Origin of the sequence: Shewanella fidelis ATCC BAA-318 (genome assembly GCF_000518605.1) — a bacterium.
Classification (GTDB): domain Bacteria; phylum Pseudomonadota; class Gammaproteobacteria; order Enterobacterales; family Shewanellaceae; genus Shewanella; species Shewanella fidelis.
In genome coordinates this window covers 115344-173014 of record NZ_JADX01000005.1, presented here as the reverse complement: position 1 = coordinate 173014, position 57671 = coordinate 115344, and the positions used below count along the sequence as shown (strand labels likewise).

Genomic DNA, 57671 nt, shown 5'->3' with positions numbered 1-57671 from the left:
AGCACTACTGCTAACGCTTATCGGTGCACTACTCATTTACAGCACCAGTAAACATCAACGGCTGTTTAGACGACCTCAGCCTAAGGTATTAGCTTGGCTCGGAAGCTGTTTGTGGTTATTTGCATTTTTCAGCTGGTATCAATTACTCACGCCTACAGCAGCTGTATTCACTTGGTTATTTACCGCCATGACGCTATTAATTTGTGTGCCGCTATCAACACTGTTTCAAGATCGAGAAGAAGGTTAATGGTTAGGTTACTTCAGCAAGACAAGATCCAGCCTCATTGGTGGCGTAAAAGCATCATAGCCCTATTGCTTGGATTAACATTTTCGTATGGTGTGGTCGCCACTTTTGCTTGGTTTGGTCCAGGCGGCATCGATGCCCCAGTGAAAGTACAATTTAATATGTGGCTCATTAGCTTTATCTGGCTTCCCATTTTGGCCTTTAGCTTTCTATTTCGCACGGCTAAAACTGCATTGATTTGTATGCTCGGTGCTAACAGCGTTATCTATCTATTATTTTTTGTTTTTTGGTGGTTTAAATGAAAATTCGCCCAGATGTATTGCGAACCTATCAATCAATTCACACATGGACAGGGATCACCACAGGGCTTCTATTGTTTATTGCCTTTTTTGCCGGTGCTCTCACCATGTTTAAACCCCAAATAGAGCAATGGGCAACACCGCCTCAACAGCATTTAAGCCCAATTGACCACACAGACCTTGATCAATTGATCCAAACTTCTTTCAAACAGTTCGATAAGGCCACTGAGGGTTTTACGATTCATTTCGATCATAAATCTTCACCCATGACTTGGTATGAAAAAGGCGGCGGTAGAGGATTTAGACTAGACGACAGTTTACGTCATGCCACACTAAATGATGATGGTAGCCTTACAACACAACTGAGTGGTAGTAACGAGCTTGGAGAGCTAATTGACCACCTGCACCGTACAGCAGGGATCCCTGGCACTGTTGGCCATGAAGATCTTGGGGTGCTTATTTTAGGTTTAGCTGCGCTACTTTATTTTATCGCGTTGATCTCTGGGGTCATTATCTTGTTGCCAACATTAGTCAAAAGTTTATTCGCCCTCAGACAACACAAAGGCGCTAACCGCTTTTGGCTTGACAGCCACAATCTGGTTGGTGTCATCAGCCTACCATTTCATATCATTATTGCTTGGACAGTGGTGGTTTTTGCTTTCCACGATCCGTTTTACGGTGGCCTACGACTTGTATACGGTGAGCAAACCATGTTTGAGCCGATGCCAAAGTCTGAAACCGCTTATTCAATTGAGCAGTTACCCTCGATAAATACCCATATCGAACGAGTTAATCAGCTAGCGAGTGATTATCAGATCAAAACTATGGAGTACGCCAAACTCAACAGCGTTTCTCCATCTCTTGCCGCCGAAGTGGTGGCGAATGACAGAGTGATGCGTGGCGGTTATAGCGACTTTGTGTTTATTAACCCTTATACGCTCGACGTATTGTTTACCACTGTTAATCAAGCTGAAAACGGCATTTACGGTGAAATCGTCAATAGCTTCTTTGGCCTACACTTCGGCAACTATGGTGGCGGGCTTACTCGCTGGGTTTACTTTAGCTTAGGCTTGCTTGGTGCATTCCTGTTTTATAGCGGTAACCTGCTTTGGTTAGAGAAACGCCGCCAAAAACAGCAACAGCAAAGTCGTAGCGTCGGCGTTATGTCATCGTTAACAATAGGAGTGTGCTTAGGCTCATTACTCGGCGTGAGTTGTGCAATGTTAGCAACTAAATGGTTATATTTACTCACAGAGCAAATTAACCACTCATATTTGGTCTGTTACTACGTCGCCTTCTTCGCAGCCATCGTCTATAGCTTTGCAAGGGGGGCTGCAATTGCCGCAATCCACTTGTTACAGCTGCTGGCTTTAAGCTGTTTACTGATCCCGTTGAGCTCTTTAATCGCCATACTGGCCCCAAGCTTAAATACATGGACACCTGCTGACTTTAATAGCGGCTTAATCGAGTTTATGGCGTTAGTTTTTGCAGTGGCCTTTTACTCTGCCGCCCGCAAAGCAAAGCGCAGAGCCTATCAAGGAGAGCCAAATAGTATTTGGTTTATCGCCCCTAAAACTACCGCAAAGCTGGTAGCGAATGAGGCTTGATTAACCTTAAGTCTAGCCGCTTTATTTAAGCGGCTAGAGGCTTATGTCGTATCAGCCTCACCAAAAAGTGATGCACTAGCCAAATCATCAAAGAGGTAACAATAACTGCCACCACAATAGAACTGAAGCGATAACAGATAGAAAAGAAGGCATCTTGTTGCTCAGGTACAAAACTACTGGTTAACGGTACCGTAAGCGCCGACATTGCAGAAAAGCCAATTCCAGCTTTCACCCCGCCAATCGCCAACCAGCGACAAAATACTGCTGCCGCAATGGCATAGCCCAACAAAAACAAAATCATATTGTTCGCTAGGCTATATAGCGTCAGCTGTAACATCATTCCCGCTAAACAGCCTAAAAACGTGCCTAAGATCCGAATTTTTGCCACCGCCATTGAACCAATAAATGTCATCGGCGCGAGTACAATAAAGATCGAGGACTGTGCCGATAATGAATCATTAAGGTCGGCCACTTGAAACAAAATAAATGCCGCCATAGCGATTATCCAACCAAGCGCAGCCTGACGCATCATGCCGATATCATCTTTACGTTGATTATCAATCTGGGTTTTCACTTCACGAGGCGGAGCTAGGCTAGCACTAGGCGGTTTGTCGCAGGGCGCAGGAAACAGATAAAACGCCAGCGCAACTATCGGCCCGGTAACCAATGCCGAGGCAATTAGTCCCATCACAAAGTCTTCTAAATCAAAGGCTGAGAAACTAGCAAAATTGAGTAAGATAGAGCCCATTAACAATCCAATATAGCCAAACAGATAACTGGATTTATGTGTCATAGCAATACACTTAAGCAGCAAAAAAATAGCGACAACTAAGGTCATCAGCAGCGGATAGGGCTGAAAAAAGCCCACGATAAAGCTAACCTGCAAGCAAACCCAAGTCACAGCCACGATTAATTGCACTATGATGCCGCTGTTCCAGCGTTCAAGCTGAGTTAGCACAAACATCGGCAGTAATGCGGCGAACATGCCATTTGACCAACCAAACACTAAGGTGACAGCTAATCCCAGCACCGCACCAAACCAGATCCTTTGGGTTTTCTTTAATGTCGCAATTTGCACGGCTAGACTCCCACTAGTAAATATAATGCAGCAAACCTACAATCTTAATCTGGCATTTAGCCAACCAAGCCCAAAAGCTATCAGCGCTTGAGTAAATCACCACTGTCGCGCGAGAACCAATAAATAACGGCTGCGGCAATGGGGACTGGCTAGCTAAGTTGATCCTTACCCGCTGCGCATCACGCACCCAACGATTACTGACTTCAACATGAGTTAACTGTCCATTCGGGCTCTGCTGAGCCGCAGCTACACCAAAGTCGCGGCTTTGCACATCTAAGGGGAATACCTTGCCAGGAAACGCATCGAATGCGACTAATGCCTTTGAGTGTTTATCGATCCTCGCGACCGCTTTTTCACGAAAATCTGCCGCCACCCAAAGAGAGTTGATAGGAATAAAAGTCAGTAATGGCTGATTAGCGTTAGCACTACTGCCGACTTCTAACTGTAAGTTAGTGACCACGCCGTCACTAGGCGCGACAACTTGTGTATGAGACAAATCAAGCTCTGCTTGTTGTAAATTATTCTGCGCTGTAAGTACCGCACTGCTCTGTCCCGGTGTATTACCTAACTGCACTTTTAGCGCTCGCAGCTCTTGCTGAGCAGCGCGTAAATTAGCACTGGCCGCACTATTACTTGCTAGCGCATTATCCAACATAGACAGTGAAACTAACTTCTGTTTTGCCAGCTTACTCACACGCCTGTATTCGCTATGAGCATTATCAAAAGCGGCTTGATTGGTCGCTACTTTAGCCTCAGCTGCGGCAACCTTGGCATACATTGCATCTTCTTGCTCGTGCGCTTGTTCCAATGCCAATTGTGCTTTTTCTACCGCTAAAACATATTTACGTTTATCTATGCTGAATAGCTTATCGCCCTTTTTTAGACTTTGGTTATTACTCACCTGAACAGCTGTGACGTTGCCACTCACTTCAGGGGCAATTTGAATCACATAGCCCTGCACTCGACTTTCTGTGGTCAACGGGGCATAACGATCGGCCACCACGATATAGCCAACTAAAATAACAAATAAAATAATGAGGCTTTGCATCCAACGACGAAAAGCATGTTCAGCGGTTTGCATCAATTAATCCAAGGTCAATCTGAGGGGCGACTATTATAGATATTGCTAATTAGATTAAATAGAATGACAAATAGCACACTTACGACCTATTGGTAGGACAATGAAGCTAAACTTAGATGATCTACACCTATTTGTATTAACGGTTCAGCATGGCGGGATCAGCGCAGCGGCAAAGCAACATTCACTGCAGCGCTCTAAGGTGAGTCGGCGCTTACAAGAGTTAGAAAAGGCCCTTGGTTGTCAGCTACTTATTAGAACGACTCGTCAAATTGAGTTAACCGAAAACGGCCGACTGTTGTATCAGCAAGTCAATCAACAACTAACTGAGGTCGTCCAAGCAGCTAAGCTCCTAAGCAATCAGCAAAAATCATTACAGGGTGTATTAAGAGTCGCGGTGCCAGCAGCATTGATCACTTCCAATATGTTTGCTCAATTATTAGAAAGCTATTTGGAGCAATTTCCAGATGTTTTACTCGAAGTGCTCCACTGCCAAGAAAGCATCGATCTCAAAAGAGAAAATGTTGATATACAGATTTTGCCTAATGGAGTAGAAGTGCAAAATGAAGACTACGTGCAGCAAACACTGTTACGCTTTCCTAGTTCTCTAGTTGCCTCGGACGAGTATCTGCAAAGTCATCCGCATATAAATCAACTCAGTGACTTGGCAAAGCATACGCTGATGGTAAGTCGTTATAACCAAGCCTCTCTGCCAGACAATTTAACCTTAAGACTGTGCTCCGATGATCTGCGTTTAATTCAACATATGGCTACTACAGCAAAAGGGGTAGCGTTACTGCCTGCTATCTTAGTTAAAGATGCACTAAAGTCTGGCGAGTTAAGCCAAGTCTTGGTCAATGAGCCATTACCTGAAATTAAACTGACACTGATCTACCCTTCTAAGCAGTTTTTACCAGAGAAAACTCGCGCGTTAATAACCTTGCTTAGAGACTCTTTTAGTGAGAGCAAAATAAACTAAAAGGGCTGCACTTTCGTGCAGCCCTTTTCATTAAACTTGACTAACTGACTGGTGGTTTACGCTAAGATCAAGAACCCAACAAAGGTTATTGCCGCTGCAATCAGTGCATACGGTAACTGAGTCACCGCATGGCTAACCAGGTTACACCCTGAGCCTTGGGCTGCTAATACCGTAGAGTCGGAGTAGAAACACGCTTGGCTACCAAATGAAGATGCCGATAACAACGCACCAATCACTAATGGAATATTAGCATCTACCGCTTGTGCTAATGGCATCACAATTGGAATTGAAACCGCAAAAATCCCCCAGCTCGAACCTGTTGCAAATGCCAAAATAGACATGCTTAAGAATACAACCGCTGGTAACAACTGTGGGGTCATAAACGGGCTTAAACTATCAATCACATATTGTGGCAAGCCTAATTTGTCACACACATCTTTAAAGATAAATGCTGCGATAACAGTGCCAATAGCCGGTAGCATACTCTTAAAGCCATCGATCATCTGATCCATCATTTCTGATAGCGGCATTAACTTTTGCACGCCATAGTAAGGCAGAGTGATCGCCAAAGTCGCTAACAAACCTTTTAGTACATCAATATCAAAGTACACGGTAAAGCCGACCAATAATAAAATTGGTACGAAAAAGTTATGTAACTTGCCGCCGTTATCAGCTTGCTTAAACTCATCTTCAATCGCTTTCAGTGCATACTCATCTGAAGTTTGAACTTCATCTAGGTCCACTTGCTTAATAGCAGGCTTACCTTCAGCAGCAGCAATTTGCGCTTTTTTCATTGGCCCAAATGCCGGGACAATACCAAAAATAACCAACAGCACCATAGCAACCGCTAACCAAGCGTATAGCATATAAGGGATAGCTTGCATGTAAACAGCGATACCTTGGCCTTGACCTGCAATGCCGTTATCCACTAACAGACCGCCGAAAAATACTGCCCAAGTTGATAATGGAACTAAAACGCACACAGGGGCTGCAGTTGAATCAACCACATAAGCAAGCATCTCACGCGACACTTTAAACTTATCTGTAACGCGTTTCATGGTTGAGCCAACCGTTAACGCGTTTAAGTAGTCATCAATAAAAATGATGGCGCCCAAAATAAAAGTCATAAATAGCGATGACTTTTGACCATTAGCAAACTTTAGCGCATAACGACCAAAAGCCATTGAGCCGCCAGTACGAACTAGCAACGCAATTAAGGCACCAAAGCCACCACAAACTAAAATTAACCAACCAATAGTTTCATCGGTCATTACAGATAGAGAGGTATCAGCAAAATTAGTCAGTAAATTTTCTGGCTCATACATAGCCAAACCAACTAATGCACCGATAACTAAAGAGAGAATTGGGCGGCGTAGCACAATTGCTAACACCAAAACCACCACTGGTGGAATAAGACTTAATGCTGTCGGTTCAGACATGCGTTAACGTCCTTATAAATAAAGTGCCAAAATGGCAATTAATCACCAAACTCACGCAATCATTTGCGAAGTTTAATTGCTGCTCTACTGTTGAGATACCTGCCGATACCTTGAATTTTACGGGCGAATTTTAGTGCCCTAGTAAAAACATCGCGCAGAAAATAATCCCCATTTGCCCCTGAGTCAATAATAAATATCCCTCAGGGTTGAATTATTATAAAACTTATCCTGATAACACTTAAAAGCCGATGATTATCATCAACTAAAAATGACCTAACTCAAACATCATTTCTAAAAGTTTTTGAGAAAAAATCATTAAAAAATCGGCAAACAGTATAGTTAACAAGCTACAGGCAAACTTATTTATTCATCCTCATCCACTTTAGAAATAAACATACGTTTTAGGTCTTTATTCCATAACTGAATAATTTTGCGGTTTTTTGCTTTATTCCAAAAACACTTTCCGAGCAAAATAATGCCTGCTCCTTCAAAGTCTCTTCTATCTGATAAACCGAAACGCTGTTTTAGCTCTGCAGCAATACCATCTATCGGAATGCCGACATCTTTACTGTCAGCAGGGTTAAGCCAGAGTCCCTCTTTATCTGTATGTGAAATGGTACCCCAATACATACGTGGTGCACCTTTTTCGGTTGGCTCTGCATCAGCAAAATTGACGAATAGATTTTTGGCTCGCCAGCGATATTTACTGTCGGTGTAAACCCAAAGATCTGAGGTTGCAAGCTCGCTTCCACGCAACAAGCTATGCAAAATTTTTTCCAGACCAGTATTGGCGATGCGCTTATCAGGCATCTGCTTATCGTTTTGCACTTCTGGTGCTTTACTATTTTGTGCCGATAAATCACCAATACTCTCCTTTGCAGGATTATCCAACTCTCGCTGTTCTAGCTGATCAACTGCAGTTGTTGATGGCTTAGTTTTAGCACAACGCTCAGTTGTTGCAGCTCTAGGCTTAAGCCTTGGTTGGCGATTAAAATCAATCACCATAGAATCACTATCAACAATGAGCTGATTCACTTCTATTGCATGCGCCTCTTCCCGCTCTTTGGCTGCAGAAGGTCTAAATTCAGCACAGTCAGCTTTATGATAGCGAGAGCCAAAACAGGCAGCTTTTCCATCTTTAGAGGCTTTCCGGTAATAAGCCTTTCCCCCACAGGCAGGGCAGACTAATGCTTGACGAAAGCGTTCGATATCAATTTCACTCAGTTTTTGGAACCTAAATACCGAATAGGTAATAGGAGCTGCTTCATCAATTAAACATATTGCGTCTAGCATGGTAACCACCTAAATTTAATTACATTTTCATCATAGTGAATATCCTGAAGCACAACAAGCATGCCATGAATGAAAGCGAGTCTAGATAGGCTTTAGCCAAATATTTCGACTTTTATCGAAATTATTTGTTGACTATTTTTTTGATAGGTCTATTATTTGCCCAACTTCGTTATTTCGACAATTCCAGAAATAACAAACAAAAGTATTGAGGTAAAGATTATGAGCCCTGAAATAATGGCAATGGCCAAAGACACTGCCGGCATGTTTTTATTCTTAGCAGCTGAGCTAACCCTACTATTCATTGCGATTAGTTATATTGTTGGCTTACTACAGGAGTACATTCCGCCAGAAAAGATCCAATCAATTTTGAGTTCTAAAAAAGGCAAAGGCTACGTCATAGCTGCGCTACTAGGCTCTATTACGCCTTTTTGCTCATGTTCAACAATTCCTTTCTTAAAAGGCTTGTTACGTGCAAAAGCGGGTTTTGGTCCTATGATGGTGTTCTTGTTCTCAAGCCCATTGCTAAATCCAATTATTATCGGTCTGTTTATTGTGACCTTTGGCTTTAAAGTTGCTTTGTTCTATTTCTTAGTTGCCATGGTGGTATCGGTTACCGCGGGATATGTATTAGAGAAACTTGGTTTTGAACGCTATGTAAAACCTGAAGCTTATGAAGCTGCAGAAAGTTCAAGTTGTGGCACTAGCTGTGGCGATACACCAAAGGCTGAAGCAAAACCAGCCAGCAGTTGCTGTACGCCAAAGCAAGAGGCTGCACCTGTAGCTAGCACAAGTTGCTGCACACCAAAGCAAGAGCCGGCGCCTGTGACAAACACAAACTGCTGTACAGCTGCAGTTGAGACAGTTAACAGCTGTGGTACTGCTAGCGCTTGCGGCACAACCACTACAGTAAAACAAGATAACCGTTGGATGCGTGTATGGCGTTCAACTTGGAAGGACTTTAAACAAGTTCTGCCTTACTTAATGATTGGTATTTTGCTTGGATCGTTTATCTATGGCTTTATTCCGACTGATTTGATCGCCAAGTATGCAGGTGAAGGCACTTGGTATGCGATTCCGATTGCAGCTGTCATTGGTATCCCGCTTTACATTCGCGCAGAAGCGGTGATCCCACTAAGCTCAGCCCTAGTCGCAAAAGGCATGGCATTGGGCTCAGTAATGGCGCTAATTATTGGTAGTGCAGGCGCTAGTTTAACCGAAGTGATTTTGCTTAAATCTATCTTTAAGAATCAGATGATTGCTGCATTCTTAGCGGTGATTTTAGGCATGGCAATCGCAGCTGGTTACTTGTATACGCTCATCTTCTAATCGCGTTTTGTTGAAAAAAAACACATAAAACGATCGCAGTAGATAGCAACTCACGTATAATCGCCCCGTTTGATTTAGTCACCACTAAATTGAATGGGGCTTTTATTTATCCCCAAACCAACTTAGATAATACTTAAATCCATTTGGAGAGACATGATGGCAAAACAGCATCAATCATCCACAATCGAGCATGAAGCTGGGCGTGGAACAATTAAAGATAACGCCTTAAAGGCAATCGTCACCAGTCCACTATTTCGAAGCCGAACAGAAAGGCCGAAGAAGGGTAAAGGGTCATATAACCGCAAACAACAAAAGGGGCAAGGGCTTAAGGGCATTGCCCCTTTTGACTATTTCAGTGACAGTCTCTTCAATGACCATCTCGAACTTATCGCTCAACCTCATTAGCTTGCTCTACAACCTAAAAATCTCCTCCCTGCTTTCAGCATTACTCACTATCCAAATTTGGCTAAAGGTTTAATTGAATAAATCTCACCATTAGCCGGTAATTATTTAGCAGCAACTTATTGACTATATTGCGCAACAATTAGACTATTGAGGCTTCGATTACTGACGTTTAAGCACCCATGACAACTTTACTTAACTCAAATTCGTTAACACATTGCCAAACACTGCGATTAAATCGCTGTGTTACTTGGCTATGTTTATTAGCGGAGAGGTAAGAGTCATCTAGTCAGTGCTCGATTCCATACCGCAAAGTAAACAGTGCGGTATGCCTCTCCATCCGCCTTGCTACTTTTCGGTGTAACTGCAACAGCCTGTCACAATCACAGTGAATGAGCATATACATAGCTGCTGTTTATGAAAGCAAATAGCAAGGAGGTTAAGATGTTTACAGCCGCGTTACCTAAATTAGTCCCCATCGCATTTATCGCTGTGGTGATCATATGGTCTACAACACCTTTAGGGATAGTGTGGAGCAGCGAAACTGTGCCCCCCACTCTGGCTGTATTATTACGTATGCTGATTGCACTGGTATTAGGCATTGCTATTTTATTATGCGCTCGCATTAGACTCCCCTTCACTGCTGTTGCCCTAAGGCTCTACGCTTTCTCGGCAATTGGCATTGTCGGTGGCATGTCACTTGGCTATTTCGCGGCGCAATATATCGCTTCAGGTATCATGTCGCTGATCTTTGGTTTATCACCACTTATATCAGGGCTCATTGCCCAACGCCTACTCAATGAAGCTAAATTCACAATGATGCGAATATTGGCATTTGTTTTGGCATTTATTGGTCTTGGAGTTGTATGTTCAGCAAAATTATCAATAGGCGATGACGGCTGGAAAGGCTTAGTGCTGGTGTTTATTGCCATGGTACTTTTTAGTCTCAGTGGCGTATTAATAAAAACAGTAAAAATCAATATTCACCCCTTAGCCAGCACCGTGGGGGCGCTGCTCATTTCAACTCCTCTATTTGCATTGTTATGGTTAATCTTTGACGGCAACCTGAATATTGAAAGCTGGCAATTACGCTCTATCGCCGCCATCGTATACTTAGGCGTGTTTGGCTCGCTAATTGGCTTTATTGCTTACTTTTATATTTTGCAGCATCTCAATGCCAGCACAGTTGCCCTCGTTACCTTAATCACGCCAGTATTTGCGCTCATATTAGGTGCGGTGCTGAATCAGGAGGTTGTCGGTCTATCGTTAATCGTTGGGGCGAGCTTTGTTGTAGGCGGGCTTAGCTTGTATCAATTTGGTGATGCTCTCTTACAACGCTTTAGCTCAGGGCAAAAATCCGCCCTTAATTAAATCGCAATATTGACTAGCCTAACTTCAAAGCAGATGGCGAGCATGTCACTCGCCGTCAACTTTGAAGCTTAGCTAAAGCTTACTGATAAGTTTTGCCGTTATGTTTTAGCCAGCCACCAATATGTCGACCAGCCGGATCATGGTGCGTCCAATGTACAACACCACCACGATGATTCCACTCGTATTCGCCAAAGAATGTCACAGTATCGCCAACCTTCAATTCAGGGAGTCTAGGCGCTAAATCGATATTGTGCGCCACCAGAATGGTTTGCCCATGGGGTAATTGCAAAATAAACTTCTGATGCCGACTACCTTTATTATCGTCGGGTAAAATACGGCTAACGACTCCCGTACCTTGAACCTGTTGATCACTTCGTTGCTGCTCATAAGCTTGTTGTAGCGTTAAGTTAGCTGCGAGTACGCTATTAGAAGCAAAGCTGGCAATAGCGAGCGCCACTAACATCAGCATTATGCGAATAAGCACACCTCTTACCGTCTTATTATGCTCACTATCAGCAGCTTTACCTTGAACATTGCTTGCTCCATCAGCAGTTAGTGTTGTTTGCGCTGCTAGCGGCTCAATCTCGGCACTTTCGGCTCTCAGCCTGCCACGGCTATCTTCACTAAGCTCAAAGGTTACAGTATCGCCGATAAGCGGCCTACGCTGCTTATTTTGCAGTGCAGATATATGGATAAACACCTCGGTGTTAGCCTCAGATCCTAGCTGAATAAATCCAAACCCTTTAGCATCGTTCCATCGAACTAATTGGCCTTTATCGCGCATTGATTGACTCCTTTATCGGGCTCTTGGTATTGATAGGTAAATGATTTAAGCAAAAGTCACTGTCAACTTTAACAATCTAACTCAGTTAACCTTTGGATTAACGATTTAGGCCATAAGTTTTTATAAGGCGTTATTTGCTCAATAAGCCCATGTAAAATATCTAGCGCCACTAAAGCATCTGCCGCGGCATATTGCACTTGTAACTCTGTTAATGGCTCAGATATTGGTCTTGACCAATCAGATAAGGTTACTTTTTTACTCTTAGGCAACTTTAAGCCAAGTACTGTAGCTGTCATTTGCTGGGTACCGAGTTGTTTTGGTGCACCAAGTTGATTAAGCAACCAGTTAAGATCCAGTATATGGCTAATACTAATATTAAAATCACGCTTCATTGCATTGATATCACTGCGCAAGCCAATCCCCACCTTCAACTGTTTGTCATCATTTAAAACAGAATTAAGCGCCGCAATAAAAGGCTGTTTATTTTCGGCCTGCATCCTAAACAGATAACAGTGAGTTGCCGTAGCAATTTGGATCAAAGAGATAGGGTTAGTATTACGCTTACCTTTTTCAAAGGTTGGCGCCGTTTCAGTATCAAAACCCAACCAGCGCTGCTCACTAATATCTTCGATCGCAGCCGCTAATGAAGTTAATGTCACTACCTCAACTTGGCGTAACAGGCCATTTTGCAAAGGCGAAACATTCTGAATTTGCATAATATTGAAATCATCAAGACCCGCTAACTCATGGTTATCTATTCGCGTAATCAACTGACTTCGCATTTGCAACCAAGCCAGAGACTCTTGATTGTGATCATTAGTAATTTCGGTAAAAAAAGCCTTTTCAGCAGCCTGCATTGCAGCAAAATAGGCGGCTGCATTATTGCCTAACTCGCGTCTAATGGTCGCGGATTTATCCGCGCTGAGAGCAAACTTAAATAGACTCATGACATAACCTTATTTTTAATTGACTCACTGTGTCACCCACATCAAGCCTAAGCCTCGCTCAACTGCTTGGGTAATATTGGTTTTAAATCGCTGATAACCTAGCCACAGCTGTTGGTACTCGGTTTCTTGCACTTGGTAATCTGGGTTATGGATAAATAACCAAGCATCAAACCTCTGCCGTAGCGTTTGCTCATTTAAATCTGCCAGCAGTCGTTGTAACGCTGGTAATGACTGGGCTTCAAAAGCGAATGACTCATTGTTAGCATCCATTTTGATTGCGTCGTGATCGTTAATATCGAGCCAAGTTTGAAACACACTACCCGCCCCTTTAACCCGCGCCTCTGTATTATTGAGAATATAATGATGCTGCTCGACATTACGGTGGTCTACCTCAGGGCCAATCATAACGATACTTGCTGACGGCCAGTCTTTAGGGATAGCTTGCTCAATACCGCCCTTTAATATTGCTATAACTTTGGCCAATAATGTTTGATTTATATGAGCGAGTTCGGGGGCTTTCCCCTGCAGATAGGCATCCACTGCATATGGATTAGCTTTTAAAAATCGAATGTGTTCATTCGGCAACAAAAACATATTAAAGCGCAGTGCCATTGATTTCCCCAGTAGTGTAATTCGTAATCTAAGTAACAGTTGAATTTTATACCTTGTATCAATTGGATAGTATGATTAAAAAAATGCGAGCATACTCGCTCGCATTTATGCACTACCGCTTGCGATTATCAATCGCTAATTTGGCCAAAACGTCCCATTTGATAATCTTCTACAGCTTGGCGGATCTCCGCTTGGGTATTCATCACAAATGGTCCCATATGTACCACAGATTCATTAATTGCTTGACCAGATAACAGGAGTAAACCAGCACCTTGTTCCTCAGCATCCAACTGTAACAGTGCCTGACTATCTAACACCAATAGTTGCCCTGCTTGGTAGCTTTCATATTGGCTGTCAAAGCCAAGGTATTGTTTTAAGCTACCGCTATAAATATAGACACCCACAAACTGACGTTCATCGCTACTCTCGCCAAGATTAAGTGTTAACTTGGCATTTTCCAACAATGTCACATCGGCAATTCTGGCACGGCCAGCAAGCTGCGCTAAAGGTGATACTAAGTCCTGATTAGCAAACTGCCAACGACCAGCTAACGCTTTAAAGTAAACACCTGAGTCAACCGCCTCTGGCAAAACAAGCTCACCTGAATCTTGGTATCGCGCTGGGCGCATTTTGTCTTTTGCAGGCATATTCAACCAGATTTGAAAACCATGTAGGCCTGCATCTGTATCGGCCAAAGGCATCTCTGAATGAACCACCCCGCTACCGGTACTCATCCACTGTACATCACCGGCACGAATTGCCTTCACATTGCCTAACTGATCTCTATGTTCAAAACCACCTTTTAAAATATAGGTGAAAGTCTCAATCCCACGATGGGGATGCGGTGGAAAGCCACCGATAAAGTCAGACTTATCATCTGATTTGATCTCGTCAATCATTAAGAAAGGGTCAAAACCCAGTTTATTGAAATCGGCGACTCGGCGAATATTTACCCCATCACCGTCCATTGTTTTGTGGGCTTGATGTTGGCTAAGAAGTTTCATGATTTAAGCCTTATTGATTACCATACCCCAAGCCTAACAATGAACAATTAGAATAAATAACGCAAAATTGTACAAATTACATTCTAAAAAGTAGAACTATTGAGGGTAGATAAAGTCATTCGCTTATCAATAATGAGCTCTGAAACTAGAGGTAACTTGAAACACTCCATAATAACGCCTTGCTAAACAGCAGCGATCCTCTAAAAACTTGATTAATCGACCAATAAAAGATCAAGATGCGTCTTATTTTAAATGACTGTTGCACATTGGTATGGCCTGAGCGTCGCGCCAATAATTTTAAGTGCTAGAACTATGCCTGTAACGATCATTCAGTTTTTCCCAAGTACTTGACGAAAGTCGAAGTTGCTTAAACATCACCACAACAAATTAATTAACAAAATCGCAGCATCTGATATATTAAAATCTATAAGCCACGCAGGTAAAACTGCTGAATCATGTATGCCTAACATTTTGTATAAATATAGATTTGTTTATATGTTGGAGGTTAATTTTGACAATATCCTTTTCACCCACTCTCGACTGGGATGCACTGAAAAATCAGTATAAAAAAGATAACAGAATAAAAATACAAAACGTTTGGCTTCCAGAAGATGCCGATAAGATAAATCATTGCTTAACGCATAAAACGCAATTTTCTCATGCTTATACCCAAAATGGTCAGCCATTAGTATCTACAGATGATGAACTCAGAGCAATGACGAGCAGCGCCCAACGAGCTTTATTTAAAAATCTTTATCAAGATGCATCAAAAGGAATAGGGTTTTGGTATGGTCGTCACATGGTTAGCCCTTCAAGTCCTGCATTATTAAATAGTATAAAAAATTACCTAAACTCAGATACTCTACTTGATAATATTCGCTACATTTCAGATAGAAAGGACATAAAATTAGCTAGTGCACAAGGGACACGGTATACCTCTGGCAGTTTCCTGACTAGACATAGAGATGTCGTTGAAAAAGAAGGTAGAATTTTAGCTTTTGTCTTAGGCTTTACGCCTAAATGGCATCCTGACTGGGGTGGGCTACTGCAGTTTTACCAAGACGATGGTACGCCAAGGGATGCATGGACGCCAGAGTTTAACACTATGACATTATTTGACGTCAAACATGTTCATTCGGTTACCCATGTACCTCCCTTTTGCCCCTCGCAGCGTTTATCTATAACAGGTTGGTTTCGTTCACGTTAATTAAAAAAGCAAAGCGTACTTATAATAAGTGCGCTTTTGCAAAACGCTATAAACCTTTTTTGAACTGCGGGTCGTCTAATACCAAAACGTTAGATTCAAAAGGGGGATATCACAATAGTTTGAACATTTCGATCCACATAGCTTTTTGTATGCGCACGATTAAAATCATAAAATTACTGCATATATAAGTATTTGCTTCGCTCAATTATAGATTTTATCTATAAGCTGCCAACTTCACACCTTTTAGTAACAAGGCTAGCACTATAGGCTTGAATGATTAATATTTAGCGTCCCACCAGCTACATCAATGAGTGATTTGACACCATGACGGATACCGCTTTTGCCCGCGTAAAACACGCCTTTATTAATGCTATCTGGGCTACGCTTGCCAGTGTTTCACTTGGGCTAGCATTCAAAATATGGCTGGCGCAATGGGTCGCTAAAAGCGATTTGGCGCTATACCATACAGTGGTAGATATCATTTCAATGTCACTTATCTTGTTAAGTGGTTTTCGCGCCTCTATGGTGGTCAGCTTTTCACAAACCAAGAATGATGCTGATATTACCAACATTTTCCGCTATTCACTGATCACTATGGTGTTATTTACTTGGGGGTTAGTGCTGCCTTATATCAAGCACCAACTCAATATTGATGTCGAGTACATTCAGTTAGTCGGCGTGATTTTGGGAATGGGCTTTAAAGTTTATTTTACCAATCAGATCGGCATGTACCGTCTTTATGACATCGCCAATAAAACCACTTGGCTTGAACCTTTAGTGCAAGTGTTGCTGTTTTTAACTTGCTATTACGCCTTTGAACAAACACCTCTTGCATCGCTGTTTTACAGTTTAATCTTATCTAACTTTAGCGTTGCCGCCTTTATGTTTATTCAACGCAGAAAACAGATCGCTACAACTCCGTTAGCCCCAGTGCAACTTGATACTGATATGCGTAATTTTGTTAAAAAAAGCGTAATGTCATCTTTGGAAGTTGGCGCAAGCATTTTAATGGTCTACATCACGGTATTACTTACTATTGGCTATTTTACTATCGATGAATTGGGCGACTTTCAGGTGGTTGTGCGCCCGATGTTGGCATACTTTACTATGTTGTTTGTGTTTCCGGTTTACCGCTATATTTTGCCTGAATTGGCGCAATGTATTCGTGGGGAACAGCATCAACAAGTAGTATTAATTCGCCGCTGGTTTATAAAACTCAGTTTAGCAATAAGTATAAGCCTGCTCATTATATTGCTACTTTTTAGCAAAAATATCGTCAGTTTTGTTTTTCCTGAAGCTTACGCTCAAGCAGCACCAATTTTGATGCACTTCGCGCTATTTTTTATTTTTATGATGCTCAATGCATTCCAAGTGGCGTATATCAAAGCCCATGGTTTATTTATGCAAAGCCTATTGATCCGTATTCTTGGCGTCGTCACCCTAGTGCTCATGTTTTACATTTTACGGCTACATACAGACAATGTCGTTGCAGTGATCCTTGCACTTGGGTTTGGTTATGTCAGCATGTTTATCGCCTCTAGTATTTTGGAGCGAAAACTAATCAAACAGCACAGGGCAGAACCGAGCTAAGTATTAAGATTACAAGCTTTTTTGATTCTATAGTGTAAGCCTGCCAACAAACCTCCTCTCTTTAGCAGTTCAACGCCCACTCTTTGTGGGCGTTGAACATTTCCATTTTAGCCAAGATATCTAGCTAAATTATAAAATGTAAAAAATATGTTTATTTTTTGATCTGAAAAAATTTTGGCTGCGTAGTGTTTGTCGAAATCAAACATCAAGGAATAATCCACATGACTTTTACAACCCCATTAACTCGATACTTTACTGTTGCGGCCATATCAGTGCTGGGTCTAACCGCGTGTAGTGATGATGACGACAATAACCAAACCAGCGTCCCACCTGTTGAGGTCGCCGAAGCAGAAATACGAGTGATTCATGCTGGTAGTGACGCTCCATTAGTCAATGTATTGGCCAATGGCGGCAGCTTTGTCGATGATGTTGACTATGCCATGTCTAGCGGCTTAGCGACTGTAACCGCCGGTAGCTACGCAGTTGCTGTTGACGCTCAACTTGCAGATGGCACCACAACCACAGTACTTAGCACTGACTTAAATGCTGCAGAAGACATGGAGTATACAGCTGTAGCGCTTGGTAGTGTCGCTGATAACACCCTAATGTTGAAGCTGATTGAAAACCCAGAGCAAGATATTGCCGATAATTATGCCCGTGTTCAGGTATTACACGCCTCACCCGCCGTCGGCTTGGTTGATGTGTATGTCACAGAGCCTGGTGCAGATATTAGTATGATGGAACCAACATTGTCAGCCAACTACATGGATGCGAGCCCGCAGCTCGAAGTTCCGGCTGCTGATTATCAGATCCGCATCGCAGCTGCAGGAAGCAAAACGGTAGTATTTGACTCTGGTACTGTGCCTCTGGCTGATGAGGGTGATTATTTTATATCTGCCATTCCGAATACTTGGACAGGCAGTTCACCTGTCGCGCTATTAGTTGCACTTCCTGAGGGACAGTTACTGCTAAATGATATCAACAGCGGCAGTGATATTCGTGTCGTCCATGCAGTAGCAGACGCGCCAGTTGTGGACGTGTTCTTAGATGCTAGCAGCACAGCCGCAATCAGCGACTTAATGTTTAAAGGTATCGCGGGTTACGTCAACATCGCCGAGGGTGAACACACTGCAACTGTCGCAGCCAGTGCGGACAATAGCGTTGTCGTCATCGACAAAGCGCCGTTTGAATTAGATCTTGGCGCAAGTTACTCAATATTTGCTACCGGCTCGCTGACTGACAACATGATTGAACCTTGGGTTATTATGGAACAACCTCGCAGCGTGGCTACCGAAGCCAAACTCACAGTTTCTCATACCGCTTACTCAGCACCTGAAGTTGATGTGTATTTAACTGCCACAAGTGATATATCAGACGCCACACCAGTGCTTACTGACGTTCCGTTTAGGGCGAGCTCAGGCAGTTTAAGTGTACCTGCTGGAGACTATGTGGTGAGTGTAACGGTTGCTGACACAAAAACCGTGGCCATTGGTCCATTACCCATCTCTCTTAAAAATGGTGGTGTTTATGGCGTTGCAGCGGTAGATAGTACAACCAGTGGCGCATTCGACGTCATTCTTTTAGATGATTTCGTCATGGCGAAATAATCAATCCAAATACTAGGCCTTCCCAGCAAGTATTGCGACCGTTGTGGCTAGCGGTCGCATTTTTATATGTTGGCAAAAGTTGCAATGCTTAATACCCTGAACGTTAAAAAGTTCCCGGTTGCGGTATTTTTAAAGTCAGATTGTGAAGCTTGGCAAAATTTAAAATGAAAACTGCTGTTTCCGCTTAAAATCACGTGATAGGTCACACTCTAGCGCATGTATTAACGACCGAATTCAGTCATAATTAAGCAATTGGTTTTATTCTTAACAACAATGTAATTTGCTGTAACGGATGAATAATATTTGTATTATTCGTTATCGCTTGACTACTTATTAGACGTCACTTAGAGGACAAAAGTTTGATTAAACATATTGCTTTAGCGTTAACACTAGCCGTTGCTCCATTGAGCAGCTTTGCCGCACAATTTGTTGAAGGTAAGCACTTCACAGTTGTGTCAAATAAAGCACCAAGCACTGAGCCTAAGCTAACTGAATTTTATTCTTTCTATTGTGGCAACTGCTTCAATATGGAAAAAATGTACATGGCTGACATCAAAGCTAACTTAAACAAAAAGATTGCCTTTGACACCAAGCACGTAGATTTTGCTAACACTGAAATCAATACTGAAGTCATGCGCTCGCTTGCAGTTATTCAAACAATGGAAAACAAAAAGCCGATTACTGACGCTATGTTTAAAGTGATCCAAGGTGAAAATGGCGAGAAGCATGACCATAGTGCACCAGGCCACAAACATGAAGAGCCAATCAAAAGCCGTGATGACATCAAAGCCGTATTCGCTAAGTTTGGCGTAGATTCAGCACAATATGACAAGATTGCAGACAGCAAAGAGACTGATGCTAAGTTAGCACTATGGCGCTCTCAGCAACGTGAATTTAGAGTACAAAGCGTACCTTCATTCATCGTGAATGATAAATACCAAATCAACATGGGTGCTATCCGTACTTTAGGTGAGCTAATTGACCTAATGAACTACCTAGCATTAGAGCATAAGTAAACTAACATTTTCATTTGCTAGCAAACCACAAGTTACCAAGTGGTTTATCCCGAAAAAGGCGCTATTAGCGCCTTTTTTGTTGTCACAATCACTCAAACTAGCTAGGTGTAACTACACTCTTGAGTAGCTTCTGCCAATGGTTTAAAACAGCATGCCACACTTGTAAGCAACCATGACGTTGCTCAGCTGTAACCTGCAATGATTCACCATTAATCACTTGCTTAATTGCTGTTTCAATTCCAGTAACCGATAGTTCTTCCAGCAAAATGTATGCGCTAGCTTGAGTATGAAGAGTTTCAGTTTTTTGCTCTGTAGGCGCTTGCGACGCAGGCGATGATGCTAAAGCTGATAACTGATCTGCTAAACCATCAACATTGGCTGCAATAACCGCTTTACCAGCAGCAATAGCCTCAATGCAAGTTAAGCCAAATGGCTCCCATCGTGACGGGATGATCACCAGATCTCCACTGGCTAAAAACTGCGGGACATCTTGCACTTCACCAACAAATTCAACATGACTCAGCCCCTTTGCCAGCATTGCCAGTTCAGCTCGAGCTTCGCCTTCACCGGCAATAGATAGCTTAACCTGTTCTGGCGGCAATTTAGCCATAGCCTTTACTAAGAGATCAAATCCCTTTTGCTGGCTTAGGCGGCCATAGGCCAATAGTTTTAACGGCTTAGTTATGGGCTTATGGGGCAACAATGCAAAAGCCCCCAATTCCTTCCCTTGTCCAACTAATGCCAATTTGTTTTTTGCGACAATATTTAGCTCAAGCAACCAGTCTCGTTGAGATTGAGACACCAACAGCACCTTATTCATTAAGGCATAAGTGAGTTTTAGCATCAGCGCAAAACGGCTAGGAACCTGCACACAATGACACACAAACTCGCGGCTATAATGATGCTCTTGATAAAGAATAGGTGTGCCAATGTTGGCAAGCTTTAACGCTAAAAAAGCCGGCAGTTTTCGCCAACTCGCAGCAGCGTGTACAACAATTGCGTCAGCATGATAGCGCTTGAACAGGCAAAAATTGAATTGACGGTAGATAAGCTTAAAACTAAACAAGTATTGCAACTTAGAGGACGCAAGGCTTTCTAGCGCTAAATTAACGCCACCAAGCTTAGTATCATCGATTAGGTGCACTATTGTTGGCCGCAAAGCAACTCCTTAACTTAATACCAATCAGTCTTCTAAGTTAAAGAAACTACGGCCAATTTGAAAGGATTGTTTTAATTAATAATATTGCTGCTTAGTTACGGATAAAATCAAGTAAGTGCAAACAAGCAAAGATAGCGTGCAGTACGATGAAACCGATAAAACCGTGGGCAGCATCAATATGATAGCCTCGCCACATCAATGCGGCGCTTGTACCTTGAGTCGCAAACCACAATAAACCGGTTACGCCTACGGCGGCAAACAGCAACATGCCAATGCCTTCGGTAATGCTAAATAAGCCCCGACCACCAGCAATAGGTAACTTGCCTTTAGTTAATCCAACTAAATCACTCTTAAATTGCGAAAAATCACCAACAAGCCAAGGAAAATATTGGCGCCATTTACCTTTTAAGCAAGTGGTAATAAGAAAGCTAATCGACAGAAACGCACCGACCAAGCCAAGATAAACGTGGCTTGTATCCCAAATACTAGCGTTAAGCCGTAAACTACGGCCAATCATGATCCAACTACTGGTAAAAATAAGATATGCAGAGGTGAGAATGATCAAAACATGCTGCAAATCGATATATTTTCTCGCCAAGCGTTTAAACATAGATTGCGCCATAGATTCAGCCTTTTACTGTTTAAGCCGTGAGTTGGTTAATGTTTGCTGCATAGGCATCAACTTTTTGCCAATCCGTATATTCAACATTGGTATCGGCAGCTGTCGGCCCTTTAGTGATCCACATAATAAAGCGAATGATGTTTCTATCCATCACCCCATAACTTGGGTAATTTAAGTTACCACCAAACACCTCAGCCAGCTTAGGTTTCCACACCGACTTTTCAAGGAAAGCTAACATGTATGGATTGGTTTCTGCAGTATTTTTCAATGGTTTGCGAGCTACAAGGCTCACAGAGAAAAAGCTACTTGGCTTTTGCTCTAGTATTGCTTGATTCGCTTCAATAAAGTCATAAACAGCGGGATTATGTTTACCATGGCGAATGCTGGCACCGATAATGATTTTATCAAATTGCGCTAAATCGACCTTATCTGCAATATTTACCGCTGTTACACTATTACCCGCAGCAGTCAATTGGTCTTCTAAATAAGCACTAATCTTGCGCGTCTGGCCATGTACACTTGAATAAACAATCACAATTTTGCTCACCAGACATCTCCGTAAATATTGAGGTTAAATCGAATAACTTTAGTAAATAAATCATAGGTTATTTAGTTAAAAGATTACATGAAACAGATCACGAGGTAGCGGGGAATAATCCAAATTAGCTTTATCTACTTCACAAAAATAACAGCGGGACTCCTCAAAAGAGGTAGTCCCGCTGTTATTGGGTTAACCGAACTTATATCAGTTATTCATATTTTGCTTACAGTGACATCAAAAAATCAATAACTTGAGCGCGTTCATCGGCAGTTAATGCCATAAAATCTTGCTGGCTTTTCTCGGCTTCGCCCCCATGCCATAAAATCGCTTCCTCTATTGTTGCCGCACGTCCATCATGTAAGAAACCTGCTTGTGGGTTTACTGTCTGGGTTAAACCTATGCCCCAAAGTGGTCGAGTGCGCCATTCATTGCCACTGGCTAAGAAGTCAGGTCTACCATCAGCAAGCTCATCTCCCATATCGTGTAACAACATATCGCTAAATGGATAGATCGTTTGGCGTTTATGGCTATCACTCATGCTAACTCCGCCAATACTCCCTTCAGCCTTAGTCACAAAGCTTGGTGTATGGCAGCCAGTGCAATTTAGCTGGGTAAATAAACGCGCACCTTCACGTACGTTAGGATCATCAATATTGCGCCTTGCGGGCACCGCTAGCGTTTCAACATAAAACACCACTGAATCACTAAATGCGGCATCTGCTTCTGGCTCACCGTCGACACCAGAGCCTGTATCAACAAAGCCTGTACGGCTCAAGTAAGCGTCATGTAACGCAGTACCCGCGATACTTTCCTCTGGAAATAATGGGTTGGTGATACCAATATCGCCTCGCAATGCCCCAAGAGATTGAACCCTGACACTTGGCGTATTGGCTTTCCAGCCAAAGCGACCAAGCGACACAGGATAATCCTCACCTGCTTGTGCCTTTACCGCATCAAAAACATAGTTTGCTCTACCTGAAATGCCATCTTTATTGGCATCATTCTCATCCACGTTGGCAACAATATCCGCCTCAGGAATCGCCTCAAGTAAACCTAAGCCAAATACGGGCATACCATTACGAAGCCCCATAAGTACATTATCTTGCAGTAAATTTGAGGTGACGTTACTACTACTTTTAGTTTCTCCTGGTGCATCGTAGGGGTTTTCTACCTCAAATACCGGCTTCTTTAAGGTAACACTCGCGCCATCGTTGTAATTGATGACCTTAGTTTCATAAGAAAGATAGACATCGGCCTGACCAATAAATGGGTTTTGCTGCCAGTCATCACGTGCTTGCAATACTCCACGATGAAACAGCTGACCACCAAAATCAGGTACAGGGATTGGTGCACAGTAATCATTAGCTAGCGAACCTTGTGTACAAGGCTCATCTGCCGCCAAACTAATACGTAAAAATATGCCCGCGTCAGAGCCTAACTTTACGCGAGTTTGCCCATTAGGAACCTGCGGCGTTGAGTTGCGTCCATCTCGCTGATGGCAAGAGTTACAATCCGCATTATTAAAAACAGGACCTAAGCCGTCGAGATCTGGATGGGCAGAGTTAGGCGCCGTAGTAAAGGCAGTTTCAAAGCTTAAATCACCATCTAAATGCAAGCTGAGTTCCTCGGCATTTAAGTTTGGTGCAGGGGTAGAGAAACCATGGCCAGATTCGGACGCATCAAAGGTTGTGGTATCACCGCCACTGGCTTTTATATCAGTATAAGCTGGGTAAACTTTCTCTTCAGGCTTTACCGTTTCATCATCACCACTGCCACCACATGCACTCAAGCTTGTGATCCCAATAATAACGAGTGTATGAACTAGACTTTGCTTTAAATTGATAGTCGGCCGTTCTAATTTTGATCTGTTATTGAGTTTAATTGCCATATGTTGTTCCACACACTATTTCAAAATAAACCGTGTCTCACTTAACTTTGTAAACTTTAACCCTTTGATAGATAAGGTTATTAAATGAGAAAAAAGGAGGTCCATTTGACCTCCTTAATTATTGGTCGTTAGATGTTCCAATCTTTTAATAGTGGTAATACATCTGACTCTAAACTTGTCTGTAATGTCGACAGAGAATCAACCGCCGTTTGAATACGTACTCGGCCATCGGTATCGCTAATCGCTTGACGGAATGGCATATCATTGTCGCCCTCAATCGCTTGGATTTTGCTAATAGCATCATCAATTTCTGCTTTTACGCGGGTCGCAAGTTCAGGGTTTGCAGCATTAACAAAGTCGATAATTCCTTGCTTATCAGCATTGCCCTCAAACTCACCAAGATAGATATTACGCACCCCAATAATGTTATCGCTAAAGTCCGTTAACGAGTTCCACGAGTATTGCGACTCAACTTTTGAGGTATCCGCTTTATCAATAGTGTCTCCAAACGGATCTGCAATTTTGCCGTTACCTACCTCATCAACGATACCAATCATGCCGTTAACAAGCTCTTCGATCACACCAACTTGCGAACTGTAAAAAGTGTTATCGTCAGTACCGGAATTTTTTAATAGCTCGCCATAGGCTTTACCATTTTGACCATCATGACTTACTAGCCAAGCGTCATCGAGCTCTTTGGTGTAATCACGAAATACCTCGGCTAGCCCCATTAAGTAGTCACGTTCGCTTGCCGTGAGCTCTGAAATATCTTTAGTGTTATCAGCTACGCCATCGCCAAATAATAGGTACTCCATAGTATGGAATCCCTGTACATCATCATTCCAACCTTTAATCGTTTCAGCGTCAAAACCACTGTTATTGGCAAGCACTGTGGTTAAGTCAGTCGTATTTAGTGGCCAGCTATCAAGATGCGGATCAATATCCAGTGAATCTACCGGACCAAAAATATGCGACTCACCTTGCTCCCAAGGTTGGCGCGCCGCTTTCCAAGCTTGCTGGGCTGCTAATAAGTTAGCTTGAGTTGGTGTATTAACTAAAGTTTGAGTCGCTTGCAACATGGCTTCACCGGTCGCAGCAAGATTTGAATAACCAGCAACAATCACATCATCGGTCAGGTTAGTGATCATTTCGTTCGCATCAAAATTAAAGCCTGTTTCAGGCTCTACGGTAGGCGTATTGTCAGAGCCCGAGCCTCCACAAGCTGAAAGTGCAGTAATAAGAGCAATAGCAAGCGCAGAATGAGTAAAGTGTTTCATAAAAAACTCCATTTATTTATATCTTTGTTTAAAGTGAAAATTGGTAACCAACGCCTAAAGCGAAAAAGTGAGTGTCAGGAATTGCCGAAACAGCAACTTGATGCACTCCCGCTTCTGCTTTAATGACAATTTCAGGGATAGGGAAATAGTTAATACCGCCACTAATCCAAGTGTTTTCGTATCGCTTGGTCGCTACACCGGTTTCCACTTCTTTTAATGGGTTGGAGTAATCGATATTGGCAAAAACCGTTACAGGAATAGCGGTGAACTGGCCTAAATCCACACCAGCCTCAACAAAGAAAGCCTCTGATTTAGAGCCCACTTGTGCGAAGTTACCGGGTTTAAGCCCTGGCGTTGTTTTATTTGCCTGAGTAATGGCATCGCTATCACTTAAGGTGCCGTAAAGATATTGACCACGTAAGATCCATGGTCCTTCAACAAAGGCGCCGGCAATCGACAAGATTTCAACCGTGCCATCTGCGCTTAATTTATTGGTTTTATGGCGATTACCACTGGTATTTCCGTAATAATAAGAAGCACCAATTGCGCTGCCAGTTTTAAAGTTGCCATAGTCAAGGCGTACCACATAGGCGAGATCATCGGCATTAACATGCTCGAAGCGTTTTTGGTGACCAGATGCGACCCAGTCATAACTGCGGAAATATTCAGAGTTTAGGCCACTCACAACTTGGGCTTGATAGTTGAAGTTGGCAAGCTCACCAAAGATCCCAATACCATTTTCATTCCATACAGCGGGTAACATTGCCGCTTCACTCTTATGGCGTTGCACCGTAAGGTATTGACTAGGTTTATGCAGAGTACTACTTAAGCCAACTGGCAAATGAATATTACCGAATTTAACCCCAAAAGCATCGCTTGGACGATAACGGATCTCGGCTTTTTCAATCATCACCTCGCCGCCCGCTTCTACTTCTGCTTCAAACTCACCAAACTCATCAAAACCATCATATTCTAACGATGTACCTGTACCGCCATGCTCATATTCAATTTCAACTTCCATGTCCCACTGGTCGTTAAACTGATAACCAAACTCAGTCACAATCCGCTCTAGATCAAAACGACTACGACGTTCTGGACTGGTGTCTTGAACATTGTCAAAATATTCATCACTGGTATAAATCACGCTGCCATAGGACTTAAATGAAAACTTATCCCAAGGACTAGTTTGACTCTCTTTAAACGACTTCAGCTCATTTACAGCGGCTTGCTCCGCTTGGCTTGCAGCTAAAGCTTGTTGCTCTTGCTGCTGTGCTAACTGTTGTAATTGCGCTTTTAAAGCGGTGAGTTCTGCTTCCTGCTTAGCTATCGCGGCTGCTAATGCTTCAGGATCGCTTGCTGATACCGCACTGTTACTAAACGCGCAGGCAATAGCTAACGCTAGCATGTTCAGCTTGGCATGCTTTGAAATGGACTTCATAAACGTCTCTCATTTTGATTCTGCGCTGCAAGCCAACTAATAAAGTTCTGAGAATAAAGCAAAATATCTACTTTCAGGCGCTCTCTTTACTTTACCAACAACTTAAACAGCTCCCCCTAAATTCGCAGACAAACTACACTTAATGAGAATAATTTACATTACCATTTACATATAACTTACATTTAGCACTAACGTTCAACTTAAGTATCAGCAGCGAAATAGGTAAGTAAGACTGGCTGACAAGCCAAAATTATGAAGTAGAGGGTAGTGTCAAGCGAGTAACTAAACTCGGCTAAGATGCAAACAAACTCATTCTTACAGCAACAATATTCTGTTTAATAAGTGTCTTATCTAATAATCACAGCAGACTCATGTATACTGCCTGCTCGCCGAAATCTGTAAAATTAACCACTACTGTCGATAAATTTTGGCTGTAGCTGATGGGGAACCCAATGAGAAACGAACCACAAAAACTCTTGTTATGGATGACGTTTATCATGTCTTTGGTGTTCGCTGTTTGGCAGGCATTGCTCAACAACTTTGTCATTGAACGCGCACAGTTTACTGGCGCTGAAATTGGTATTTTACAAAGCCTACGTGAAGTTCCGGGGTTCTTAGCTTTTACAGCCATTTTTGTTTTACTGCTGATCCGCGAGCAAGCCTTCGCGTTATTGTCGCTGGCAATATTATGTATCGGTGTGGCGATTACTGGTTTTTTTCCGCAGGTATTGGGCCTTTATATCACCACAGTGTTAATGTCTGTCGGCTTCCATTATTTTGAAACGGTGAATCAATCTCTCACCCTACAATGGGTTGAAAAAAAAGACACAGCTGCATTTATGGGTAAAGCATTAGCTTGGCGCAGTGCGGCTGCGCTCGGTGGATATGCCAGTATTTGGCTCATTATGAGCTGGCTAAAACTCGATTATCAGTGGATGTATGCCATTATCGGCACTCTCGGCTTATTGATGGTACTGAGCATAAGTTATTACTTCCCTAACTTTAACCAAGGCGAGATGCAGCACAAAAAAATTATCCTCAGAAAGCGCTATTGGCTCTACTATTTACTGACTTTCTTCTCAGGGGCAAGACGACAAATCTTTATGGTATTTGCCGGCTTTATGATGGTTGAAAAGTTTGGTTACAGCATCACCCAAATCACCTCACTCTTTCTCATCAACTATGTAGTGAACTTGCTATTTGCACCGACTATTGGTCGTTTTATTGGTCGTATTGGTGAACGTAATGCATTAACTATTGAATATGTTGGCCTTATTGCGGTATTTGTCAGTTACGCCCTAGTCGAACAAGCCCAATTAGCCGCGGCACTATATGTTATTGATCATCTATTGTTTGCTATGGCTATTGCTATGAAAACCTATTTTCAGAAAATAGCCGACCCGAAAGATATTGCAGCCACGATGTCGGTGAGCTTTACCATTAACCACATAGCAGCAGTTGTGATCCCAGCATTACTCGGTTTCTTATGGCTAACATCACCACAATGGGTATTTTATATCGGTGCTGGTTTTGCGTGTTGTTCACTGATTTTGGCGTTAAATGTGCCACGCCATCCGGAACAAGGCATTGAGGTTGCTTACTTTGGTAAAGTGACCAGCAATACAACGAGTTAACGACTATTAAGAATAAGTGGATAAGGTCGATAAGCTTTAATACCAATCAGTATAAATACGCCGTAATGAGTAACTCTTTAGTTAGCTGAGGCGCAATGACAATAATTGATAATGGTGAGTAGAACCATGGTTGAAACAGCAATAGACTGCGCAGCAACGCATACATCAAAAGATAATAAAGCCACCGATGCTTCTGCTCGTAAAAAGGCATTACTACTTGGCAAAATGCTCGGCTTAGCCAGCGAGCATGACTACCGTGCCAGCAGTGCATCTATTGCTGAACGGGCTGCTTTTAGGGCGCAAAAACAAGCGTGTCAGTATCAAGAAAACCTTGAAACCATCTACAAAATAGCTATCAGCCACACCCCGTCAGATGTCACAGGCGTAGATCTCGATCCCGATTGGGCACATCAATTTTTTCAGTTAGCAGAGCAGATCCATAACCGCAAAATGCAGGAGTTATGGGGACGTATTTTAGCGCATGAAATTACTACCCCAGGTCACTTTAGCCTACGTACATTAAGTACCCTTAAACAGCTCACCCATAAAGAGGCACAAGTCTTCGAAAAAGCTTTAAGTATGTCAGTATTGGTTAATAATGAAACGCGACTAAAACTGATTATTGGCTTTAAGCATGCGGGGGGCTTTGGGCAACTATTTAAAAAAGCCACTTCAACAAATATTGGTCTATCGCAGTTTGGCCTACCATATTCAAATATATTGACCTTAGTAGACGCCGGCTTACTGCACCGCAGCGAACTAGAAACAGGGCTCTTAAGCAGCAAAACACCGATCAACTTTATGGTCGGTGACGCCAAACTCAAGTTAACTCCTAAAAGTGGTCAACTATTTTTTAGCTATTACCGCTTTACGCCAATAGGCGATGAACTGGCGCAACTGATCCATTTCAGTACCGACAAAAACTATCTCAAAGCGATGAAGGCGCTATTCTCACACGACTTTAAAATTGATTAACTTCGCTCAATGCGCATAAAAAGGGCTGCGTAGATGCAGCCCTAATTCTTAAACTACTGCCTTTAATTTCTCTGAATCTATCACTTGTATCGCGGCTAAGTAGTCAAGTAGCGCTCGTACCTGATTAGCTAAATCGCCTTTACTGGTATCTATAGTAAGTTCTGCAGCTGTAGGCACTTCGTAAGGAGCGGAGATCCCAGTAAAATCTTTAATTTCACCAGCACGGGCCTTACTGTATAAGCCTTTTGGATCGCGCGCTTCACATACTTCTATTGGTGTAGAAACATGCACTTCAATAAACTGGCCAGCTTCAAATAATGCTCTAACGCGCTCACGCTCTTCTCGGGTAGGAGAGATAAATGCAGACAGTACAACTAGGCCTGCATCGACCATTAGTTTCGCCACTTCCCCAACACGACGCAGATTCTCATCACGATCTTCACTACTAAAGCCAAGATCTTTGCATAAACCATGACGAACATTATCACCATCAAGTAGATAGGTATGAAATCCCGCATCAAATAGCGCACGCTCTAATGCCCCAGCTAAAGTTGACTTACCTGAACCTGAAAGTCCGGTAAACCATAACAAAATAGGGTTTTGCCCTTTTTGCTCTGCACGCGATTGCTGATCGATACTATGTTGGTGCCAAACAATATCAGACATAAAAACTCCCAAAAATCTTCTCTATAAATACAAGCTATAAAGTTTGCTAAGTTGAATATCAAAAAGACCTACATCTCTTGCATGTTCAACCCAGCTTCGCGTTCACTAAAAAGGAAAAAATACTGGAACCAATAACAATACGATGGCGGAATAAAGTAGTGACAAAGGCAGACCAACTCTGACAAAGTCACTGAATCGGTAATTACCCGCGTTATATACCATCAAGTTAGTTTGATAACCGTAAGGCGATATAAAGCTCGCGCTTGCACCAAAAACAACCGCTAAAATAAAGGGTCTGGTATCGACGCCGTAACTCATGGCAATGGCATAAGCAACAGGGAACGACAGTGCCGCAGCGGCATTATTGGTAATCAATTCTGTCAGTAATAACGTCATTAGATAGACAGCGACAAAAGCAGCAAACACGCCGTAACCATTTATTGAGCCAAGAATAAAATTAGCAATATCATCAGCAAGACCTGTTGATAGCATCAAATTGGCTAAACTCAATGCACTGCCGACAATCACCACCAGCTCAAACGGAAAGCGTCGCTTAAGCTCAGAAATACTCACCGCACCAATTGCGATATAGCTCATTAACAGTAAAATCAGCCCTTTAACTAAAGGGATTGCACCTGTTAGGCTAGCTAAAATAGTAAGCAAAAAGCCACCAAGCACAAATTGGCTACGGCGATGATCGAGCCTAACACTTAAATCTAAACCACTCACCGCTGCAAATTCTGAGGCTAATTTCGTATTACGACTAAAGCTGTCACCGGGTGTGATCAGTAATACATCGCCAGCTTGCAGCTCAATATCACCTAAGCCGCCTTTTAACGGATGATTCCCTCGTCTAATAGCCAATACCGCACCGTCAAATTTTTCTCTAAAAGTCGACTGTTTTAACGATCGGCCCACTAAACTAGAGCTTGGTGCTAACACAGCTTCAATCAAATTCTGGCCTTTGGCTTGCTGTTTACCAAACCACTCTAAACCATCAAATTGATGTAACAATTCAACTGACTCTACTGCACCACTAAAGCGCAAAACGTCTTCACTCTGCAGCACCAAATGTGGTGGCACGGGACAAATGCGAATACCGCTACGCTCAAGCTCTACAAGGTATAATTTCTTCAGTGCGCGTAAGCGGTTATCTTGCACACTGTGACCAATTAATAATGATTCTTTGGCGACACGCGCCTCGAGTAGATAAGGCAAAGTTTCATCACTACTCTCTTCACGTCTGTCAGGCAACCAGTTAGCTAATAACACTAATAAGCCAACGCCAGAGGCCACTATGACAACACCTATCATTGAAAACTCAAAGAAGCCCAGCGGCACCAGTCCGGCATTTTCAACAAAAGAGTTAACAATTAGATTAGTTGAGGTACCAATTAAGGTGAGTGTGCCACCTAAAATCGCCGCATAAGAAAGTGGCAACAGTAACTTAGCCGGCGCATGAGCTTGGTTTCTTCTGACCACACCGATTAAAGACGCAACAACGGCTGTGTTATTGGTAAAAGAAGATAATAACGCTGTTGAAAGTCCTAGTTTCGCCATGGTTGAGGCTAGTGAGCCACGCCCAACCATTTGACTCAACTTGCCTAATAAAGATGTTTTCTCTAATGCACCTGTCGACATGATCAACAACACTAAGGTGACTAAACTGGCATTGGTAAAGCTTGCAAGTGCCGTTTCAAGTTCTACCATGCCAAGCAAATAAGTCGTTAACGAAGCGACAAAAAACAATGCAGCAGGTGTCCATAGCCCCGCCATTAAGGCGGCGACTAAGGCAAATAATATGCACGATAACACCCACAAATCAGTCATGGTTAGCGTTCAACCTTGCTGATATCGATTGCTTGCCAGTGAGGGTATTGCTTACGAATAAGCGCATTGAGCTCTAACTCAAAATCACTGTATTGCTGCGTGTTGCTCTGATTGCGTGAACTGGTAACCGCCATAACAGCTGCTACAGTTGCATTAGATAGGCGATCGATAAGGATCATACCACCTGTATCACGTACTAAGTTATATGGGTCAATCGCAATTGACTCATTCAATTCAAGTGTTACCCGCGCCATATCGTTCAAACCAATACTATCGCTTTGATTGCGCTCAAGCGTGTTTATATCAACTACATAGTCAACTTTAGTTACGCTAGCCTGTAGCTTTTTACCCGCCACTTTTAAGTCGTAAAGCTGGCCAATCTGTAATGGCTTTTCATCCATCCATGCAATATCAGCAATCAATTGATTAGCAAGCTCCGGCGCATTATCAAGCTGTGATAGCAAATCGCCTCTTGAAATATCAATCTCATCTTCAAGAGTCAAAGTAACCGCTTGCCCTGCAATCGCTTGCTGAAGATCGCCATCAAAAGTCACTATGCGCGCAACCTTGCTACGCTTGCCCGAAGGCAACGCCACTAACTCATCACCCACATTAATCACGCCAGAAGCTAGCGTGCCTGAAAAACCTCTAAAATCAAGATCTGGACGCTGAACATATTGCACTGGGAAGCGTACTGGAAGCTCTGTTAACTCACGGCGAGTATCTATGGTTTCAAGTAGATGGAGTAACGTGCCGCCATCATACCAAGGCGTATGTTCACTGCTATCTACAATATTGTCACCTTTTAACGCAGAGAGTGGTACATAGCGAATATCCAAATCACCTAATTGCTCTGCAAACTGGGCAAACTCTGCTTGAATGTCGTTAAAGACTTTTTCATCAAAATCCAGTAAGTCCATCTTATTAACTGCAACCACAAAATGACGGATCCCGAGCTGCGATGCAATAAATGCATGGCGACGGGTTTGAGTTTGCACACCATATCGCGCATCGACCAAGATAACCGCTAAATCACAAGTTGAAGCACCCGTTGCCATGTTACGAGTATATTGCTCGTGACCAGGCGTATCTGCAATGATGAATTTACGCTTATCACTAGAGAAGTAACGGTAAGCGACATCAATGGTAATCCCCTGCTCACGTTCCGCTTGTAAGCCATCGACAAGTAGCGCTAAATCAACTTCTTCACCTGTCGTGCCAAGCTTAGCGCTGTCGCTTTTCAGGCTCGCCAATTGGTCTTCATAAATTTGGGCGCTGTCATGTAATAAACGCCCGATTAACGTACTTTTACCGTCATCGACGCTGCCGCACGTTAAAAAGCGCAACAGGCCTTTATTTTGCTGTAATGATAGGTACTCTTTAACACCTAAATCTTCAAGTTCTGCCGCCAGTCGTGCGTTATTCGTTACTGCTTGATTCATAATGATCCCTTAGAATTCCGTTGCCAACTCCCTCACGGGATATTAGAAATAGCCTTGACGCTTTTTAAGCTCCATAGATGCACTTTGATCTGCATCGATAAGACGTCCTTGACGCTCACTTGAGCGGGTCAGCAACATCTCTTCAATAATCTTTTCTAGCGTGTCTGCTGTTGAGTGCATCGCGCCAGTTAACGGGTAGCATCCTAAAGTTCTAAAGCGCACTAACTCTTGCTTTGGTTGCTCGCCTTCAGCCAACGGCATTCTGTCGTCATCAACCATAATCATCATGCCGTCACGCTCAACAACCGGACGCTCTTTGGCAAAATACAGCGGCACCAACTTAATATCTTCTTGATAGATGTATTGCCAAATATCGAGTTCAGTCCAATTTGAAAGTGGGAAAACACGGATACTCTCGCCTTTATTGACCGCACCGTTATAGGTACGCCATAACTCTGGACGCTGGTTTTTAGGGTCCCAAGTGTGGTGTTTATCGCGGAACGAATACACCCGCTCTTTAGCACGAGATTTCTCTTCATCGCGACGTGCACCGCCAAAAGCCGCATCAAAACCGTATTTATTCAGCGCCTGCTTTAAACCTTGGGTTTTCATGATATCTGTATGCTTTGCGCTGCCATGATCAAACGGATTAATTCCCAGCTCTAGTCCTTCAGGGTTTTTATGCACTAGCAGATCAAAACCAAACTCTTTGGCTTGTGCGTCGCGAAACGCAATCATCTCTTTAAACTTCCAATCGGTATCGACATGCAGCAAGGGAAAAGGAATTTTTCCCGGATAAAAAGCCTTGCGAGCGAGATGAAGCATTACAGAGGAGTCCTTACCGATGGAATACATCATCACAGGATTATCAAACTCAGCTGCCACTTCGCGAATAATTTGAATGCTCTCAGCTTCCAGTTGTTGCAAATGGCTTAACTCTTTTGCGCCCATGCTAGTTCTCCGTATTCTTCAATCAATTATTTATTTAAGTTGTGCGGCTAACTCAGGGTTATTGAGTTGGCTATTATTCGTAATATTCGGGGTGAACCAATTTAAGCTACCAGCAAGCTCTACAACCTCACCGATCACCATCAATGCAGGCATCACCAGCTCCGGGTTATTGGCCAGTTCATCCAAGTTTTGTAGGCTGCCAATAAAGGTTTGCTGCGCCGATGTAGTGGCTTTAGACACGATAGCCACAGGTGTTGCTGCCGAGCGGCCGGCATCGAGCAAACCTTGTTTAATAATTTCGGCATTAAGGATCCCCATGTAAACCACTAAGGTATTGTTTGGGTTCGCATAAGCTTGCCAATCCATAGGGCGACTTTCTAACTTGCAGTGCCCAGTGATAAAGCTGACACCTTGGGCATAATCTCTATGAGTCAACGGGATCCCCGCATAAGCCGCTGTACCACTCGCAGCAGTGATCCCAGGGATCACTTCAAAATCGACACCTGCTGCCACAATAGTTTCTAGCTCTTCACCACCACGGCCAAATATAAACGGATCGCCTCCCTTTAGACGCACCACGTTTTTACGGGTGAATGCTTTTGTGACTAACAGTTGGTTTATCTCGCTTTGCGCAGCACTGTGCTTACCCGCCCTTTTACCCACTGCAATTTTTTCAGCATGTTTTGGAATAAGTGCGAGGATCTCTTCACTAACCAAGGCGTCATATAACACTGCATCAGCATTTTGCAGCACGCGATATGCTTTCACAGTTAGTAGATCAACATCACCTGGCCCGGCACCTATTAGCCAGACTTTTCCTTTGGCTGCTTGACCAGGTAAAGTAACAATCTCCATAACCCTTCCTCACTCATATTCGTTACGCTGAAATATAGCGGCCTCCTTATTCCATAATAAATAGAAAATTATTACCTTTTATAACTTTTTGTTATTTACGTTTAAGCAACTGACCTCTTAAAAGACAAAGAAACAAAACTAAATCATTGTAATAGTTAAACTTAAATACTCATTGCTGAATATTTTTTTCGCTGAAGCCAGCGTATTAATGTCTTTTTAGCACTAAGTTATCGCATTTCAATCTAGTCAGAACCGCAACAGTACTCGATGTCATTTAAGTTAAACCATCAATCAAAAATGTTATTAACATGCATATTTGCTGTTAATAGTATCAACGCCTAGGTAGAATCTTCAAAAACAATAAAGCGGTAACTTAATAAAACTTTGGGGAATGTTATGCACAAACTCGCTGCACTATTGTTAACAACCAGCTTGAGTTGCGCTTTTGGCTTACAAGCGCAAACTAAACCAGAAACAACAGAAAGCGATATCGAAGTGTCGCCTAAGAAAAAGCAATCACTCGTTGATGAGCGGATATCTGAAGAGAAAGCAACCGGTGATCTGCCATATGTAATCACCCCGCACAAAGTCAATTACATTCTGCCTGTTACCTATAGTGAATCGCCTAATATGGCGCCTTTTGAAGATGAAGCCGCAGAGCATCCATTTACCTTAGATAACATGGAGGCCAAGTTTCAAATTAGTTTTAAATTTCCACTTTGGCACAATGTATTTGGTGATAATGGACATCTGTTTGCGGCCTATACTAACCAATCTTATTGGCAGGTCTATAACAAAGATATCTCTTCACCTTTTAGAGAAACTAATCATGAACCAGAAGTCTTTCTGGTATTCACTAACGACTGGCAACTTGGGCCACTAACCAACTCTTTTTGGGGCGTGGGCGCTGTGCATCAATCAAACGGTCAGTCAGGTTCACGTTCTCGTAGTTGGAATCGCTTGTATGGCATGATGGTTTTCGACAACGGCCCCTTTGCACTAGAGGCTAAAGCATGGTGGCGTATTCCTGAAGATGAAAAAGAAACACCAGAGTCGCCAAGGGGCGATGATAATCCAGATATTAATGACTATATGGGCAACATTGAGCTTACCGGCGTATATGGACTCGACGAGCATAGATTTACATTAATGCTGCGAAATTTCGTACAGCAGCCAAGTCATGGTGCGGTGGAATTTACTTGGAGCTACCCTATTTTAGGCAACTTACGTCTATATACTCAGTACTTTAATGGCTACGGTGAAAGTTTAATCGACTACAATGTACGTAATCAACGAATAGGTATCGGGGTTTCTATTAACGACATCTTATAGTCGACAATTCCGGCTCGATATCAAAAACGTCTAAAGTAGGCTTAAACAGATTTCTTTAAGCCTACCTTTACAAGGATGGTTATGACTTTGAGCTATAAGGGTATATTTAACGTTTTTCTCCTACTTATCTGTATTAGCGCAATGCTACTCAGTTACCTTTCCTTTGCTCCAACTAACGTCAGCAGCCAATTAAACTATCATCAATATCAACAAGATATAAAACAACTTCTACAAGAAATAGATCAGCATTCATCCTTTGCAGCCCTCGCACCAAAACAACAAGTAAAAATCAATCAAATTGCCGCTAGGTTTTTAGAACAATCCCAAGGTTTTACTAGCCAAAAACAACTTCAGGGTCAACTTCAACACCTACTTAGCCAGCTGAATGATCCGGCAGCAAAGGTTCAGTTGCCCCATAAAACGGTATTAGACACGCTTCCAGTGAACTTACATTTCGATGGGCAATATTGGTTAGCATTTACACTTGAAGGAGAATTCATAGACGCCGATTTCCCTTTCCTTTCTCATATTGATGGCTTGCCCATAAGCCGCTGGCTACAAGCAAGTGAAGGCTACCTTGCAGGCTCATTAAAACAGTCGACAATAGCTCAAGCGCAATGGTTAACTCACCTATCTCAACTGAGAGTCGAGATAGGTTTACAGCACAGTGATCAGGCATTACTAACCTTATCCGATGGCGAAAGCCACATACAAAGATCACTCGCTTTAGTCGCCAGCGCTAAAATGCCAAAAGCTCAGCAGCCAAATCAAGAGCTGATTTTACGTCTGCCTGCAAACGTCAATGAGACTAACATAGCCACACTTAACCAGCATCTATCCCGCCAACGAGAATCCGACTCCCCTAACGCGTTAATTATCGATATTCGTGCGATAAAGAAACCACAACCACAGCTGATGGCTTGGTTAAACAAACATGTTAACCAAACAGACTCTCTTCGCTCAACAACCCTTGCTGTTATGCAATACAAGCGATTTGCCCATGCTCGAGCCGATCGTATTGCAAGCCAATATATTCCAATAACTGACTTAGCGTTTTTTGAGCAAACGACACTGAAAAACCGAGGTTTCGACAATCAGTTAAATCCCAATAAAGCTTTTAGTCACTATCTTGTTCGACGCTACAGCCCAGCAAGCATAACTCCCAGCTCTATCACATCAGAACAAGTCCCCTTATTTCTCCATGTAGACTCCAGCTGCGAACAAGAGTGTGAGTGGATAGCCTTAGCATCTAAGCATTGGCCTCAGGTAGCCTTAATTGGCGAAACCACGTCAGGTAATCTGGGGCCGTTATATAAATTGACCCTGCCCAACAGCGGTATTCAAATTCAATTTAGTGCAGGATTAACTTATACCCCTGATGGACAGCTTTTTTCAGGAGTAGGTTTAGCACCAGAGATCCCATTAAATCAACAAACTAGCCTGCAAGCAGCCAAACAAACTAAGTCTTTACATGATATTCAACAAGTATTTAAATCCAGAGGCTTACACTTAACGCTAATAGGTAACCATTTAGTGAGCAAACCAGATATCAGCCTCAATTCAGAAATACAGTCTGATAAACGCAACGGAAAGCTCAGTTCATTACAAAAGCCTTTTGGCTAACAAACTCAGCTCCATCGCCTTCATAATCTAAAACTCAATTTATCAATACATATTGCTATTAATAGATGACGTTTTTAAAACAAATTATCGATTCATTCAGTTATCCGCAGCACAAAAAACAACCTTAAACCTATTTTTATTTAACTTCCACATATAACAATTGGAAATAAATAATTAAAAGTTTCACATATTTTGTAATCAACACCCCACATCAAAAATTAATAATATATTAATAACTCTTTTAATCATGATTTAGTTATTTTTTTGACGACAGCAATTAAAAACAAAACCCCATCCTTCTCTACAATTAAAGCGGTATTAATAAAAATTAAATTTATTATGTCAATATTAATGAAGCAAAGGCAAAGGGTGTCAAAAAAAGTGGTGTCAAAACAACGATAAACTGTCAACAAATAGAGTATTGACGCTTGATTAATAAAACCTGTAGTTTTCACAACCAGTTAACAGGTCAAACTGATACTTCAGTGAGTATTGGTAGCTTAAGTAAATGTGTTAACTGTGATTGGGCATAAATTAAAACGTAATAATTGCAGAAACATTCGCTTATGAGTTGTTAAGTAACTCGTTCCTGAATTTTAAACGCAATATAAAACTGTATTTATCCTGCTTTAAATAAAAACACTAAATTAAGAACAAAACTAATAACAATATCGTTTTAATTAATGATTAGTTTAAAACAATTGAAATAGGAAAGTGAGCATATGAAAAGAAGCTTATTAAGTATCACTATCACCTCTGCATTGATGATGCTATCCAGTTCACCTGTACAAGCTCATGGCTGGTCTGAATACCCAGCAGCAAGGCAACAAGTTTGTTACAGCGAAGGTAATATTTGGAGTGGTACACCGCCGACTCAAGGCTGCGCACAAGCAAAAGCTATTTCGGGAACTTACCCTTTTGTACAACGCAATGAGTTTTCAATTAATGTTCCTGATTATAACAATATGCAAGCTGTTAAAAACGCTGTTCCTGATGGCTCATTGTGCTATGCCAATGATCCACAAAAGCGAGGAATGGGAACCGCAACAGACCAATGGACACGTACGTCGGTAAATGCAGGAACGTTTGAATATGTATTCAACGCAACGGCACCTCATAATCCATCATTTTGGCAGTTTTACCTAACTAAGCCAGATGCTGACTTATCAAAAGCACTGGCATGGGACGATCTTGAACTCATTCAAGAAGAAGGCGATATTGCCGTCGTCAATGGCAAATATAAAATGGATGTCACCATTCCAAACGATAGAGTTGGGGAAGCTATTTTATTTGTACGCTGGCAGCGTGCAGATCCTGTAGGGGAAGGCTTTTATAACTGTAGTGACATCAACATCGTCAATGATGATGTGGTGGTGCCTCCCGTTGATCCAACACCAGATCCTGTAGGCCCTTATTTAGTGCAGGGTAGCAACTTTATTCCACAATCTGTTGAGCTAAACTCTGCGACTATTGGCGATACCGTACACTACAAAGTATTCAATAAGAACGGAGAAGAGCATTCTTCATTTTCCATTAATATCAATGCAGATAATCAGAACGATTGGGACCGATTATTAGCTTCAAAAGTCAATGGTTGGTACGAATCAAATCACCAAGGCAATGTATTCATCGGCCGTTGGCATGAAGAGATGAATCATTATATGTACTTTAAAAATGACCTACACGGTAATTATTTCAACTCAAAAGATTCACGTGCTTCAGGGCAATTTAGCATTACAACTGAAGTAAACCCAATTACCGCGGTTATTTCACCAAACGTGTTAAAGCCATTAGATAACGCCACAGTGATACACGGTGACCATGTTATTTTGCAGCATAGTGAAAGTGAGGGTGAATCAATCGACGTACAGTGGTTGCAAACTAGCGGCACACCATTACAAACCACTTTAGGTCCAAACAATGAGCTAATCATTGAGACTGCTGATATTCCTGAAACACGACAGGAATTCACATTTAAATTAGTCATTAGTAATGCCGACGCAACAGACGAAGAAGTTTATTCATTCGTTGTTGTTCCTGCAACAACAGAGCCTGAAACGCCTGTTGATCCGAGTGAACCAGAAGTCAGTACATGGAATGTAAACCAAGTATATCGAGCAAATGATGTTGTTACCCATAATGGTAAAACGTGGACAGCACAATGGGAAACCCGAGGTGAAGAGCCCGGCACAACTGGCCAGTGGGGAGTTTGGCGATAAAAAGTTTGCACTCTACACACCATGGGCAAACTCGTAATCAAGTTAGTTAGCGTCTTAGCGATGGAAATATGATGAATAAACGCTATCGCTAATTCTCTTGCACTTTATTGAAATGATAGACAGCTTATGCTGTCTATCTTTTTAAACAATCGTTTTGCCCTTTTAGTCGATATCACATCATAAAAGGACTCACTATGTTATCTAAATTCCCGACTTCACCAACTTCAAAACCGTTAACTATTTCGTTAAGTCATGCTTGTTTCAAAAACACCTACCTAGCTACGGTCATTGCAACGCTATTGACCTCAGCTGCGAGCTATAGCACAACAGTGACAGCTGAAGCCTTGCCGTCCACAAGCTCGCTACTGGTATTTAATAATAATGATTTTCCTAGTGACTTAGAGGGAAGCCTAGCGGCGTCAGTCTCCTTTGCGCAAAGCCAGATTATTCCTTCAAAGCATGGAGTTGAAGGCGATATCCAGCCACATCTTATCGCTCAGCGTGCCTCGCTACTCATGGTCAAACCAAAACAAACAGACCTAAATACAGCGATACCCATGTATGTAACAGCCATTGATAAGCAAGGGCGTAACCTTGGAACAATGAAACTTGCCCCTCCGGCTAATCTGCCAACTACCGTGTACGCAACAGGGAATGTATTACCAAGCGAAGTAGACTTCACACCAATGCCAGGCAACTCTGCGGTGTTAAATACATCCACGACAATAAATCAGTTGAATGACCCAAGCGCAGCACTGTTATTCGCCACGCTCGAGTCAAATGAACTCGTCGAGATCAACACTGCTGATTATATTTGGACCAAAAATATCTATTTACCCAACAGCGATGCATTAAGTGGGAAAGTGGTTAAAATTAGCTCCAAAGCCGGTTACGCATCAACAATACATTACGGTGAGCGCACTGCTTCTATATCTCGCCATCAGTCACTAACATTTAAATGCATCAACGGTCAGTGGTTCCAAGAAAGTGACTTAATAAACAATACCCTAACCTATGCGGAAAACACTTGGAGCCTCAAAATTCCAGCCAACTGGATCCAGCCAGGATTCAAAATGCAGTTCAGTCATGGAGAGCTTTCAGGCGAGTTAACCGACGTAAAGGTCGGCGCACCTTCTGAGCTACTTTTACATACCATTGATATCGGTATGCTGACAGCACCTCGTGGCGAATTTGACTTTGCAACAGATCCCACTGCTCAACGCGAGTACTTCCAAACTCTTCCCGTTAGCCGCATGACAGTAAGCCAATATGAGACAGTTTATCTAGCGGAAGTCATGCTGCCAGATGGCACATTACTGACTGATTTCGATCCTAGCACTGGCGATTGGCACAGCGGAACAATGCGTCAAAGAATAGGCAAAGAGTTGATTTCTATTGGTATTAACAATGCCAACTATGGCATTAATAGCAGTGCCGGTATAGGGGTAGATGCGCATCCATACTCGGTTTCTCAGCTAACTGCCCATAATAGCCGAGGCAATTATCAAAACGGTATTGTCACCCATGGCGGCTCAGGTGGCGGTGGTATGGTCACTCTCGACTCATCTTTAGGGAATGAATTTAGTCACGAAGTTGGCCACAACTTTGGTATTGGTCATTATCCTGGTGGCTTTAACGGTTCAATTCATCGTCCTGCTGACGCAATCAATTCCACTTGGGGATGGGACAGCGAACTGAATAAATTTATTCCTAATATGTACAGCAAAATAACGGATGGAAGTGCTTGTCGCAAAGGCGAATGCCAAGCGCCTTTTGAAGGCCGAAAATATGGCTCTGATGCCATGGCTGGCGGTAAGCCGATGTCATCAGCCAACCGTTTTACACTCTACACGCCCTACACGGCAGCGCATATCCAACAAAATCTAGAATCAAAAGCCGTGTTTTCAAGTGACTCAGCAACCGGTTTTAGGCTATGGAATGCTGAAACACACACGATGGAACCCTATCAACACAGAGTCAACGATGGCGAGCAAATTAATGCATCGATAAGCGAGCTATCAGAGCAATACCTAAGCCAATTAGTTAACCAATATGATCAAGTAACGATTGCTATGTCTAATGGTAATTGGGCCAAGTATATTGATATACCTAAAGCATCGATTAGTAACATAGGCAAAACGATTAGCTTTAACCATAAAGCAGGTTACGATAGTCATCTCAATATTAATGATGACAGCTTTATCATCGCTACTGGCTTCAATACGTCATATACTTCAGATGGTATCACTTGGAATGAATCTAACGCCCCAGATCTAACGATAGCCAAAGTACCAACAGCATTTGGAGTGCCTGTCACGACTCTTGTGGGCTATTACGATCCTGAAGGGATCCTACCTAGCTATATTTACCCTGCATTACATGGCTCATATGGTTTCACCTACAACGATGACAGTGGCCATATATCTCAAAACAGCTGTCAATTACAGGTAGAAACAAGCAGTGGTCAACGGCTAGCCTATAAACTGGCTAATAGCCGCAGAAATGACACTGTAATGAACAAGTTTCATATCAACATCGCAGAAGATGCTGTACCACAAAGTGCTACTGTTCGATGCAACTCAAATTCGTTAGCTTCACGACAAATTGAACCAACAAAAAGTCCTTTGTCGTATACCGTAAACGGAGATGGCAATACATACTACAAGTGGGGAGATAATGAACGATTCGGTAATATTGGAGATCTATTTATATTCGATAACCCTAAGACCGGTGACAAAGAACTATTTATGCTAACGGGGCTAGGTGATGATCTGCGTTACTGGTACTTCCCTTCTAACAAAGGTAATAACAAGTTTTGGACCTATATTTCTGATATTGAATAATGTTAAAGCCTAAATAAAACCTCCTCTCCTTGAGTGATGAAAATCAGCAGACACAAAACAAGTCACTCGAGGAGAGCATTCCCCAGATTTAGCTCTAGTCACCTCTTTCTCTAGAAAATTGTCACCTTTTTCCATGATATTTGCGTAATTCATTCCATCATCCAAGTAACTGAGGTATAAGGGCGCTATGAAAACCCCAAAACGACTCCAACCTCTGGTTGATGAAGGACTCATTGACGAAGTAATTCGTCCATTAATGAGCGGCAAAGAAGCCGATGTATACATAGTAAGATGTGGTGATGACATCCGTTGCGCCAAAATCTATAAAGAAGCTGATAAACGTAGCTTTAAAAAAGCGGTCGAATACAGAGAAGGCCGTAAAAGCCGTAACTCACGCCGCGCTAGAGCCATGGAAAAAGGCTCTAATTATGGCCGCAAAGAACAGGAACAAGCTTGGCAAAGTGCCGAAGTAGACGCGCTTTTCAAACTGGCTTATGCAGGCGTTAGAGTACCGACACCTTATGGCTGTTTTGATGGCGTGCTGCTTATGGAGCTAATCACTGATGAGGCTGGCTATGTCGCCCCGCGACTCAATGATGTCACGCTTACACCAGAAGTCGCTATCTCTCATCATGCTATGGTGATGAAAGATGTACAACGCATGCTATGCGCAGGTCTTATCCACGGTGATTTGTCAGAGTTTAACGTACTATTAGATGATAACGGCCCAGTAATTATTGATTTGCCCCAAGCGGTTGATGCCGCAGCGAACAATAATGCCAAACGTATGCTTTTGCGTGATGTGAATAATATGACACAGTACTATGGTCAGTTTGCCCCATCATTGCTTAAGACTAAGTACGCACAAGAGATGTGGCTAAAATTTGAGTCAGGCAAATTAACACCTGATACCGAGCTGACTGGCGATTTTGTTGAAAGCGAACATACTGCAGATATCGATGCAGTCTTGGCTGAGATCCAAGCTGCATTTGAAGAACAACAACTACGAAAAGCCCGCATTGAAGGTCAAGCAGAGACTGAAGATTAGTTTTTCAAGCATGAAATAAAAAAGCCCCGCCAGTTAGCAACTGCGGGGCTTGTATACCAATGCCTATTCTGACTTTGCTGTTTGGCTGTTATTGTCAGCTTTCTCAACATTTAATTCGCCCAATGCTGCTGCAATATCTTCAGCCGCTGTTTTGGCGTTAATGTCTTCATCAATCTTTAGAATTTTACCATCTTTGCCAATGTAAAAAGTGACACGATTGGCTACACGCATGATATTGAGCACATCATAGGCTTTTGCCGTTTCTTTCGTTGGGTCGCTTAGCATAGGGAAATCAGCTTTTTGCTCACGGGCAAAAGCTTGGTTGTCTTCTAAATCATCAACACTTGCCATCATATAAACGGCGTTGTACTCGCGGATCAAGTGTCCCTTTTCTACAAGCGACTTACATTCTAAAGTACAGCCTCGAGTGTTTGCCATTGGGTACCAAGCCAACACCAAGTTTTGTTTTCCCTTGTAGTCACTCAATTGATAGAAATGACCATCAGTTGCCTGTAATTTAAAGTTTGGTGCAACATCACCTACTTTTAAATCAGTAGCCTGAGCCGTAAATGACAGACAAAAAAGTGCTGTTAGTGTCAGTTTTGAAAGCAGTTTAATCATGGTTATATACCTATCCCTTTTAAATAGTTCCGTTTACTTAGCTAAGCTCATCAGTAAGCGATGCCAGCGTAAATCGTTAGTTAACTTGTGATACGCAGCTCGCCGACAAAAGATCATTTTTAGTTGTCGATACTAATCCACTAAAGCCTCAAATGCTAAATCATAGGCTTTACCTAAATCTACAGTCGTAGGTTTAGCAGGTTTTAGTGCACCACAGCGTTTATCAGTTGCTCTAAGAGTTGCAGGGTGAACAAACTCAATATCAACCCCAATACAGGCTAAGATTGCGCCTTCCATTAAAAATGTTCCTGCGCCACCAGCGCCTTGGCCAGAGGTCGCCCGTCGGTTAAGTACAACTTTAGCAACATGATGCTCGCTGATATAAGCTTGCAACTGAGCAATAAATTGCTGCACATCGCCTTGCTGCGGATTCTTAAGCAAGCTGAACTTATTCACTTTAGGGGCAATCAGCTCATGCTCACCACGGTAGCCTGACAACGTCACCACTCTCACTTCGTTTGCTTTTAAAAATAAACCACTTACAACTTGCGACGCCATGTTCACTCCAACGCTTGATTCAACTAAAAAAACGCCAGCCCCAATGGACTGGCGAATAAAACTAATTGGTATAAGCCATTATGGCATACGCCGCTTATTTAGATGAGCGAGAATTAGCATGGACATCAATCTCAACCCCTTCCGGCTTAAAGTCGATACTGAACTTCGTTCGCATATCGTAGTGTTTCATCGCCTCTAATTCTTCAGGGATCGGCTCACCTGTCATCTCAACAAAAGTTATCAATGGGTCGATCAATTTCATATAGTCAGTAGACATCATAAACAACCCATTGTTTTGTAAAGACTCATTTTGCAGATCATTAGCTATCGCCGCCCCTTTATCACCTGAAAACAACACTAAATGCTGACCCTTTAATGCCAGCTTAGGTGCAATATTCATTTCAGCAGGAATAGGTAATATCGATGACAACTCAATTGCATCGCCATTTTCAGGCAACTGAACATTAGCCAGTTCAGGCATAAATGACTTAGCCATATTGAACAAAATCGCTGGGTTATCAGCAGACAAACTAACCACCGCATCTAAGCTTTCAAGCTGTGGCGAATTCACATCATCACTAATTTTATAATCAACCAGTGATACGCCTAAGCCCTTAACCCCATTTGCCATACCTGTAAACATGCCTAGCATCGCTGGGCTTTGCTGGCTCATCTGCATTTGCATTGCCGCAAGAGGTTCACATTGGTATTCAGGAGTTAGCATATCGTCCCAAATGGTCGTTAAAGCCGGTACCATTTGGTTTATATCAACACCCAAACCTATATTAAATACTGTATTGTCAATATCTTGAGTGTAAGCAGGTAAGAAACCTCGTAACTTTTGATAAGCATCGAGTAGCACTTTATTGTTACCTTCAATGACAGTTCTAAAGCCTAACTCGGTGATATTGTCTGTCACTCTTAGCTCATCATAGCCTGCTACTGTGCGTGGCCAATTGCTGGCAATTGCTGCAAACTCAGCACGACAAGCTGGGGTTTTAAGATAGTCGATAGGATCTTCACCCATGATCCCATAAAGCTTCGATAACTGACCCGCTAGCTGATTACCATCAGTACTTGTTAACCCCGTGACTATCTCTTGGTGGTTTATGTAACTCACACCTTCATTAGTAAAGCCATGTTTATTAATAATGTTTTCAATAATCTTTGCATCAACAATAGAGTTATCAACTGGCGTTACACCAAGTGCATTTTCAAGTACGCTGGCATCAAGGAATGAAGTACTAAGTGTTGTAGTAAAGATGCCGTCACGCACTGCAAACACTAAACTTATCTGCTGTTGCTCTTCAGGATCAGTAAGCAAGTAGCTGCGGTACTCAGCGCCTTTCAAGTTACCTAAAGTGTGCGCCAAACCACTTTCCGCTTCAGCTTTATCAAGAAGCGCCCATATTGCGTCGGCATCTTCGACTTCAACTTTTAGTACAGGCATAGCACCAAGGCTATACAGGTAACTACGGATATTATCAGCCAGACCAAAGGTTTTAGTGAAAGTATCACCGTCTTTCATTGCTGCTGTATATGACTTAAAAAGGCTGACAAAAAACTGCGCCCGTTCATCGGGCTCATTTTCAAGTTCGCTAAGTGCCTCTGGTGGATACTGGCGGTAGGCCTCTGAAAGAGAGTTGATATAAGACTTAATTGGGAATGGTTGCAACTGAGCAGAAAAAACTGGGGTATCTGCTGGTACATAACTTAGTACAACATCATCGCTCGTCGACAATGGTGCCGATTGCTGGCTATACCAATATCCACCAGCACCGGCAGCGACAACTGCTGCAGCGATAAGCATCTTATTCATTCAAAACTCCATTTAATTTTAATCCAATAAATGCGTGAATACGCAAAAACGAACTCAATAGTACAACATTGTTAATACACAATTCCAACCTTGCCCTGCTTTACGTAAAACCAGGGGACATCGGCATAGTTGTATGAAATGAAAAAGGGAAAATGTATGCAGCCCAAAATGTGATAGCAGATACTAAACTCGACACAAACAAAAACCCCAGGTAACTCTTTACTTCGGAGCTACCTGGGGATAGTTCGCTTGATAAGCTAGCGCCAGCAAGCCAATCAAAGTGTTCGATTTTAGCGTCGAGTTACTGCCAAAATATGACGCTATACAATCAAACTTGGTTTATTCGATACTGACAGCTCTGCTTATAGTTTTTAGCTAATCAAGAATGTGTAACTTAATCAGTGGAAGACTAAAAACCGTTGAGTCAAATTAACTCTAAGTGCAGAACAGCTTCTTAAAACCATCTACGGGAATGCTCAACTATAGCCTAAATAAAACCACTGTGCATAACTCTGTGAGTAATAATGTACAAAATTAAACAAAATTTAATACTAAAGGCTTAAAACCATTTAATTACATAACCTTACAAGCAATCATAGTTTTTACTGCTCTATCATTTCAAGAAGTTTCAAGTAGTACATCAGTACAACTTAAACAAAGTGAGCACGGCTAGATTAGGTGCTCACTTATACTACTAAATATCAAAATGTAATCCGCACTCACGTTTTAAGCCATTAAAGCGTGTTTGCTCTTCTGTCATCCCTAACTCAAGTGGTTTACTCGAGTGCGTATCGCCGACAGAAACATAACCATGATCCCATAACGGATGATAAGGCAGCTCAAACTCGGTTAAATACTCATGGACTTGCTTATTGCTCCAATCAATTATCGGCAAGATTTTATAGCGTTGGCCATGAATCGCTAACACAGGTAAATCTTCACGCGTGCTTGACTGTGAGCGTCTAAGTCCCGCAAACCAAGTGCCAACCTGTTGCTCGTTTAAGGCTCGCTGCATCGGCTCGACTTTATTGATCTGGTTATATTTATCCAACCCATCAATATCCTGCTCCCACAACTTACCGAAACGCGCTTCTTGCCAAGCTGAACTAAACGGCGACGAATACACTTTAAGATTTAAACTTAGGCGCTCTGTTAATTCATCAATAAATTGGTAAGTCTCACTGAACAAATAGCCAGTATCTGTGAGCAATACAGGGATATCAGCTTTTTCACGACTAACCATATGCAACATCACCGCAGCTTGTATACCAAAGCTGGATGAGAGGGCATGGTTACCCGGTAGATACTGCAATGCCCACTTGACTCGCTCAACCGGAGTTAATGCTTCCAAATAAGCATTAACTCGGGCTAATTCTGCTTGTTGCTCCACTTTAGGCGCGTCCAACAAGGCTTGCAGCTCATCAGCAGTTATCACTGACTCAAAAGTATTAGCCATGAAAATCCTTAGCCGCATCATTAACTGCGGCAACTACACCACTGCGTACAGTGTAATTACCAAAAGTTTCACCCTCTTCTCGTTCTTCTACATAACGCGCAAACAGAGCATCAAGTTCCGCGAGGATCTCCGCTTCTTGGATATTCTCACGATACAGTTTGTTTAAACGAGTACCTTCAAAACTAGCGCCTAAATACAAGTTATAACGCCCCGGCGCTTTACCTACTAAACCGATTTCAGCAGCAAATGGACGAGCACAACCATTAGGACAACCCGTCATGCGGATCACTATGCCTTGATCTAAAAAGCCATGCTTCTCTTGTAGCGCTTCAACTTTAGTCAAAAAGTCAGGGAAGTAACGCTCAGCCTCAGCCATTGCCAACGCACAAGTAGGCAGTGCCACACAAGCAATCGAGTGACCACGGGTTTCAGTAATTAGCTTACCCAATAAGCCATGCTGCCGAGCTATCGACTCAACTTGCTCTTTATCAGCAGCGGCGACACCAGCAATAATAATATTTTGGTTTGAGGTCATACGGAAATCACCTTTATGGATCTTAGCAATTTCTCGTAAACCTGTTTGCAATGGCTGCCCCGGCAAGTCTTTAACACGACCACCTTCGATGAATAAGGTTAAGTGCCAGTTATCATCAACGCCTTGTTTCCAACCATAACGATCGCCACGATCACCAATGACCACATCTCGCTTAGGTTCAAATTTGATCCCCGTACGTGCTTCAACCTCAGCTTTAAACTTATCGAAACCATGTTTAACTATGGTGTATTTCAAGCGCGATAGTTTGCGATTTTCACGGTTACCCCAGTCACGCTGGATCGTCATTACCGCTTCAGCAAACTTCAAAGTATCTTCAGCCTTGATATAACCAAAATCATCAGCTAAACGCGGGAAAGTCGCCACTTCACCATGAGTAGAACCCATGCCACCACCAGCAACCATATTAAAGCCAATCAGCTCATCACCATCGGCCACGGCAATAAATCCTAAATCATTGGTGTAAACGTCAACGTCGTTATCTGGCGGCACTGCCACCGCCATTTTAAATTTACGTGGCAGATAGGTTTTACCGTAAACCGGTTCCACTTCTTCACCTTCAGTCGTGACCAGCTTTTCATCGTCTAACCAGATCTCGGCGTAAGCTTTGGTATGTGGCAACATGTTATCTGACAACTGCTTAGCGTAGGCATAAGCTTGTTGATGCAGCTTAGACTCAACCGGATTTGGGTTACACATAACATTACGGTTCACATCACCACATGCTGCAATCGAGTCTAGCGCCTCACGGTCTAAATCTTGAATAATGGTTTTCAAGTTACGCTTTGGAATACCGTGGTATTGAAACGTTTGACGTGTCGTTAAACGAATACTGTTCGAGCTAGTTAAATTAGAGGCAATTTCATCAACCGCAAGCCACTGCTGTGGAGTACAAACACCACCAGCCACACGGGCGCGTAACATAAAGCTGTATAAAGGCTCCAACTTTTGCTCTTTACGTTCATTACGTAAATCACGGTCATCTTGCTGATAAAAACCATGAAACTTAATCAATTGCTGATCACCTTCGCTAAAAGCACCGGTCACCGCGGTATCCAAGCCTTCTTGAATGGTACCGCGCAGGTAATCACTATCGGTTTTTAAATATTCGTTTACTGCTAACTTTTGCTCACTCATAGCAAGGTACTCTCTTAAATTCTTTTTGTTTTGCGCCCGCTTTGCATGGCGTCACTCATCATTGCGCTATCGCTATAGATTGTTATTAATAGACGTCTTTTTGGTAACGCTTCGCCGCTCTTAACTCTTCTAAAAACTCTGCAGCTTGTTCTGGGGTCTTGTTACCAAACTTAACTGCTACATCAAGCAGAGCTTGGTGCACATCTTTAGCCATGCGCTCAGCGTCACCACAAATATAGAAATGCGCGCCCTCTTCTAGCCACTGCCACAGTTGCTCACCTTGCTCGGCAATCTTGTGTTGCACATAAATCTTGTGGTCTTGATCGCGAGAGAAAGCCAGATCAATACGTGATAATTCACCGCTTTGCAGATACTGCTGCCATTCAGTTTGATATAGGAAATCTTGCTCAAAATGCGGGTTACCAAAGAACAGCCATGTTTTACCTGCAGCACCTTGAGCAGCACGCTCTTGCATAAAGGCTCTAAATGGCGCAACTCCGGTACCGGGGCCAACCATAATCACTGGCGTGTCAGGGTTTTCAGGTAAGCGGAAGTGATTATTTGGCTCAACATACACTTGCACTTCTTGGCCTTCTTCTGCACTCGCAAGGAACCTAGATGCCCCACCAAAGCGCGAAACGCCGTCACGCTCTTCTTCCACAAGTGCTACCGTCAGGTGTACTTCAGACTCAACTTCAGCTTGGCTCGATGCAATAGAGTACAATCTTGGCGTAATACCGCGCAGTAAGCCAACGAACTGTTCCGCAGTGACTTTTGCAGGATATAGCTTAACTAAATCAGCAACTTGATGATTATTAATAAACTCACGAGTCAATGCCTTGTCGGCACTTAAACTGAGTAATTCAGCGTCTTGGCTCAGCTCAGCCCAACCACTCACTAATCCCGGATAAAGCTGTGTTAGCTCTTTTTTATTGGTGAGCGCATCACGCAAGGTTAATGACTCTTTCGCCACTGTCATTTGCTCGTTTTCATCAAGTGATAAAGCGGTGATCAACTCAGACACCAGTTCATTAGAGTTGCTAAACCATACACCTAACGCATCACCCGCTTGGTAATGAATACCTGATTCACCTAGCTCAATTTCCACATGGCGGACATCTCGGTCAGAATCTCGTCCCGTGAGTTTTTGGCTGACTAGCAGTTCAGCTGTATAAGGTTTTTGCTTGGTGAAACTTGATGTTACTGTTTGGCTGCTGGCAATAGACACCACACTCGCCCCAGCACTTTGCACTAATGGCTTAACTGCTTCTAATACATCGGCCTGCCACTGCTCGGCTTGTTCTTGGTAATCAACATCACACTCAACAATTGGGGCAATGGCTTTTGCGCCTAATGCACTTAGACGAGAGTCAAAGTCTTTCCCTGTTTGGCAGAAAAACTCGTAGCTTGAGTCACCAAGCGCCAACACTGAATAGTTTAAGTTATCCAGTTTAGGGGCACGTTTAGAGTTTAAAAACTTATGTAGTTCAATCGCATCATCTGGTGCATCGCCCTCACCGTGAGTACTGACAACCAGCAACAATAAACTTTCTTGTTTCAACTGGCGCGTTTTGTAATCACCCATCGAAGTAAGGTTCACGGCATAGCCTTGAGCCTGAGCTTTCTCTGCCAGTTCAGTAGCGACACCACGACCATTGCCGGTTTGGCTACCATAAAGAATGGTAATAACTTGCTCTGTACCCGCCTCATTGCTACCAGCAACTTGTGGTACGCCTGTCACGCCTTGTTCAGACGTTGCAGCAAGGTAGCCGCTAACCCAAGCAAGTTGAACGGCACTCAGCTCTGCAGTGAGCTGCTTTAACTTGTCCACTTGACCAGCAGAAAGCGGTGAAGCGAGTGATGAAAGCTCTTTTAACAACATGGAAACGGCCCTGTATCAGTGTAATGTCGCTCAGCTTAGCCCCTCACTAGATAAAGAAAAAAGAATAAAAGATAATTTTTAATTCAATTTAGGAATATACAAAGCTCAAAAATTAAGCTACAAAAGTAAATGACTAATCAACAAATCCGTTTGCTGTAGGGTTTGTCAGCGCAAACTTTCATGCAAAAGTGTGGAGTAGTGCAAACTTTTTAGTCTGACCAGTCCAGAAAACAGGATATTGAAAAATATGCACTTGTGTCTGGATTTAGAGTCGCCACAATAAGCACCCTGACAAATTAATGACATCTGTTCATACGAATGTCCTCAACTGAGAGGTTTACCTTTGTGAAGCTAGGTCTACCGAAAGAAAGTCATGCTAGTGAAAGTCGCGTTGCGATTATTCCAGCCAATGTGACTCGACTGCTTAAAAATAACTTACAAGTTCTTGTTGAAAGTGGCGCCGGCAACAATGCTGGTTTTACTGATGAAGATTATATTCAAGCTGGCGCAACCATAGTCAGCCGCCAACAAGTACTCAGTGACGCAGATATCATCACAGTTGTGAACGCTAAAGATGCACAGCTTGCAGAGTTATCAGCAGTCATCAAACCTCAGCAAATTGTCATCGGCATGATGGATCCACTTGCGCATCCTGAAAACGCTCAAACAATAGCTGCAACTGGCGCAACTGCAATAGCACTTGAGTTGGTACCGCGTATTACTCGTGCACAGAGCATGGATATTTTGTCTTCTATGGCAACCATCGCTGGTTACAAAGCAGTATTACTTGCTGCTCACAAAGCACCACGTTTATTCCCTATGATGATGACAGCAGCAGGCACATTAAAACCTGCCCGCGCCTTTATCATGGGTGTCGGTGTTGCAGGCTTACAAGCATGTGCTACCGCCAAACGATTAGGTGCAGTGGTTGAGGCTTACGATATTCGCCCAGCTGCGCGTGAACAGATTATTTCTGTTGGCGCTAAACCGGTAGAGCTTGATCTTGAAGCCGAAAACACTGAAACCAAAGGCGGTTACGCGGCTGAACAATCTGATGACTTCTTAAAGCGTCAGCAACAAGCTATGGCCAATGTCCTTGCCCAACAAGATATTGTTATCACCACCGCAGCAATTCCGGGACGCAAAGCGCCTATCTTAATCACCAAAGAGATGGTTGATAGCATGAAGCCCGGCACCATTATTGTCGATTTAGCGGCAGAAACTGGCGGTAACTGTGAGCTAACACAGCTAGATAAAGAAGTTGTGCATAATGGCGTGACCATTCTTGGGCCATCAAATGTTCCAGGAACAGCCGCAACCCATGCCAGCCAAATGTATGGCACTAATATTGAAAACCTACTCAAACTATTAGTCACTAAAGACGGCGAGCTTAATCTTGATTTTGAAGATGAGATCATTAAAGACACTGTGGTTGCCTATCAAGGTGACGTCAGCAGTGCTCGTCTGCGCGAACTGCTCGGTCTAGAACCACTGGCAGACTCAGCATCTGTAGCAACAGCACCGGAGGCAAAATAATGGAAATCTTACTGCTTATAACCCTCTTTGTGGTCGCAGTGTTCTTAGGTGTCGAGATGATCACCAAAGTGCCACCAACGCTGCACACCCCATTAATGTCAGGTTCAAATGCGATCTCAGGGATCTCATTAGTCGGCGCATTACTATCAGCAGGCTCTGGCGCAGGTATTTGGGTCAATGTATTAGGCTTTATCGCCGTAGTACTGGCCACCATTAACGTTGTCGGTGGTTACATGGTAACTAACCGCATGCTAGCTATGTTTAAAAGGAAATAAGCCACTATGAGTATGACGATTATTTACCTCGCCTACTTGGTGGCAGCAAGCCTATTTATATTAGGTATCAAAGGGCTAACTAAGCCTAGAACTGCGGTTCGCGGTAACCAGCTTTCAGCATTGGGTATGTTTATCGCTGTGGTTGTAACCCTATTCGATCAAAACATTTTAAGCTACGAGTGGATTATTGCTGGCGTATTGTTAGGTGGCGCGATTGGTGCTGTGATGGCAACCAAGATCCAAGTGACCTCAATGCCGCAAATGGTGGCTATGCTAAACGGTTTTGGTGGCGGTGCTTCGCTATTTATCGCCCTAGCAAACTTCCTTGACCCAAGCTCAGCAACTCACACTGTTGCACTTATCTCTATTGCTGCCACAGTAATTATTGGTGCGGTAACGTTATCAGGTTCATTTGTGGCGTTCGCTAAGCTACAAGAACTGATCTCAGGTAACCCGATTAAAGTTCCGGGCAACAAAATCCTCAATGGAATCTTGCTTATCAGCGCTATTGGCCTTGGTATTGCGATAGTGCTAGATCCAAGCAACATCAACCTGATCTACGCATTGGTTGCAGTATCGCTAGTGCTTGGCTTACTGCTAGTAGTGCCAATTGGCGGCGCCGATATGCCAGTTGTAATCGCCCTACTGAACTCATATTCAGGTATTGCAGCAGCAACAACAGGTTTCATCACAGGTAACACGGTACTCATTGTATCGGGTTCACTTGTTGGTGCATCAGGGATCATCTTGACGCAAATCATGTGTAAAGCCATGAACCGTTCACTGTTTAACGTACTCTTTGGCGTCATGGCTGAAGGTGGTGACACGGTCGATGCCGACGAAGTTTACGCAGGTAAAGTAACCTCTTCTTCACCTGAAGAAGTTGCCATGCTGCTAGAAACTGCTGAGCGCGTGGTCATTGTACCGGGTTATGGCTTAGCAATGGCACAAGCCCAGCATGCAGTGCGTGAGTTAGCCTCAGTAATGGAAGCCCGCGGTACAGAAGTGCTATACGCGATCCACCCCGTTGCAGGTCGTATGCCGGGTCACATGAACGTGTTGTTAGCCGAGGCTGAAGTGCCGTACGAGCAGTTGATTGAGATGGATGAGATCAACCCACAGTTCGAACAAACAGACGTGGCGATTGTAATTGGTGCCAACGACGTAACCAACCCTATGGCTCGTGAAGATAAAGGTAGCCCAATTTACGGCATGCCAATTCTAAACGTTGATAAAGCTAAAACCGTCGTGGTAGTTAAACGCTCTCTTAGCCCAGGCTTTGCTGGTTTACCTAACCCACTATTTGCATTAGATAACTCACTAATGCTATTTGGTGACGGTAAGAAAGCCATTGTTGAATTGACCCAAAGCTTAAAAGAAGCAGATTAAGTATCTGTCTCCAGCTTAAAAGGTCGCTAATGCGGCCTTTTTTATTTCAATTCGCTAAAACTAGCCACTTTCTTCTGATGTTTAATACCCGCTTAACCTATTATTGTTAAAATTATGTGCTTGATGGTTAAAAAGCAGTACTCTTATCTATAGTCCTCTGCGCTAACATGAAAATAATATGACACTAAAATTAGCTCCAATTGTCTGTATTGGTTTGCTGTTGCCGTTTGCAAAATTACAAGCCGCCCAAGACCAAAGCAAAAACCCAATGCCGCCACCTAAGGTTGAGTTAGCTGAAGCAAGCGTTAGCCAGTGGCCTAATAACTGGGGCATAGGGATCGGTGTTCGCCGCGGTGATATTCCCTATGCGACCGAGCAAGATGAGGTTTACGATACTTTACCCCTGATCTACTTTGAAAATGACTACTTCTATATTAATGGTATGGAAGCCGCAGGGCATATTTGGAAAAACGACAACCACCAAGTCAACCTATACACCCGCTTTCGCTTTGTTGATATTCCCAAAGAACTACAAAATGAATCACAGTCACAAGCCTTTGATTTTGGTCTACAGTACCGTTTTGTTAAAGATGACTGGGATTTTGATTTAGCCTTCTTATCAGATTCTAATAAACGCAGTTACGGCTATAGTCGCACTCAATATCATTGGCAGTCAGGTGACTGGACGCTAAAACCTTATGCTGAGTTTCAGTGGAAAAGCGCCGACTTTAACGACTATTACTACGGCTTAGATAGGTACGATGTTGGCGGCGGCATTGCCTTTAATGCCGGAGTAAAAGCCCGTTACCACGTTGCCAGTAACTTATACCTGCTCGGCCAATTTGGCGTGGGTCGCCTTGAAGATGATGTTTACCAACTACCAAGCATCAATAACCGCTTTCAATATGAATCATTCTTAGGTTTCGGCTTTTACCCTGAACCAGATAAAAAACAATACTCAGCACAAGCTGTTACAGCAAAACCAAAAGCAGGCAGTGAGTATCTGCGTATCGCACATGGCTGGGCAACGCCCTCTAATCTCAATGCGATCTTAAAGTGGCAAACCAAAACCGATCCCTACAATAACCAATTCACTTCAGCATTTTACGGTACACAGCTAACCGACAGCCTGTTCACCTTGCCGATTGATCTATACCTTACCCCCGGACTCGTTTGGCATTATAGCTCTGAGGTTCAAGATGATATCGCCGAAGCTGTTATTGCCATTAAAGCCTATTACACTTTTGAGCTTGGGCCACGCTTTAGGTTAGGTGTGGCTGAAGGGTTATCTTATGTCAGCAGTGTGACCCATATTGAAGGCTCTGAGTTAGATCTAAAAGGCTATAAACCCTCTAAATTACTCAACTATTTAGATTTCTCATTGGATGTCAATCTAGGTGATATTTTTAATTCAGCAAAGCTCGATAACATGTGGCTAGGCTATAGTATTCACCACCGCTCAGGGATCTTTGAATCCAGTTCAGCCTTTGGCCGCATCAGCGGTGGCAGTAACTACCAAAGTGTTTACCTGCAGTGGCACTTTTAATGGTATTGAGCAGAAATACAAAAAGGCCGCAATTGCGGCCTTTTTCATCACTAATCCTAACTTGCGACTTTATACTAACGCGCGACTTTGAGCTCTTGCGAATTCAGTATGGCAAGCATAGGGTTGGCTTGCATCACTTTGCTTTTTAGCGCGAAACCTATCGCAAGACCTGCAACAAAGCCAGCAATATGCGCCCAATAAGCCACACCACCGCCACCGATATAAGCGCCAAACAGGTTCATCGCTAACCAAATAGCAAAGAATGCCATTGGCGATAGTTTTTTCTGATACACAATAAACATAAAGGTCAAACTTGCGTGCCTAAACCAAAGTAGATACATACCAAACAAACCGGCAATCGCTCCACTTGCCCCCACCATATAGATGGAAGAACTCGGCTCAGAAATAATGTGCCCAGCAGCCGCGGCAAAACCACAAATCAAATACAGCCCTAAAAAGCGGCTATGACCAAGCGCATCTTCAAGGTTGTCGCCAACCACATACAAGAAGTACATATTGCCAATTAAATGCATCCAGCCACCATGCATAAACATATGGCTCACTAAACCGGTAATATGCTGCCCCTGCATTAAATCAACAGGCTTCAGTGCAAAGGTTTCGTAAATCCACTCTGTTGCGTTTGGCTGCAGTACCGTAGCTAAGAAAATCAAGG

Annotated in this window: 48 protein-coding genes (2 of these 48 cut by a window edge); 22 read left to right on the top strand and 26 right to left on the bottom strand. The window is 42.9% G+C overall.

Going from position 1 to position 57671, the window contains the following annotated elements; all coding sequences use genetic code 11:
• The 3 genes in view from L884_RS0103205 to L884_RS0103195 are tightly spaced (each overlapping or abutting the next) and all read left to right on the top strand, a layout consistent with a single transcriptional unit that may run on beyond the window.
• A protein-coding gene (locus L884_RS0103205) for a hypothetical protein (RefSeq protein WP_051435513.1) crosses the window boundary here: on the top strand, window positions 1-247 show its 3' portion. 20 nt of this gene lie to the left of the window's left edge; 247 of the gene's 267 nt are visible here — the last part of the coding sequence; its start codon lies beyond the left edge, outside the window; it ends in the stop codon at window positions 245-247.
• Window positions 247-546, top strand: coding sequence for a hypothetical protein (locus L884_RS0103200; protein ID WP_028766137.1), 300 nt, complete (start codon window positions 247-249; stop codon window positions 544-546). The genes L884_RS0103205 and L884_RS0103200 overlap by 1 nt, the downstream gene beginning before the upstream one ends.
• The gene (locus tag L884_RS0103195) at window positions 543-2150 is read left to right on the top strand and encodes a PepSY-associated TM helix domain-containing protein (protein ID WP_028766136.1); all 1608 of its coding nucleotides are present in this window, start codon (window positions 543-545) and stop codon (window positions 2148-2150) included. The genes L884_RS0103200 and L884_RS0103195 overlap by 4 nt, the downstream gene beginning before the upstream one ends.
• 25 nt (window positions 2151-2175) lie before the next feature.
• On the opposite strand, the gene L884_RS0103190 is transcribed toward L884_RS0103195, so the two are convergent.
• Window positions 2176-3228: a DUF2955 domain-containing protein gene (locus L884_RS0103190; protein ID WP_028766135.1), complete on the bottom strand. Its 1053-nt coding sequence runs from the start codon at window positions 3226-3228 to the stop codon at window positions 2176-2178.
• Window positions 3229-3241: 13 nt separating this feature from the next.
• On the bottom strand, window positions 3242-4309 hold the full coding sequence (locus tag L884_RS0103185) for an HlyD family secretion protein (protein WP_028766134.1): 1068 nt from the start codon (window positions 4307-4309) through the stop codon (window positions 3242-3244).
• A 100-nt stretch (window positions 4310-4409) separates the two neighbouring features.
• Between L884_RS0103185 and L884_RS0103180 the strand changes: the two genes are divergently transcribed.
• Window positions 4410-5285, top strand: a complete 876-nt coding sequence (locus L884_RS0103180) for a LysR family transcriptional regulator (protein WP_028766133.1) — start codon at window positions 4410-4412, stop codon at window positions 5283-5285.
• A gap of 56 nt (window positions 5286-5341) precedes the next feature.
• Here the strand turns inward: L884_RS0103180 and L884_RS0103175 are convergent, their stop codons facing one another.
• Window positions 5342-6724, bottom strand: a complete 1383-nt coding sequence (locus L884_RS0103175) for a Na+/H+ antiporter NhaC family protein (protein WP_028766132.1) — start codon at window positions 6722-6724, stop codon at window positions 5342-5344.
• Window positions 6725-7087: 363 nt separating this feature from the next.
• Window positions 7088-8017, bottom strand: a complete 930-nt coding sequence (locus L884_RS0103170; protein ID WP_028766131.1) for a hypothetical protein — start codon at window positions 8015-8017, stop codon at window positions 7088-7090.
• A gap of 219 nt (window positions 8018-8236) precedes the next feature.
• Between L884_RS0103170 and L884_RS0103165 the strand changes: the two genes are divergently transcribed.
• The 3 genes from L884_RS0103165 (at window position 8237) to L884_RS0103155 (ending at window position 11116) form a co-directional block, all read left to right on the top strand.
• Complete coding sequence (locus L884_RS0103165; RefSeq protein WP_028766130.1) at window positions 8237-9343, top strand: permease; 1107 nt, start codon at window positions 8237-8239, stop codon at window positions 9341-9343.
• Between the two features lie 156 nt (window positions 9344-9499).
• Window positions 9500-9748, top strand: a complete 249-nt coding sequence (locus L884_RS21645) for a ribosome alternative rescue factor ArfA (protein WP_028766129.1) — start codon at window positions 9500-9502, stop codon at window positions 9746-9748.
• Between the two features lie 441 nt (window positions 9749-10189).
• Window positions 10190-11116, top strand: a complete 927-nt coding sequence (locus L884_RS0103155; RefSeq protein ID WP_028766128.1) for a DMT family transporter — start codon at window positions 10190-10192, stop codon at window positions 11114-11116.
• Between the two features lie 79 nt (window positions 11117-11195).
• Here the strand turns inward: L884_RS0103155 and L884_RS23415 are convergent, their stop codons facing one another.
• The 4 genes from L884_RS23415 to L884_RS0103135 form a co-directional block, all read right to left on the bottom strand.
• Window positions 11196-11900, bottom strand: a complete 705-nt coding sequence (locus tag L884_RS23415) for a DUF3465 domain-containing protein (RefSeq protein ID WP_084221385.1) — start codon at window positions 11898-11900, stop codon at window positions 11196-11198.
• A 68-nt stretch (window positions 11901-11968) separates the two neighbouring features.
• The gene (locus tag L884_RS0103145) at window positions 11969-12847 is read right to left on the bottom strand and encodes a 3'-5' exonuclease (RefSeq protein ID WP_028766126.1); all 879 of its coding nucleotides are present in this window, start codon (window positions 12845-12847) and stop codon (window positions 11969-11971) included.
• A gap of 24 nt (window positions 12848-12871) precedes the next feature.
• Window positions 12872-13459 carry a hypothetical protein gene (locus tag L884_RS0103140; RefSeq protein WP_028766125.1) on the bottom strand — a complete coding sequence of 196 codons (588 nt, stop codon included), beginning with the start codon at window positions 13457-13459 and terminating at the stop codon, window positions 12872-12874.
• Between the two features lie 128 nt (window positions 13460-13587).
• Window positions 13588-14463 (bottom strand): pirin family protein, encoded by an 876-nt coding sequence (locus L884_RS0103135; RefSeq protein ID WP_028766124.1) that lies wholly within the window; start codon window positions 14461-14463, stop codon window positions 13588-13590.
• Between the two features lie 511 nt (window positions 14464-14974).
• Between L884_RS0103135 and L884_RS0103130 the strand changes: the two genes are divergently transcribed.
• The 4 genes from L884_RS0103130 to L884_RS0103110 all read left to right on the top strand — a co-directional run bounded on the left by L884_RS0103130 (window position 14975) and on the right by L884_RS0103110 (window position 19883).
• Window positions 14975-15670, top strand: coding sequence for a 2OG-Fe(II) oxygenase family protein (locus L884_RS0103130; RefSeq protein ID WP_051435511.1), 696 nt, complete (start codon window positions 14975-14977; stop codon window positions 15668-15670).
• A gap of 324 nt (window positions 15671-15994) precedes the next feature.
• Window positions 15995-17260, top strand: coding sequence for a lipid II flippase MurJ (locus L884_RS0103125; RefSeq protein WP_028766122.1), 1266 nt, complete (start codon window positions 15995-15997; stop codon window positions 17258-17260).
• A gap of 221 nt (window positions 17261-17481) precedes the next feature.
• Window positions 17482-18867 carry a DUF4397 domain-containing protein gene (locus L884_RS0103120; protein ID WP_037410279.1) on the top strand — a complete coding sequence of 462 codons (1386 nt, stop codon included), beginning with the start codon at window positions 17482-17484 and terminating at the stop codon, window positions 18865-18867.
• A 359-nt stretch (window positions 18868-19226) separates the two neighbouring features.
• Entirely contained in the window at window positions 19227-19883 is a 657-nt protein-coding gene (locus L884_RS0103110) for a thiol:disulfide interchange protein DsbA/DsbL (protein WP_028766120.1), read from the top strand.
• A 97-nt stretch (window positions 19884-19980) separates the two neighbouring features.
• On the opposite strand, the gene L884_RS0103105 is transcribed toward L884_RS0103110, so the two are convergent.
• From L884_RS0103105 to L884_RS0103080, 6 genes are all read right to left on the bottom strand, one after another.
• A complete protein-coding gene (locus tag L884_RS0103105) occupies window positions 19981-21042 on the bottom strand; it encodes a glycosyltransferase (RefSeq protein WP_028766119.1) in 1062 nt (353 codons plus the stop codon).
• Window positions 21043-21133: 91 nt separating this feature from the next.
• Window positions 21134-21664: a cytochrome b/b6 domain-containing protein gene (locus L884_RS0103100; RefSeq protein ID WP_037410277.1), complete on the bottom strand. Its 531-nt coding sequence runs from the start codon at window positions 21662-21664 to the stop codon at window positions 21134-21136.
• 19 nt (window positions 21665-21683) lie between these two features.
• Complete coding sequence (gene hemG, locus L884_RS0103095) at window positions 21684-22211, bottom strand: menaquinone-dependent protoporphyrinogen IX dehydrogenase (RefSeq protein WP_028766117.1); 528 nt, start codon at window positions 22209-22211, stop codon at window positions 21684-21686.
• Between the two features lie 217 nt (window positions 22212-22428).
• A complete protein-coding gene (locus L884_RS0103090) occupies window positions 22429-24093 on the bottom strand; it encodes a di-heme oxidoredictase family protein (protein WP_084221384.1) in 1665 nt (554 codons plus the stop codon).
• 128 nt (window positions 24094-24221) lie between these two features.
• Window positions 24222-25370, bottom strand: a complete 1149-nt coding sequence (locus L884_RS0103085) for an imelysin family protein (RefSeq protein ID WP_028766115.1) — start codon at window positions 25368-25370, stop codon at window positions 24222-24224.
• Between the two features lie 28 nt (window positions 25371-25398).
• Window positions 25399-26808, bottom strand: a complete 1410-nt coding sequence (locus tag L884_RS0103080) for a porin family protein (RefSeq protein ID WP_028766114.1) — start codon at window positions 26806-26808, stop codon at window positions 25399-25401.
• Between the two features lie 452 nt (window positions 26809-27260).
• Between L884_RS0103080 and L884_RS0103075 the strand changes: the two genes are divergently transcribed.
• Window positions 27261-28442 carry an MFS transporter gene (locus L884_RS0103075; RefSeq protein ID WP_028766113.1) on the top strand — a complete coding sequence of 394 codons (1182 nt, stop codon included), beginning with the start codon at window positions 27261-27263 and terminating at the stop codon, window positions 28440-28442.
• A 126-nt stretch (window positions 28443-28568) separates the two neighbouring features.
• A complete protein-coding gene (locus L884_RS0103070) occupies window positions 28569-29417 on the top strand; it encodes a TIGR03899 family protein (RefSeq protein WP_028766112.1) in 849 nt (282 codons plus the stop codon).
• Window positions 29418-29465: 48 nt separating this feature from the next.
• Here the strand turns inward: L884_RS0103070 and cysC are convergent, their stop codons facing one another.
• The 5 genes from cysC to cobA form a co-directional block, all read right to left on the bottom strand.
• The gene (cysC, locus tag L884_RS0103065; RefSeq protein WP_028766111.1) at window positions 29466-30083 is read right to left on the bottom strand and encodes an adenylyl-sulfate kinase; all 618 of its coding nucleotides are present in this window, start codon (window positions 30081-30083) and stop codon (window positions 29466-29468) included.
• A 105-nt stretch (window positions 30084-30188) separates the two neighbouring features.
• Window positions 30189-31913 (bottom strand): SLC13 family permease, encoded by a 1725-nt coding sequence (locus L884_RS0103060; RefSeq protein WP_028766110.1) that lies wholly within the window; start codon window positions 31911-31913, stop codon window positions 30189-30191.
• A gap of 2 nt (window positions 31914-31915) precedes the next feature.
• The gene (gene cysN, locus L884_RS0103055) at window positions 31916-33355 is read right to left on the bottom strand and encodes a sulfate adenylyltransferase subunit CysN (RefSeq protein ID WP_028766109.1); all 1440 of its coding nucleotides are present in this window, start codon (window positions 33353-33355) and stop codon (window positions 31916-31918) included.
• Window positions 33356-33397: 42 nt separating this feature from the next.
• Entirely contained in the window at window positions 33398-34306 is a 909-nt protein-coding gene (gene cysD / locus L884_RS0103050; protein ID WP_028766108.1) for a sulfate adenylyltransferase subunit CysD, read from the bottom strand.
• 30 nt (window positions 34307-34336) lie between these two features.
• Window positions 34337-35161 carry a uroporphyrinogen-III C-methyltransferase gene (gene cobA / locus L884_RS0103045; RefSeq protein ID WP_028766107.1) on the bottom strand — a complete coding sequence of 275 codons (825 nt, stop codon included), beginning with the start codon at window positions 35159-35161 and terminating at the stop codon, window positions 34337-34339.
• Between the two features lie 396 nt (window positions 35162-35557).
• On the opposite strand from cobA, the gene L884_RS0103040 reads away from it, so the two are divergent.
• The 5 genes from L884_RS0103040 (at window position 35558) to L884_RS0103020 (ending at window position 44226) form a co-directional block, all read left to right on the top strand.
• On the top strand, window positions 35558-36493 hold the full coding sequence (locus L884_RS0103040; protein WP_028766106.1) for a phospholipase A: 936 nt from the start codon (window positions 35558-35560) through the stop codon (window positions 36491-36493).
• An 81-nt stretch (window positions 36494-36574) separates the two neighbouring features.
• Window positions 36575-38116, top strand: a complete 1542-nt coding sequence (locus L884_RS0103035; protein ID WP_028766105.1) for a S41 family peptidase — start codon at window positions 36575-36577, stop codon at window positions 38114-38116.
• A 722-nt stretch (window positions 38117-38838) separates the two neighbouring features.
• Window positions 38839-40335: a lytic polysaccharide monooxygenase gene (locus L884_RS0103030; protein WP_028766104.1), complete on the top strand. Its 1497-nt coding sequence runs from the start codon at window positions 38839-38841 to the stop codon at window positions 40333-40335.
• Between the two features lie 194 nt (window positions 40336-40529).
• Window positions 40530-43178 carry a M66 family metalloprotease gene (locus L884_RS21640; protein ID WP_037410272.1) on the top strand — a complete coding sequence of 883 codons (2649 nt, stop codon included), beginning with the start codon at window positions 40530-40532 and terminating at the stop codon, window positions 43176-43178.
• Window positions 43179-43365: 187 nt separating this feature from the next.
• Complete coding sequence (locus tag L884_RS0103020; protein WP_028766103.1) at window positions 43366-44226, top strand: PA4780 family RIO1-like protein kinase; 861 nt, start codon at window positions 43366-43368, stop codon at window positions 44224-44226.
• 63 nt (window positions 44227-44289) lie between these two features.
• On the opposite strand, the gene L884_RS21635 is transcribed toward L884_RS0103020, so the two are convergent.
• The 6 genes from L884_RS21635 to L884_RS0102990 all read right to left on the bottom strand — a co-directional run bounded on the left by L884_RS21635 (window position 44290) and on the right by L884_RS0102990 (window position 52252).
• Window positions 44290-44847, bottom strand: coding sequence for a peroxiredoxin family protein (locus L884_RS21635; protein WP_037410270.1), 558 nt, complete (start codon window positions 44845-44847; stop codon window positions 44290-44292).
• A gap of 132 nt (window positions 44848-44979) precedes the next feature.
• Window positions 44980-45405, bottom strand: coding sequence for a DUF3010 family protein (locus L884_RS0103010; RefSeq protein WP_028766102.1), 426 nt, complete (start codon window positions 45403-45405; stop codon window positions 44980-44982).
• A 94-nt stretch (window positions 45406-45499) separates the two neighbouring features.
• Complete coding sequence (locus tag L884_RS0103005; protein ID WP_028766101.1) at window positions 45500-47224, bottom strand: hypothetical protein; 1725 nt, start codon at window positions 47222-47224, stop codon at window positions 45500-45502.
• Window positions 47225-47918: 694 nt separating this feature from the next.
• The gene (locus L884_RS0103000; RefSeq protein WP_169731771.1) at window positions 47919-48680 is read right to left on the bottom strand and encodes a phosphoadenylyl-sulfate reductase; all 762 of its coding nucleotides are present in this window, start codon (window positions 48678-48680) and stop codon (window positions 47919-47921) included.
• Entirely contained in the window at window positions 48673-50370 is a 1698-nt protein-coding gene (gene cysI, locus L884_RS0102995; protein ID WP_028766099.1) for an assimilatory sulfite reductase (NADPH) hemoprotein subunit, read from the bottom strand. Before cysI ends, L884_RS0103000 begins: the two co-directional genes overlap by 8 nt.
• Window positions 50371-50455: 85 nt before the next feature.
• The gene (locus tag L884_RS0102990; protein ID WP_028766098.1) at window positions 50456-52252 is read right to left on the bottom strand and encodes an assimilatory sulfite reductase (NADPH) flavoprotein subunit; all 1797 of its coding nucleotides are present in this window, start codon (window positions 52250-52252) and stop codon (window positions 50456-50458) included.
• A gap of 345 nt (window positions 52253-52597) precedes the next feature.
• Between L884_RS0102990 and L884_RS0102985 the strand changes: the two genes are divergently transcribed.
• From L884_RS0102985 to L884_RS0102970, 4 genes are all read left to right on the top strand, one after another.
• Window positions 52598-53788 carry a Re/Si-specific NAD(P)(+) transhydrogenase subunit alpha gene (locus L884_RS0102985; RefSeq protein WP_037410268.1) on the top strand — a complete coding sequence of 397 codons (1191 nt, stop codon included), beginning with the start codon at window positions 52598-52600 and terminating at the stop codon, window positions 53786-53788.
• Window positions 53788-54063, top strand: a complete 276-nt coding sequence (locus L884_RS0102980) for an NAD(P) transhydrogenase subunit alpha part 2 (protein ID WP_028766096.1) — start codon at window positions 53788-53790, stop codon at window positions 54061-54063. Before L884_RS0102985 ends, L884_RS0102980 begins: the two co-directional genes overlap by 1 nt.
• A 6-nt stretch (window positions 54064-54069) precedes the next feature.
• The gene (locus tag L884_RS0102975; RefSeq protein WP_028766095.1) at window positions 54070-55452 is read left to right on the top strand and encodes an NAD(P)(+) transhydrogenase (Re/Si-specific) subunit beta; all 1383 of its coding nucleotides are present in this window, start codon (window positions 54070-54072) and stop codon (window positions 55450-55452) included.
• A 178-nt stretch (window positions 55453-55630) separates the two neighbouring features.
• Window positions 55631-56998 carry a MipA/OmpV family protein gene (locus L884_RS0102970; RefSeq protein ID WP_028766094.1) on the top strand — a complete coding sequence of 456 codons (1368 nt, stop codon included), beginning with the start codon at window positions 55631-55633 and terminating at the stop codon, window positions 56996-56998.
• A 74-nt stretch (window positions 56999-57072) separates the two neighbouring features.
• On the opposite strand, the gene L884_RS0102965 is transcribed toward L884_RS0102970, so the two are convergent.
• On the bottom strand, window positions 57073-57671 hold the 3' portion of the coding sequence (locus tag L884_RS0102965; RefSeq protein WP_028766093.1) for a rhomboid family intramembrane serine protease. It continues 484 nt past the right edge of the window; the window shows 599 of its 1083 coding nt (coding positions 485-1083); its start codon lies beyond the right edge, outside the window — the gene reads right to left on this strand; it ends in the stop codon at window positions 57073-57075.

Excerpts from the sequence above, each read along its gene's own strand:
- L884_RS0103200 (WP_028766137.1), top strand. The coding sequence starts at position 247 with ATGGTTAGGTTACTTCAGCAAGACAAGATCCAGCCTCATTGGTGGCGT.
- L884_RS0103195 (WP_028766136.1), top strand. The coding sequence starts at position 543 with ATGAAAATTCGCCCAGATGTATTGCGAACCTATCAATCAATTCACACA.
- L884_RS0103185 (WP_028766134.1), bottom strand. The coding sequence starts at position 4,309 with ATGCAAACCGCTGAACATGCTTTTCGTCGTTGGATGCAAAGCCTCATT.
- L884_RS0103180 (WP_028766133.1), top strand. The coding sequence starts at position 4,410 with ATGAAGCTAAACTTAGATGATCTACACCTATTTGTATTAACGGTTCAG.
- L884_RS0103175 (WP_028766132.1), bottom strand. The coding sequence starts at position 6,724 with ATGTCTGAACCGACAGCATTAAGTCTTATTCCACCAGTGGTGGTTTTG.
- L884_RS0103170 (WP_028766131.1), bottom strand. The coding sequence starts at position 8,017 with ATGCTAGACGCAATATGTTTAATTGATGAAGCAGCTCCTATTACCTAT.
- L884_RS0103165 (WP_028766130.1), top strand. The coding sequence starts at position 8,237 with ATGAGCCCTGAAATAATGGCAATGGCCAAAGACACTGCCGGCATGTTT.
- L884_RS21645 (WP_028766129.1), top strand. The coding sequence starts at position 9,500 with ATGGCAAAACAGCATCAATCATCCACAATCGAGCATGAAGCTGGGCGT.
- L884_RS0103155 (WP_028766128.1), top strand. The coding sequence starts at position 10,190 with ATGTTTACAGCCGCGTTACCTAAATTAGTCCCCATCGCATTTATCGCT.
- L884_RS23415 (WP_084221385.1), bottom strand. The coding sequence starts at position 11,900 with ATGCGCGATAAAGGCCAATTAGTTCGATGGAACGATGCTAAAGGGTTT.
- L884_RS0103145 (WP_028766126.1), bottom strand. The coding sequence starts at position 12,847 with ATGAGTCTATTTAAGTTTGCTCTCAGCGCGGATAAATCCGCGACCATT.
- L884_RS0103140 (WP_028766125.1), bottom strand. The coding sequence starts at position 13,459 with ATGGCACTGCGCTTTAATATGTTTTTGTTGCCGAATGAACACATTCGA.
- L884_RS0103135 (WP_028766124.1), bottom strand. The coding sequence starts at position 14,463 with ATGAAACTTCTTAGCCAACATCAAGCCCACAAAACAATGGACGGTGAT.
- L884_RS0103125 (WP_028766122.1), top strand. The coding sequence starts at position 15,995 with ATGACGGATACCGCTTTTGCCCGCGTAAAACACGCCTTTATTAATGCT.
- L884_RS0103120 (WP_037410279.1), top strand. The coding sequence starts at position 17,482 with ATGACTTTTACAACCCCATTAACTCGATACTTTACTGTTGCGGCCATA.
- L884_RS0103100 (WP_037410277.1), bottom strand. The coding sequence starts at position 21,664 with ATGGCGCAATCTATGTTTAAACGCTTGGCGAGAAAATATATCGATTTG.
- L884_RS0103090 (WP_084221384.1), bottom strand. The coding sequence starts at position 24,093 with ATGGCAATTAAACTCAATAACAGATCAAAATTAGAACGGCCGACTATC.
- L884_RS0103085 (WP_028766115.1), bottom strand. The coding sequence starts at position 25,370 with ATGAAACACTTTACTCATTCTGCGCTTGCTATTGCTCTTATTACTGCA.
- L884_RS0103080 (WP_028766114.1), bottom strand. The coding sequence starts at position 26,808 with ATGAAGTCCATTTCAAAGCATGCCAAGCTGAACATGCTAGCGTTAGCT.
- L884_RS0103075 (WP_028766113.1), top strand. The coding sequence starts at position 27,261 with ATGAGAAACGAACCACAAAAACTCTTGTTATGGATGACGTTTATCATG.
- L884_RS0103070 (WP_028766112.1), top strand. The coding sequence starts at position 28,569 with ATGGTTGAAACAGCAATAGACTGCGCAGCAACGCATACATCAAAAGAT.
- cysC (WP_028766111.1), bottom strand. The coding sequence starts at position 30,083 with ATGTCTGATATTGTTTGGCACCAACATAGTATCGATCAGCAATCGCGT.
- L884_RS0103060 (WP_028766110.1), bottom strand. The coding sequence starts at position 31,913 with ATGACTGATTTGTGGGTGTTATCGTGCATATTATTTGCCTTAGTCGCC.
- cysN (WP_028766109.1), bottom strand. The coding sequence starts at position 33,355 with ATGAATCAAGCAGTAACGAATAACGCACGACTGGCGGCAGAACTTGAA.
- cysD (WP_028766108.1), bottom strand. The coding sequence starts at position 34,306 with ATGGGCGCAAAAGAGTTAAGCCATTTGCAACAACTGGAAGCTGAGAGC.
- cobA (WP_028766107.1), bottom strand. The coding sequence starts at position 35,161 with ATGGAGATTGTTACTTTACCTGGTCAAGCAGCCAAAGGAAAAGTCTGG.
- L884_RS0103040 (WP_028766106.1), top strand. The coding sequence starts at position 35,558 with ATGCACAAACTCGCTGCACTATTGTTAACAACCAGCTTGAGTTGCGCT.
- L884_RS0103035 (WP_028766105.1), top strand. The coding sequence starts at position 36,575 with ATGACTTTGAGCTATAAGGGTATATTTAACGTTTTTCTCCTACTTATC.
- L884_RS0103030 (WP_028766104.1), top strand. The coding sequence starts at position 38,839 with ATGAAAAGAAGCTTATTAAGTATCACTATCACCTCTGCATTGATGATG.
- L884_RS21640 (WP_037410272.1), top strand. The coding sequence starts at position 40,530 with ATGTTATCTAAATTCCCGACTTCACCAACTTCAAAACCGTTAACTATT.
- L884_RS0103020 (WP_028766103.1), top strand. The coding sequence starts at position 43,366 with ATGAAAACCCCAAAACGACTCCAACCTCTGGTTGATGAAGGACTCATT.
- L884_RS21635 (WP_037410270.1), bottom strand. The coding sequence starts at position 44,847 with ATGATTAAACTGCTTTCAAAACTGACACTAACAGCACTTTTTTGTCTG.
- L884_RS0103010 (WP_028766102.1), bottom strand. The coding sequence starts at position 45,405 with ATGGCGTCGCAAGTTGTAAGTGGTTTATTTTTAAAAGCAAACGAAGTG.
- L884_RS0103005 (WP_028766101.1), bottom strand. The coding sequence starts at position 47,224 with ATGAATAAGATGCTTATCGCTGCAGCAGTTGTCGCTGCCGGTGCTGGT.
- L884_RS0103000 (WP_169731771.1), bottom strand. The coding sequence starts at position 48,680 with ATGGCTAATACTTTTGAGTCAGTGATAACTGCTGATGAGCTGCAAGCC.
- cysI (WP_028766099.1), bottom strand. The coding sequence starts at position 50,370 with ATGAGTGAGCAAAAGTTAGCAGTAAACGAATATTTAAAAACCGATAGT.
- L884_RS0102990 (WP_028766098.1), bottom strand. The coding sequence starts at position 52,252 with ATGTTGTTAAAAGAGCTTTCATCACTCGCTTCACCGCTTTCTGCTGGT.
- L884_RS0102980 (WP_028766096.1), top strand. The coding sequence starts at position 53,788 with ATGGAAATCTTACTGCTTATAACCCTCTTTGTGGTCGCAGTGTTCTTA.
- L884_RS0102975 (WP_028766095.1), top strand. The coding sequence starts at position 54,070 with ATGAGTATGACGATTATTTACCTCGCCTACTTGGTGGCAGCAAGCCTA.
- L884_RS0102970 (WP_028766094.1), top strand. The coding sequence starts at position 55,631 with ATGACACTAAAATTAGCTCCAATTGTCTGTATTGGTTTGCTGTTGCCG.